The organism is Crystallibacter degradans, assembly GCF_012952295.1.
GTDB classification, from domain to species: domain Bacteria; phylum Actinomycetota; class Actinomycetes; order Actinomycetales; family Micrococcaceae; genus Crystallibacter; species Crystallibacter degradans.
In genome coordinates this window covers 1-57,671 of the sequence record NZ_JABBCH010000001.1, presented here as the reverse complement: position 1 = coordinate 57,671, position 57,671 = coordinate 1, and the positions used below count along the sequence as shown (strand labels likewise).

Genomic DNA, 57,671 nt, shown 5'->3' with positions numbered 1-57,671 from the left:
TGGCTTCAAAGGCTTCCTGATCCATTGGTCCTGGTCCTTGATGTGGTCAATAGTTCTGTGTGAGTTCTCATCACGAGGTGAGTGCGAATGGAAGTCTATTTACACTGAGTCACTCTGCGAGAGGAGCCCCACTACGGTAGCTCGTCAGATGCGGTCCCCTGGACTGAGAAGGGTGGAACTGATGATTACGTCAGTCCGTTCACGTTCTGTCGTGTTTGGTCCAGACATAGTGCGGCCCAAAACCTAGATCCCGTCGTCGGCTCCGTCACTGGCGCACAGGCTGAGTGCGATGAGTACGGCCAAATTATATCGATATATATCGATATATACTGTATGGAAACTCACATCATGTGCATTTCGAACGTGGAATCTCCTGGGCGCCGAGCCTTTCGATCCAGTCGGTAAGGAAGTATGGAGACGAGCGTTATCGACGGACTAATCAAGAACTTCGAACTGATTTTCTCAATAACGCCGCGTACTTGTCACAGACACTTTCCCAACTGTAATGCTCGCGAGATCTGGCAAAAGCTGTAGCGGCGAGTTCTCGTCGTTTATCATTGTCAGTAAGGACGGTTAAGCAGGCTTCGGCTATGCGCGTAGGTTCGGGAGGAACAAATACGGCACCTTTACCGAGAACTTCTCGGTTATACACGGTGTCGCGCGCGACGGTCGGCGTTCCGCATGCCATGGCCTGGACTAGGGCAGGGTTGGTTCCTCCGACACTATGGCCGTGGAAATAAACACCGGCATTTTGCCATAAACCGTGAAGCAGGACGTCGTCACTAACGTGTCCTAGCCATTTGACGCGCGGTTCGGTTGCGATCAGTGACTTAATCTTCGCTTCGATGGGGTCTGCATAGCCAGCACTGCCGACCAGAATGACATCGTGGGTCTTTCCTATTTGGCGGGATGCGTCGACGAACTCGTGGACAGAGTTTTCAGGAACGAACCGAGCCACTAACAGGGCATAAGTGCCAGGGATGACTCCCTCAGGCACCGGGAGTATCTCAGGTACATCACCCCCGTAAGGAATGAATTCGAGATCTCGCCGAAACTCGTCCTTCCAGCGTCGTTGGATTTCGATAGAATCGGCTATCAGCACGTCACCTAGGCGGGCAGTGAGCTTTGCACCTAGCAGGAACATCTTTTTTGCAGCCTTACCCCACTTTGCTCGTTCCCACTCCATCCCGTCGACGTTGATGACCGTCGGGATTCCACGCGCCTTCAGTATCGGAAGCCAAAATCCGTTGGCTACGTTCATTATGAGTACCACGTCGGGTTTCGCCTTCCACGCTGCAAGGCAGGACATCAAGCCAAAGGAAAGGGTGCTGAGTTGCTTGGTTTCGATTCCCGCAGTATTGACGTTCGTTACACGTGTATCGCGAGAAGCGTCGTTTGCGCGTACCCCGTTTGGGCGTCCATAAACCGTGACATCCCACCCCAAACTTACTAGGTACGGCGCCAGTTTCCTCACAGCAGTCTCGAAGCCTCCGTAGTAGCTGGGATAACCTCGCGTTCCGATGATCGCAACGGACTTTGTCACTTGGGTCCTTTCTGATGTCGTTTTTCATGAAGCTGATCACTAAGGGGGGATGTCGGTCAGGGAGTACAGCCGAGCAGAAGTACGAACCAGTGAATCATCTAACCTGGCCTGATAGATGACTTCAAGCACTGGCGAAGAATCGTTAGCAATGCCGTCCTTCGCTGACGTGTCTCATGATTACCGAGACCAATTGGTCAACGCGCAGCTTGTGGGCCACCGCTGTCACCTGCATTGCTGCCGCCCCTGAGCGCGGAGGGCTGACACTTGTCGAGTCAAAACAACTTTGTTATCGAGACCGCCCTATTTGCAGACCAAGCAATCGTCGGGGACATGCATCCGCCCTCAATCTGAACTGATGTGAAACCACGGTTAGAGTTTATATGTAACGAGGTCGGTGCATGTCATGTGTACGTCATCGGCGGGTGGTCCTGGATAATTAGCCACTCCAGCAACTGCAGCCGCTATACAATCGGTGCCAACATGCTGGCGCCCCTCGGACGATCTGTGCCTCGCCGTGCAGTGGTCATAGGAGTCTTACATTGTGCCAGTCAGTAAATGAAATCGTATACTCGAAGATCTTGGTGCGTCGCAGGGTTAGGCTGATTAAGATGGCACGAATATCTGAAAGCGATGTGTAGTATGCGTGTTCTTTTTGACGCAAACTGGTGGGTTGAAGGACCAGTTTCGAACCGACAAGTACTTAGGGAAATAGTCACGGCCTGGAATGCAGATTTTCCCGGTGATGAGATTCACATAACAGTGCCGCGCAAGGACATGAAGGCGACTTCGGTATGTATGCCCAGTGGCATTCATCTCCACGGCACGATTTTTTCCCAACATGCACTTTCATGCTTTTTTGAGATCCCATTGATTGCACGAAGAATAGATGCGGAAAAAATCCTCACGCAAAATTTTGCAACTGCTTGGGGCCGACGTTCATACGTATTTCTGCATGACAGGTTATTCGAATCCAACCCTGAGTGGTTCACTCGGATGGAGTTGATGTATTTCAAATTGATGACTCTGTTTCTGCGACGGTCGATTGCTGTTGTGACGTCTTCTGAAAATGAAGCGGCTGCCATCCGAAAAATTCAGCCGGATAGGATTGTGTCGTCCAGCGGTTTAGCGATTCCAACAAATCTCGAGGAGGTCAGACCCTCGCGGCCAAATTCCGCGCAGTCTTTGAAACAATTCGTCCTGACCGTTGGCAGATTGAATGTTCGCAAGAACTTGTCCTATTCGATTCAGGTCGCCCATATGTCAGGGTTCATTAGCCCGGACAGGCCAATGCTGATCGTTGGCGAGCGGGAGGGGCGCGGCGATGATCTCTCTCTGATTCAACCGCTGGTTGAATCAGGGGAAGTAGTATTTACAGGTTTCGTGGCTACGGACGAATTAGCATGGTTGTATCTAAATGCACGGGCATTCATGTTCCTGTCCCGGGGCGAAGGTTTTGGACTACCCCCCGTAGAAGCAATGAACTTCGGATGTCCGGTCATAGTCAGCGACATCGACGTTATGCGCGAAGTGACTGGGGGCAAGGCGATTTACCTGCCGCTAGACGCGCTCGATGAAGCTGCGGATATCTTGACTCGAATAACACCTGCCGAATTATCGAAAGTAGGCCGAGACGGCAGGGCGTCCACTTCCACTCGCTATTCTTGGTCGAATTCTGTTCGAAGAATTAGGGAAGCGATGACTACAGATTCTGATTTGGAGCGATTATGACTGTTTCCGTGGTTCTTGTGACTTTCAATAGTCGCGAAATTGTCGGCGAAGCCCTTAGAGACCTGGTCTCGAGAGCAGATCTACAGGTGATCGTTGTCGATAACGCGTCTACTGATGGAACCGCAGATTGGTTGGAGTCCGAATTCCCGTCCGTGAAGCTTCTCCGCAACAAAAAAAACGTAGGCTTCGCTGCAGCAGTCAATCGCGGCGCATCCAACGCTTATCATGATGCGATCTTGCTTTTGAACCCTGATGCACGCCTCACATACAGGTCACTGCAGGTACTCACTCGCGGGCTTGCTCAAGACAACGTTGGCATTGTCGCACCCTTGCTCGAGAGTCCAGGCAAGGGGCTTTTCACCGCGAATGCTGGGCACGCACCTACGATTTGGAGGATGGCCACTCATTCAACCGGCCTTTCGCGACTCGGCAACCGGATCCCGGCGCTAGCCGGCCACTATGTGGTCATGCCCGGATTGACTAATAGGGATATGGATGTGGATTGGGTTACAGGCGGTTGCCTCCTTGTTCGACGGGAAGTATGGACGCAATTAAATGGACTTACCGAGCGTTGGTTCATGTACGCCGAAGACATCGAATTTTGTCTTAGAGCGAAGGACCGCGGGTGGGGTGTGAAATTTATTCCATCTGTAACAGGAGTTCATGCAATTGGTGGCAGCACATCGGGGATCGATGGGCAAGTGAGTACTTTGTGGATAAGGCACCTATTTGAACTTTATGTTCTAAGGACCGGTGCAGGTACTTTCCGGGCGAGATCGTGGAAGCTCGTTGTTGGCGCTGGCTTCTATCTGCGAGAAGTCTGTTTCAGACTATTGATGTGGCTAAGACCTGATCGAGCAACGGGGTATGAATATCACGTGCAACGCTACCGGCGATATCGAATTGATCTCTTTAAGTGGATTCCGATCCCTGGATCAGTGACTTCCCTGAGCAATTGAACGGGCACACGTCCCGGGAGAATGCGTCTGCAGATGAATTCTCCATCGTTTGATGGTTCCGTGAAAGCGCTAGTAGGTGCAGGACCACAACGAGAATAGTGTTTGCAGAGTTCCTGATATGACAGAGTGGTGCGGTGACTATTTGCGGCCTTCGAGTCTGCCATCCAACACGTGCGACTACTGCTGCGGTTTTCAAATAGTAGAATGAGGTAAAAGTTTTGCGACCAATCCGCTCCGCCTTGTCCGTCGCGATAAAAGCATGGGGCCACCATCGCTCACGAACACTGGCGTCCGCCTTGCGTTTAGCTGCTAGGGAAACGCCAGGTGCATTGGGGTATTCGGATCTTCATCGGCTTAGCCTCGCTTTAACTTCAGTCGAAACAACTGGCGGTCAACAACCGTTCATCAACGTTGTATTGCCAGAACTAGATCCACATGCGATATTCGCCGGGATCAAGACCGGACTTGAGTTCGCTCAAGGCCTTGCTCAGGAAATGAAACGGCCTTTGCGGATTATCGCACTCGATCATGGTCCGAAGGGGGCGGAGAAGGACGAGGTTATCGAGTACTTAGTTCAAGAGTTTGCATGGCCTGAAGAGGTAACTGTGGAGTTCGCCAGCAGACGTGAAGTCATCAGTATGCAAACACACATTCGCGACTACTGGATAGCCACGCACTGGACAACCGCTCATGCGCTTGACGTCGCGAGCCGTCTCGGGACCTTGGATGCACGACGCATCGTTTATCTAATACAAGATTATGAGCCGGGATTTCATCCTTGGTCTGTTGAATTCGCGATCGCTCGGTCGACTTATCGAGCCGGTTTTCATCATGTTGTAAATTCCTCTCTGTTGGCGGCTTATCTCGTAGGGGCCGAGGAATTACGCATCGAAAACGAAATGATTTTTGCGCCGAGTGTAGATCTGATGCGACTACAAGGTGCCGCAGAGGCCAGGACAGTAAAAACTTCATTTCAGGTTCTTTTTTATGCTCGACCCAGCAAGCCTCGCAATCTCTATGACATCGGGGTAGCAGCGTTGCGTCTTGCATCAGGGCAACTTAGCGAACGTGCGATAGACGTCACCTTTGTTTCTGCCGGCGAAAAGCATGACGACGTGCAATTGTCGGAAGCACACAGTTTGCGCTCTCTAGGAAAGCTTTCTTGGGACGATTACTTTAGGGTCATGGGCTGTTCGGATGTGGTTTTGTCACTGCAGCATAGCCCCCACCCTTCTCATCCACCACTAGACGCTGTGATTTCGGGAGCGAGAGCTGTAACTAACGAGTTGGGTAATACGCGGTCAGGGATTCATCCTCGATTGCTTGTGGCAGAACCAACGCCTGAAGCACTATCAAACCAGATAATTTCCGCTATCGATAGTGCTGTCAGTGGAGAGACAGGATCCTTCGACCCCCATTTCGTTAGTACACTTGGGGTTGAAATGTCATCCACGATTTCCTATCTCGCGACAAAACTCAGTTAGTTCAGTAGTGGACGAAACTCGGAGTTTACCAGTAAAGGATGTTCGATCATGCGGACACGAATAAGGCGACTGTTGTCCGTGTTGCCGTATTTTCTCATTCCAGGTATTAGCGCCGTTACGCCGCTTTTAGTGATACCTGCCTTGACGAGTTCTTATGGTGCTGACGGATGGGCATCGATCGCTGTGGCTCAATCCGTCGGCACATCGGCAGCCATTGTAGCGGAACTTGGTTGGAGCGTTGTCGGTCCACAACGCGTTGCAGGTGCGAGCCCTGGCGAACGTACGCATCTGTATCAGTCCTCACTGGCGACAAAATTATCGTCTCTGGCCATAATTTCGCCTCTATCCTTCATTTTCTCGGCAATGCTGGTGCAAGAACACAAACTGGCAGCAGGCCTGACGGGCTTAGCGTTCTCCTTTATCGCGCTTAGTCCGAGTTGGTTTCTGATCGGATGCAATCGTCCTTTCGCCGTTCTTGGAGTAGAAGGCCTCCCAAGAATGATCTTATCCGCGGTGGCTGCCATCCTAATTTTTGGGGGAGGAGCACTGGAACTCTACGGTTTGGCAATGGTACTCAGCTCCGTGCTTACAATGTTTCTCGCGGCCGTACTCTTGCACGAAAGGGTTTGGCCCAAATGGGCAGCCTTCAGAGCGGGTCCGCGTCAGATTAAGGAACACCTTCCTTTGACAGGCGGAAGGATAGTCAGCGTAATTTACACTTCTCTACCCATTGCTTTGGTCAGTGCTGTTAGTCCTAATTCAGTCGCGACATTTGCGGCCGTCGAGCGGCTGATGAGGATGGCCCTCAGCGTACTAGGTGGAGTACCAAGTAGGCTGCAGAGTTGGGTAGGGGTTGCGCGCGGTCATAACCTACTTGCTCGGAGTAGGAAATCGCTTTTCTACAACTTATTACTCGGACTGGTCAGCGCGATCGGATTCGCAGCTCTTGCCCCAATTGTGGCCCCCTTTATATTCTCCAACGCTGTCGAGATCCCACTAGAGATATCTTCGTTATCCGCATGCGTGCTATTTATAGTGTGCGTATCAAGGGGGTACGGTCTGTCTATGGTGGCCGAGGGCAGAGCGAACTGGATTGCAGCGGCGAATATTTGCGCCGCTATTGTCGGGGTCACGTGTACGCTTAGTCTGGCTGCCGCTTGGGGTGTCAGGGGCGCAATTGTAGGTGAACTGCTGGCAGAAGTAACAGGGCTGGCGACGCAAGCAGTGATCCTTCATTATGGGCACCGCTGGCTGCGGAAGGGAAAACACGAGGCCGCGTCCTCTCGGTCTATAGCTGATCCTGCTCAGAGGCGGACAAGGAATTCAGAAGCACAGCAACTCGACCTCTGACAACGCATGGCGCCATTACTGGGCCTTGGCATTAAAGTGTGATGAGTTTGTTTGTCCTGGTATTAAGCGCCTTGCGGACCAGCCATCATGAGACCGCGTACGCCGAGGCCGTCTCCGAGACCGTCCTCCCGGATGCGAGCACGGCCGAGACGACCTAACCTGCTCCCGCGGCCTGCCGGTGCTCCGGGCGTGCCTGGACACTTCTGCCGTGGACTCAAAGAACGACAAGCGCTCACACAACGCCTCGTCACAGAACCAGCGGTAAGCCAATTCAAACCGGCATCCGACCGATATCTCGATATGTACCAGCCCAAGGGCCTTTATGATCAAACCAAATAATACCAACCGAGTTGAGTGCATAACCTAAACAGGAAGAGTGAGCTGGCCTATCACTGAGATCAGGCCGAGCGTTTGAACGAAGGAGCGGGAAATTTCCCTGGAGTCAATCCAACTGAGTCGGCAACGAATAACGAACATCAGTGCAAGCGCCCAAAGGAACCACAATTCGTTTGATGAGCGGAGTATGGAAGCCGTCGGTTTAGCAAGAGATTTCACGATGCTTTGGTTCTGAATCAGGAGCCCCGCGACGATGGAATAAACGATTCCCAAAACCTGCCAAAGCAGAAAACCCATACTAAGGGGTGATCTTCGCTGTTACGATCTGTTGCCCAGATCCTTTTATGAACTTGACAGCGAACAACCCGGCCGTACAAAAAGGAGGCTTGTTAATTCCGCGAGAGTACTGTTGAGGTCGTAGGGCGACCATATGGGAACTCAGTTTCCAAGCCAATAGTATGCGTGCGAGTGGACGACTCAGAATATGGATATGCCTTTTGCCGTGTCACCCATTCAAATCGCTGTGCGGACATCATTCCTCTTCCCTGGCGGCAGAAGGTGCGTTGTTATGCCGTTCAGGCAGTACAACATCGGCCTAAGCCTAGGCCCACTATCGCAGTTTCCAACTCTTATCCTGATTCGAAGCAAATATCAATGAGTCTGCTGTCCTTCTCCCGTCTTCTGTAGGAAGATGCCCCACTATGTCCGCCGGCCCTCTTTCAGAAGTTAGAGCTCGGACCGTTGCTTCTGCGATTTCGGGGATCTGTGCCGTCACCGGGACTACGTTATGTTCATGTGTTGCTAACCAATCGCGAATACCGGTCTCGTCCGAAGTCACGATCTCACAGCCAGCAGAAAGGCCCTCGACTATGGGCAGTCCCACCTGTTCCTTCCAACCAGGAGACGGTTTCGAAAACAAAATTAATGCCTTGCTCCGGGCTAGATACTTGAATATCTCGTCCCGGCTCGGGTCGAGCACAATCTCCATCCTCTGATCGCGTTGTGCAACTGCTTCTATTTCATGTTGCAGGTGCCCCTTCCCAACAATTGTTAGTTGCGCATCAGGTAGGCGATCCCGAATAATGCTCCAGGCTTTGAGCATTTCTGCTATCCCCTTACGCTCTTCGAAAGTTCCTAGGAAAATCAAATTTCGAGCTCGTGGTGAGGCGAAGTCTACCGAAGGTCGGGGAGAGGGAATGTGCCATATTAACTCCCAGTGAGTATTGCGAAAGGCTGGAGCTCCCAATAGTGTCATATATACGTCGCGGGCCTCGGCAGTTCCAAACACGACCTTATCTGAACTTCTTACAAGGAAGCCGCCCACGCACTTAGCGATGAAGCTGGTTACATTTCGAGGCAAGCGAAGGAACTCATGGAGCTTGGCGTCCACAGGATAATTTTCGATTGCATATGACCTGATCTTGGTCCTAGAAATGCCCAGAAAATTCGTGACAACCAGTACGGCATGAATCACGCTTAGTTGTGGCCACAACTTAACCGCGAATGGTTCAGGGACTTCCAACGTGTCGATACGCTTCCGCAGAACGTCTATTACGACACCCAGAGCTGAGGACTTCTTCGCGCCCATTTGGCGAGCAAGTTTCGTGTCGAAATCCGCGCGGGTATGGGTGTAGTAGAAGACCCCAGGCGCATAAAAGGCCAAACGCTCAAGATGGGCAGTCCGGGCTGTGTGATAATAACGCGCGTTCACGCAAATGTCCCTTCAAATGTAGGCCGTTTCGATAAAATGACGGACAGGTGAATAGGTGTCTGTGTCCTTTCGATGCCCAGATCAACCTTAACCGCTTTAGGGCTGAGGGGCGACGGGCACCTGTTGTGTGTCGCCCAAAGAACACAGCGCACCCTCCACGCAACGCTGCAACGGGCATGCTGGCACTTTCGCAAACCTGCGTCAAGCGTGGGATGATGTACGCGTGGCAAGAGTACTTTATTTGAATATCCATGATTCTGATTACCCTCGTAATAAGCGTATTCGCGGTTACTTACGTGCTTGGGGGCACGACGTAACTGAAGATTATCGCGAAGACCACGCCAGTTATATAATCACGTGCCTAACGATGCTCTTTCGAACCCTTCGCATTAGTGGCCCCTTTGACCTAGTTATATTGTCGGAATTGGGGGTTCAATACGCATGGGTTGCAAAAATTGTGGCAATTTACAATCGTGCCCCCCTCGTTGTCGACGCATTTGTTGGTATGTATGAAACGAATGTGGAGGATTGGGCTCGCGTAGGCGCGAAATCGGTTCGAGGTAGAATTTATCGCCTCTTTGACTGGTTGTCTGCGCAATTGAGTAACATAGCGCTAGTGGACACTAACGTTCGCATGAAACGCCTGGAACGAGACGGCGCTGATAAGGTTGTGTCGTGCCCCGTCGGGGCTCCCGGTTGGGCAAAGCCGGCCCCCGCCCAGCCGAGGAGCGGCCGGTTCCGGCTCCTATATTATGGAAACTATATCCCACTTCATGGATTGGAATATGTCGTTGCGAATCTCGCCATATTGAACGATGTAAATATGGAGATCGTATTTATCGGTGATGGAGAGGGGCGGCCGCCAATCGAGATCCTTGCCAATGGTGCCGGAATTTCGAGTATTGAATTTCGGGGGAACATTCCGGAATCTGATCTAATTCAAGAAATTCATGATTCTGATGTCGTATTGGGCGTATTTGGCGATTCCGAAAAAGCGGCCACCGTCCTCGCCAACAAGGTATGGCAAGGGTTGGCAGCTGGACGCTACGTCGTCACGAGGACCTCCGAGGCCTTATCGGAAGTTCAGGATATTGTGGGTGCTCAAATAAAGGCGGTGGACATTGAGGATCCATTCGGTTTGGCCATTGCGATTCGAGAGATTGCGTCAACTCCGCTAACGTTTAATGGCGCACACGCCGAGCTGGAACGGTATGTCGAATCGAAATTTCAAGAACTTAGAAATGCTATTTCGGACATTGTGTAATCACACTGCCATGCATTTCGGCTCATACGGCGCGCGGAATGTTCTGCTGGCTATGTACGGCCAACCTTCTAAGCCCCGTCGGTGCAGGCGCGCACCAACCGGACTACGGTCGCGGTCGTTCATCCATGGCTATCCGGTCCTCGGATCGCTGAGATGAGACGGTGATCCCCGTTGCATTTATTTAGTTCCCGAAAGCCGGGGATATTGTCGATGGACCCGGTATGACTTTCTCGCCCTTTTATTGATAATCCGAATCTTCTATATCTGTCAAACAGTTAGCGGAGGCGTAGCAGGGGCCGTGTGTAACGCGTTGAGAGTGCGGTAGAGGCGTCGGGCGAGGTAGCGCTTGAGGCAGCGTCGGATCTCGCGCGAGGTCTTCCCTTCGGCAGTTCGGCGCTGGGCGTAGGCTCGGGTCGCCGGATCGTGGACCATTCTAACGACGGTGGCCATATGCAGGGCGCTGTTCAAGCGCCTGTCGCCGCCGCGGTTGAGCCGGTGTCGGACGGTGTTCCCGGATGAGGCGGGGATGGGATTGACGCCGGCGAGGGCGGCGAAGGCGGCCTCGGAGCGAACCCGACCCAGATGGGACCACGCGGTGTAGACCACTGCGGCAGTTACGGGTCCGACCCCGGTCTCCTCCAACAGGGGCGCGACGGGGCTAGCCTGGATGAGCTCTACGGTACGCTTCTCGTTGTCCTTGAGCTCGGCGTCAAGGACAACTATGCGTTTGGCGAGACGGATCGCCTCGGTGCGGGCGGTCGCCGCGGACAGTTCCTCGTCGCGTTGGCGCCACCGGGTGATCTCGGCGATCTGGGTGTCCGTCAGGGGCTTGCGGGCGTCCACGCCGAGGTCGACGCTGCGCAGCAGTGCGGTCAGAGCGTTGACTTTCGCGGTGCGCTCGTCTGTGATCTGTTCTCTGGCTGTCACGAGAACGCGCAGGGCGGCTCGGACTCCCTCGTCCTGGCGCGGGATGCGCAGGTGGGATTCCTTGAGCGGTAGGGCTGCGGCAGCGATGGCGGCGGCGTCCAGCGGATCGGATTTTCCTGCGCCGTGCCGGGCCGTCGCGTACGCCCTGACCCTAGGTGCTTCTACGACGCGGTAGCCGGCGCGGATCACGGTACCGGCCAGCAGCGCCCCGTAGCTGCCGGTCCCTTCGATGACCCAGAGAGCTTCGAGGTCTCCGCCCGTTCGGCGGGCAGCCCATGCGATCGCGCGGGATCTGCCCGCGTGCGTATTGGGGAACGACTCTGTGCCCAGCTGCTCGCCGTTAGCGGCGAGCACGGCGTAGGTGTGGGTACGGGCGTGCGTGTCCACGCCGATGACGAATGTGAAGTTGTGGGCGACAGTGGTCATCGCGATTACGGATTTCCTTCCTCGTGAACGGGCACGTTGGCCGCGGTACGGCCGGCTCCGCCCGGGCGAAAGGTCACTTCCGAGGCAATCCTGTGATGGGCCACAACCCGCAAAGGGGCTGGGCAGTCTTCTGATCAAGCCGTCGGTGCGGGCCGAGCAGGCGCCGGCCGCCATCTCCAAAGCCGGGCAATTCGGATTCAAGGCCCACAGTGAGGCCGAGGGGGTGTTGAGCCACAACCCTAGAGAGGCGGCCAGTACCTACTCTGCCAGCCGGTCCCGGACCAGCCACATCAATACTCACAGGGGGTGTTGTCGCCGGGTTCGGAGACACTTGCTGACCGCTGATAGGGACGTGGCCGGACAAGCAGGTTCTGGTCTCTTTGTAACGTGGGTGCCGGCATCAGGTGTCGTGACTGGCGGCCATATAGTGGTGCAAAGGAGCGCCATGAACCAGGGATTCGATGTGTACTGCGGGCTGGATGTCGGCAAGTCCGAGCACCACGCCACTGCCCTCGACCGTGCCGGGCAACGGCTGTTCGACAGGCCGCTGCCACAGGACGAAGCCAAGCTGCGGGAACTGTTCAGCGGGCTGCAGCAGCACGGCAAAGTACTCATGGTCGTGGATCAGCCGAACACGATCGGAGCTCTTCCGGTCGCTGTCGCCCGGGACTGCGGCTGCGAAGTCGCCTACCTGCCCGGTCTCGCGATGCGCAAGGCGGCGGATCTGTATCCGGGGAAGTCGAAGACCGATGCCCGGGACGCGTTCATCATCGCTGAAACGGCACGGTCGATGCCGCATACCCTGCGTGCGGTGGACCGGGACAGCGAGGTCCTCTCGGCCTTGAAGGTCCTCTCCGGCTTTGACGCGGATCTGACGCACGAGTGCACCAGGGCGATCAACAGGTTGCGGTCCTTGCTGCTGCAGATCTTCCCGGCACTGGAGCGCGTTTTCCCCGGAGACGTGTTGACCCGGGCCCTGGTGCTGGACATGCTGATCAAGTACGCCGGTCCGACCGGCCTGCGCGCTGCCGGACGGGCAAACGTCCTGCGCTGGGCCCGTAACCATAGCCGCAAGGACCCTGCAAAGCTCATCGAAGCAGTCTTCACGGCACTGAATGAGCAGACGGTTACAGTGACCGGCACCGAAGCCGTGGAACTGGTCATCCCCAGAGTCGCCGGACAAATCACGGAACTCAAACACCAGCGCGCCATCGTCGCCGCGGAAGTCGAAAAACTCCTGGACGACTTCCCTCTCCGGTAACCCGACGCTCCTGGACCTCGATCCGCGGCGAGTTCCCAGCCCGCTCCCGGAACAAGCAGCTCAAGAACGCCCTCTTCAGATCGGCGTGGATCGCATCCTGTCACGCCCCGCTCTCCAAGGCCTACTACGAGCGGAAACGGGCCCAAGGCAAGAAACACAACGCCGCTGTCATCTGCCTCGCCCGACGCCGCTGCGACGTCATCTTCGCCATGCTCAAGAACGGAACCCTCTACGAACACAAAAGCCCCCCAAGCCGCTTGACCAAAAGGGACTGTAAGAAGAACGGTGTGTGACGGTACGGCCTGATCCGAAAGGAGACGGGCGTGTCAGAGTTCACGACCGAGATGACAGAGGCGATGATCGATCCCGTGACGGGAGAGATCATCGATCAGAAGGAGCTCGCCGAGCAGTTGCTCTCGCAGGCCAAGGAACAGGGCGTGAGCCTGGTGGGCCCCGGCGGGCTGCTGAACCAGCTCACGAAGAACGTGCTCGAGACCGCGCTGGAAGCGGAACTGACCGAGCACCTCGGCCACGAGCACGGCGAGACTCCGACCGCAGCCAACATGCGCAATGGCACCCGGTCCAAGACCGTGTTGACCGAGATCGGGCCGGTGGAGATCGAGGTGCCGCGGGACCGCGAGGGATCCTTCGAGCCGGTGATCGTGCCCAAGCGGAAACGGCGCTTGGACGGGATCGATCAGATCGTGCTCTCCCTGAGCGCCCGGGGTTTGACGACCGGGGAGATCGCTGCGCACTTCGAGGAGGTCTACGGGGCCAAAGTCTCCAAGGACACCATCAGCCGGATCACGGAGAAGGTCGCCGGTGAGCTCGCTGAATGGTCCGCCCCCCCCGCTGGATCCGATCTACCCGGTGATCTTCGTCGACGCGATCGCCCGTCAAGGTCCGTGACGGCCACGTACGCAACACCCCGTTCTAAGTCGTCATGGGCGTGACCACCAATGGGGAGCGGGAAATCCTCGGGATCTGGGCCGGCGACGGCGCCGAAGGCGCCCGGTTCTGGCTGCAGGTCTTCTCCGAACTGAAGAACCGGGGCGTCGCAGACGTGCTCATCGCCGTTTGCGACGGGCTCAAAGGGCTGCCGGAGCCCGATCACGACCACCTGGGAGCGAACGGTGGTTCAGCAGTGCATCGTGCACCTGATCCGCAACAGCTTCCGGTACGCCGGCCGGCAGCACCGCGATGGGATCGTCAAGGCGCTCAAGCCGGTCTACACCGCGCCGAGCGAGCAGGCCGCGAAGGACAGGTTCGACGAATTCAAAGCCGAGTGGGGCCAACGGTATCCAGCCATCGTGCAGCTCTGGGAATCCTCCTGGGCGGAGTTTGTGCCGTTCCTGGAGTACGACGTGGAGATCCGGCGGGTGATCTGCACGACGAACGCGATCGAGTCGATCAATGCCCGCTACCGGCGGGCGGTGAGGGCGCGCGGGCATTTCCCCAATGAGGCCGCTGCACTGAATTGCCTCTACCTGGTCACCAGGTCTCTTGACCCTACCGGCGGAGGCCGGGCACGCTGGGTGATGAGGTGGAAGCCTGCGCTCAACGCGTTCGCGATCACCTTCGCCGGTCGGTTCGAGGGAACCTCCCACTAATGAAAACCGCCGGACCCCACACACCGTCTATCGGACAGTCCCGACCAAAACCATAAGGAAACCCCCTTGGCGCAGCACCTGTGGCGCGACGGGATCGACGTCGTGATTGGTACACGGGTTAAGTCCGCAGCCAACCACCCGGCTCTCCGCTATTCGTGGCGAACGCTACTGCTGTAATGCATAATCAGGCTGCTGTGGCGACGCTTCTGAGTTTAGTACGCGCGGTGTAATTGGTGTATCAACGAACTCTTGGCAGGAACATTTGATCTGTTTGATCGCAGTATTGCTCGCGGCAACCATGCTGGTAGTGGGGCCGGTAACGATGAGGACTTCAATTTCGTTCCGCCGGCGGCAGCGTCTAGGGCTCCTGACGCGGCGCAGTAGCTCGCGTAAGGCTCAGGCGCGGTTTTTGATTTCGTAGCGCAGAATCCGGTCGAGGCCGGGGAATGAGTTTCGTGTTCGTCAGGTGTTCGCAGAGCTAGGCGGCAGCATAGGTTGCGTGGTCTGTGGGCAGCGGGTCCTGGCCAATGGTCAGCTGCCCGGGCATGGTGGGGTCGATATCTGGCTCTCGCGAAAAATGGGAGTTCGCTGAGGTGAAAAGTCATGCCATAATTTTGACCGCACTGCTCATTAGGATAATCGACTTGTAGTTGTCCTGGAGTTTGTAGCCGCGCGTCTTTCGCTTTACGTTGTTGGTGCCGGTGTTGTCGGCTTCTACCTTGCCCGTCGTCGCTGCGGTGATGATCATGACTTTGATCTCGTTCCATCAGCGCTGGATCGTGCGCCAAAGCCGGTTCGTCTCCGGCTGGCCGGCACGCTCGACGAGTCTGGGCAGCTCGTTTTTCGTGGCAGCGGTGTCGGCGAGTGAGGCGGTTCGCAGCGGACGCCGCAGTTGTTCCGTGACCTGACAGGCCGCTTGCAGCTTTCCGCTGGCCTCGTCGACGTCGAAGACGACCTGCAGCCGGTCCCGCGCTCGGTCCGAGAGCTTTCATCCGCCTTCAGCAGCATGCGGCTCGCCCAGGCCGGGTCCGGGTCCGTGGCCCGCCGGCGGCGCTTCGTCTCCTGCGTCAGGCGCTGGCGCACCTCGATGAGTATGCTGTTGCCCAACGCGACCAGATGGAAGTAGTCCACGGCCACGGCGGTGCGCAGCAGTAACATCTGGAAGGTCTTGTGGAACGTCGCCGTCAGATCGATCGCTACCACTCGAACACCGAGGCGCCACTGCAGCTGCTGGTCGAAGAGCCAGTCACCTACGCCCTTGGAATCGCGTCCATCCACCACCCGAGCATCTGCCCGCTGTCCAGATCCACAATCGTTGTCATCCGAGGCCCGGATCGGATCCAGGTGTTCGTCTGAGAATTCTGGAAGTAGCGCACGGACCGGTAACGTGCATCGTCGATGCCGAACGCTTCCGCAGCCATATTGTTCACATCGGGCAGCGTCACGCGGCGGTACAGTTGAGCGCGTTGCGGACCGGCCGCCACGAGACCCCGTACGCTGCGGGGGTCTCGGAGGCTGCCCTCCCGGATGCGAGTATGGCCGAAATGACCTGCTCCCGCAGCCAGCCGGTGCTCCGGGCGTACCTGGGCACTTCTGCGGTGGATTCAAAGAACGACAATCGCTCACACAACGCCTCGTTACAGAACCAGCGGTACTTAGACCAGATCAGTTCTAGCCGACCAGCCATGGGAATGTCGCGCAGCCGCTGCAGGCGCCGTTCCTTCCGGCGGGAAGAGATCACTCCGCACGTCGGGCAGCCGGGCGGCAGGTCGATGGAGATCAGCACTCGTCGCTGGCCGAAGGCGTGGACAGCGACGGAAATGACTCGGAAATCGGGCAGGTTGAAACAATACGATGGCAGCGTCAACTGCCACGCGGGTAGGCTCTAAAAAGGCTCGTGGTTCCTGTTTCACCGTGAATGCTTAGATACAGTCATCCCAGTTGGGCCACGGGCCCTTTTGCTAACCAAGTTAACAGGACATTTTCCCACAAACGACGAAGAGCCCGTCATCGTAGCCGGCATAAGAAGGCTCTAACACTGAGTCTCTATTTCTGCGAATAGCTACTTTGCCGATGAACCTTGACTCAATATTTCCAACAGATACTGTCCATAGCCGCTCTTAACTAAGGGCGTCGCCAGCGCTTCCAACTCTTCGTCAGTGATGAAGCCATTCCGCCAAGCAATTTCCTCAGGCGCACCAATTTTCAGGCCTTGGCGGGCTTCGACAGTTCGAATGTAGTTAGAGGCATCGTTTAGGGAGTCGAAGGTTCCGGTATCAAGCCAAGCCGTGCCTCGGGGCAGTACATCGACAGTTAGTCTTTCTTCATCGAGATAGACCCGATTTACATCGGTAATCTCAAGTTCCCCTCGAGGCGAGGGTCGAAGGTTCTTCGCAATTTCTACAACGTCATTGTTATAGAAGTAGAGCCCAGGTACCGCATAGTTACTCTTCGGAGTCACTGGCTTTTCTTCCAGGGAGACTGCGCGTCCGTCGTTTGAAAATTCGACAACCCCGTACGCACTAGGATCGGCGACCCAATAGCCGAACACTGCGCCGCCATCGATGTTCACGAATTTCTGCAGTTGTGTTCCCATGCCCGGACCGTAGAAAATATTGTCGCCCAGTACAAGTGCGACGGTGTCAGACCCGATATGCTCTTCGCCAATTAGAAAGGCTTGGGCGAGGCCATCAGGGGAAGGTTGTACTTTGTAAGTGAGGTTCACTCCGTAGCGGGATCCGTCGCCGAGCAGTCGTTGGAACTGATCCTGGTCTTGAGGAGTCGTGATGATCAAGATGTCTTGGATTCCGGCGAGCATCAATGTGGACAGCGGGTAGTAAATCATTGGCTTGTCGTACACTGGGACCAACTGCTTGCTGATGCCATGGGTTATTGGATGAAGTCGTGAGCCGGTTCCGCCGGCAAGAATGATTCCCCGCATAGTACTTATATATAGGGGTGCAGGGGGAGGCCGCAAACTGAATCACAACGGAGCAGGTATTGTTCTATGTGTGAAAACACTGTTGGTTACCGGGGGCGCCGGGTTTATTGGTTCAAATTTCGTGCATTATGTTGTCGAAAACACGGATGCGCATGTGACCGTGTTGGACAAGCTGACCTATGCGGGGAACCGTGCTTCGTTGGACGGGGTGCCGAAGGAGCGACTTGGTTTTGTGCACGGAGATATCGCCGACCCTGCTGTTGTCAATAGTCTTGTTGCTGATGCCGATGCCGTAGTGCACTTCGCAGCGGAGTCTCACAATGACAACTCTTTGCAGGATCCGCGGCCCTTCCTTGATACCAACATCATGGGAACCTATACATTGCTCGAAGCCGTCCGCAGGCATGACAAGCGATTTCATCACATCAGTACGGATGAGGTCTATGGCGACCTTGAATTGGACGATCCCCAACGCTTCACTGAGTCCACGCCCTATAACCCGTCCAGCCCATACTCCTCCACCAAGGCCGGTTCGGACCTCTTAGTTCGGGCATGGGTTCGCTCCTTCGGCGTTCAGGCCACCATCAGTAACTGCTCCAACAATTACGGTCCTTACCAGCATGTGGAAAAGTTCATTCCCCGTCAGATCACCAACGTGATCGACGGAATCCGGCCCAAGCTTTACGGTGCCGGGGAGAATGTCCGTGACTGGATTCACGCCAATGACCACTCCTCTGCTGTCTTGACGATTCTGGAACGCGGACAGATCGGGGAGACTTACCTGATCGGCGCCGACGGCGAGAAGAACAACAAAGACGTAGTTGAACTCATACTGACGACCATGGGGGAGCCCGCTGCCGGCTATGATCATGTGCTCGACCGGCCTGGCCACGATCTGCGCTATGCAATCGATTCCACCAGACTCCGCACAGAACTGGGCTGGACGCCGAAGTTCTCTGACTTTGAATCTGGGCTGGCGAGCACCGTTGAGTGGTATCGGAACAACGAGGCTTGGTGGCGGCCACAGAAGGCTGCCACTGAAGCGAAATACGTCACTCAGGGACAGTGAACAACTTGGGCATCGGATTCTCGAAGAAACTTGCACTCACCGAAACATCTATCCCCGGCGTGCTTCTCATTGATCTGCCCGTGCACGGCGATAACCGCGGATGGTTCAAGGAAAACTGGCAGCGTGAAAAAATGCTTGCCGCTGGTCTGCCCGATTTCCAGCCGGTGCAGAACAACATGTCGTTCAACGAAAAAGCGGGCACGACGCGTGGCATCCACGCTGAACCGTGGGACAAATTCATTTCCGTCGCTTCCGGGCGCGTCTTCGGCGCATGGGTGGACTTGCGGGAAGGCTCGACCTTCGGCACGGTGTTTAGCGCCACTCTGGGCCCCTCACAGGCGATATTTATCCCTCGCGGAGTCGGCAATGCCTTCCAAACTCTGGAGGATAACACCGCATACTCCTACCTGGTCAACGACCACTGGTCTGCCGATGCGCAGGACCAATACACCTTCCTGAACGTTGCCGATGAAACCGCCAACATCCCTTGGCCGATACCGCTGGAGAGGGCGGAGCTCTCCGACAAAGACCGCGCTCACCCCCGTCTGGCCGATGTGTCAGCCATGCCGCCGCGGAGGATCCTGGTTCTCGGCGCCGACGGGCAATTAGGGAAAGCGCTCCGAAAAGAATACGGCGACCTGGAACATGTCGAGTTTGCTGTTCGAGCAGACTTCGATCTATCCGACCCTGAGGCGTATCGAACCAGGAACTGGCGCGACTACAACACCATCATCAACGCCGCCGCCTATACTGCCGTTGATGAAGCCGAAACTTCCTACGGCCGACAGGCCGCCTGGGCAATCAATGTCACTGCTGTCGCCGAATTGGCCAAAATTGCTGCCCGTTACAATCTCACGCTTGTTCACATCTCCAGTGACTATGTTTTCGATGGAACGACAGAGATACACGCAGAAGACGAACCTCTGACGCCACTGGGCGTGTACGGGCAAACCAAGGCAGCGGGCGATGCAATCGTTTCGGTCGTGCCCAGACACTACATTGTTCGCACTAGCTGGGTCATCGGCGAAGGTGATAACTTCGTTCGCACCATGGCAAGACTCGCAGCAAGGGGCGTGAGACCTGCAGTTGTCAATGATCAAATCGGCCGTCTCGCTTTTACCGCCGATATCGCGGCTGGTATTCGTCATTTGCTCGAATCGAACGCTGATTACGGCGCCTACAACCTGACCAACAGTGGAGAGCCACAGTCATGGGCCGACATTGCAAAAGATGTGTATCAGCTAGCTGGAACTGACGCGACAGCAGTCACAGGCGTGACAACGGCCCAGTATTTTGAAGGCAAGCTGGCAGCACCACGTCCACTGAACAGTTTTCTCGGTTTAGATAAAATCCAATCGATAGGATTTAGCCCTGAGGACTCCTATGTTCGTCTCAAGGAGTACCTGCGTAATTAAGCAAAGGTGAGTTCTTCATTATGGGGATCCCCAAGTTGAGCTCAAATCAACCAGTTGGTGGAGAAACCGTGAAGGAAGAAGCGCTGTCCAACCTTGCAGTTGTGGGACGTTGGGTGCTGCCTCCGTCCGCTCGATTACTGGAGCAGGCAGAGCCCGATGGAGGGGATCCAGCTAACCGATGCGTTTTGAACTCTGGCCGGGCAGCTGTTCGCCACGGCTGTCCCCGATGGGTTCACAAAGTTGCATGGCGAAGGTGCGACACAGCCCGTCGCCTAAGGGCATGAGAGGGTTCGGTCGTCAGGAGCCCCAGCCGTTGCTGCCATTGACCGTCAGCCCCAGCCATTTTCCGCCCAACTTTTAGAGCAAGTAACTGCCACCTTTGTCGGTGAAGGCGAGCAGATCTTCAACGTCAAGACATACGGCGCCAAGGGCGACGGCACCACGGACGACACTGCGGCGATCAACGCTGCTCAAGCCGACGCAGCCGCGGTCAAGGGCTCTGTAGGGTTCCCGCCCGGAACCTACCTAGCCGACCAGTTGGTCATCAGCAACGGCGACGCCCGATGGGTTGGCCTTGGTGGCTCCATCTTGCGCTTCGGGGCAGGCTCAGTTGCCGACGCGGGCGTTAGGATCAAGCATGTTTCAGGGTCCACGAAAACCCTGCTCGACATCCAGTCAACCGGCGCCACCCTAGAGAACATCTACCTGGATGGCAACAGTGCGCCGGAAGCCGGACTCAAGATCAGCAACGGCTTTGAGGTCCGGCTAGATAAGGTTCGCATCGCCTACGTCGCCGGCATCGGGCTAGACCTTCGAGGTTCCTGCAACACGTCCTACAATGACGTGTTCGTGGACAACTGCGGAACCGTTGACCTGCCTGCTGTCAGGGCCATGCCCGCGTCACCGCGCACGATCAACACGCTGGACTTCTATGGACTGACTATCGAACGTCAGCCGGGGATGGCGCTCGACCTTGGCCCCGATGTGGACGCAACAACAAACAATTACCCCGAGTTCATCCGCATCACAAACCTGCACATTGAGACGGCAAAGGATAGCGGCGGTTCGGCCAACACTGTCCCGTTGATGAGGGTAAGGAACTTCCGGTCGCTCACCTTGGTCAACCCGTTTATTTTCGGTGGGCCGGGGTAGCTGATCGAGTTCGAAAACACCGCCGGGTCTGTCGGTGGTGCACTGGGTGGCTTCGAAGTTATCGGCGGAACTCTGCTCGGTCACAACGCCGGAGCAGATCAGCCCGTCAATCTGGTTCACCTCAAGTCCGGCAATCAATTCGTCATGTCGAGAACCCGGCTGGACAACTGCACGGGTTCAGCGGTACTAATCGCCTCCACCTTCGGCGCGGATGTGCAGATCATTGCATCCATCCAGGTTCAGATTGGCTCCGTGGTCACCGACAACCGGGCAACGCGCAACCCTCAGCGCGTTTACTCCGACTTGCAGATTGATGGTGCTATCCAGGGAAGGGTGCTGGCGGACACGGCTGCCATGCTGTCGGGGAAGTCCTACGCCTCTTTCTGCACCAACAATCCCAGCACGTTCCTGTTCGGTGACGGCGGGTTGCGGATGGGACGGCTAGTGGTGGGGCGCTCCTGCACGCTCAATAGCATCAGCCCGGAAGTCACTACTGCTGGCGGCGCTGGGGCCGTCCTTCGGCTAGGCATCTATCGGCTGAACTACGAGACGGGCGTCTCGACCCTACTGCTGGATGCGGGGACTGTTGACGCTTCCACGACTGGCGTCAAGACCTTGGCAATCAACTCGGCGGTAAAAGCGGGCGACCAACTACTATTGGCTGCCGCATCGCAGGGGGCAGCAAGCCCTGCGCCGACAATCCGCACCAACACGGGTTCGGACCCTTACTGGGGTGTGGACACCGCAACCATGTCTGTCGCTATCCTCATTGGGGCGCAGGTGTCCGGGATGACTGGGGCGCTGCCTGCCTCGCCTCCACTTGGCGTCGTATCATCTGGCGGCGTTCCTCGTTTAATAGTGGGCGTGGTCTAGCCTTGCGGCGGGTGCTGAGGGCTGATGGCCTCGGCACCCGCGTCAGAGCCAAGGCGATCGCGAACCATGTGATCGGGAAGAACAAAGCGTTGGAGAACAAGCTGTTGACCAGGATGAGGGCCAGCAGCCCTCGGCCACCGTACTCTTTCCGCCCCAACATGGACAGGTAGACCAGCACGAGGATAAGCGGAATGGCTAGGGCTTGAGCATCGACCCATAGCCCTAGAAGCCAGTTGCTTGCGGTGGAGCCCGTAACATCACCGCTATAAACGATGTCACCGTAACCGGAAACGCGACCGGCAGAACTCAGGCCGAACCCATACCACGGGGCATCCTCACCCATCGCAACCAGTCCGTCAACCTGATAGAAGCGAACCTCTACAGCGTGGTCACGTTCCATAGGGTTGATCGCACCGCCGATCCGCTCCAGCAGCAGTTCCATCGCGACCGGCTGCAGAAATGCGAAAGCGGTAACTGATGCGACCAATGCGGCGACGGGCAGCTTTAGCCGGAGGTTGCTCCGTTTCTGCCCCCGGTTCCCTCCGACCCAAGCCAAGGCAGCCAACGTCAGGACCACGAGCAGCCCCAAGATCGCAGCGCGGGCTGAGGCGAAAGCCACGCCAAAAACGTTGAGCAGGATCAACGGAACGCGGACCCGGTTGCGGAAAGGGTAGACGAACAACAGGACTATCGCTGCCGCGCAATATAGGCCGAGCCAGTCCGGTTCCGGGTGGAATCCACTGGGGCGGTGCATCTCTGCACCTTCGAGCTGGAATAGTTCTTCAGGGACGACGCCAATGGCCTGCCCCAGCGCAGCTACGGCCGAGGCTGAGGCGCAGGCGATGAAACCGGATGCGGCCAACCTCAGATGATGGGGCGTGGCAGCCCATACCAGGAGGATCGAAGTCACGGCCATAACAGTCAACTGGATGGCTAGGCCACCATTGGTCACATACTCGCCGTAGGTCGCTGTGAGAGCGACCAGTAACGACCCGGCGAGCAACCACAGCATGGCAGGCCGCATGGGACACCGGAACCCGCCCCTCCTGAGGATCAAGTACAAGACCAGGAGCATCGTGTATAGGTGGACGCTCGACACCTGAGCTACGGGCAAGGCAGCGGCCGCGCCCACCAGCCAAGCGGCGGCGCTAGCGCCGTGTCGCCACGTATACAAGAAGACCAGCATGCAGAGTCCGGCAAGGGCTAGGGCTGCTATTTCGAATATCCCCATGCCGGGAAGTCTACCGGCAGTCAGCGCCCAAGATTCGCATGTTTAGGCGTAGCGATGGTAGGCGTGCGGACACTTGCAGTGCGTCGGGATGAACCACTCAACCCGAATTACGGTCTGGCACTTGTACACATATGGGCGACCCCGGAACCGCCGGTACAGCCACTCATGCAAATGTTGAAAGTAGCCAAGGTCCGCAGGGATGCCTTCGGCTTGATGGCCGCACTGGGGGCACTCTTCCATAGATCGCGCAAGCATCAGGCAGAGTCTTTCGGCAACGATACCCTCCCCAGTTCAGGGCTACTAACACCCGGCATGGTTCACCCGGACTACATGAGTGCGGTGGCCGATTACCTGTTCATCGGGGTGCTCGTTTCCAGCCGACACTCTCCGCATCGTCGGAGGCGGGCAAGCATCCACCGTGGCGGGCGCAGTCACTACATCGGTGCTCCAGTCGCCCGGCTTGCAGATCGGCAAGGAAGCGGGAAACACGGCCATTGGCGGCATGTTTTTCGAACTCGTGTTTTGGCCCGATAGGATACTGACTGATACAGAACAGAATGCTGTTCTTGCCGTGCTCAAAACCGAGCATGGAGTCTCATAGGTCCAGGGGTTGGCCAACTAAATACGGGGGAATACATGTCGGGGTCTAAAGCGCCGAGCCGAGTCGAGGGGATCGATGGACTCCGAGCGTTCGCCGTCCTCGCCGTTATCGCGGCGCATGCGCACGTCTTTTGGTTACATGGCGGTGGCGTGGGAGTGGACATCTTCTTCGGCATCAGCGGGTTCCTGATCACCTGGCTCCTGCTGTGCGAAACAGCCAAGAATGGCCGGATCGATCTGGTCAGATTCTGGGGCCGGCGCCTGCTCCGCCTATTCCCTGCGCTACTGCTCATGCTCCTGGTGATCAATGTGGTCGGGCTGGTCTTCTCCCGGACTCCGGGAAGCCCGTGGGAGGTGGGGCTGGCGGCAACGCCGGCCATCCTTCTGTACGTGTCCAACTGGTTGATCGTGCTCACGGACAGCCCGGCGCTCGGCGTGTTCGGACCTCTGTGGTCACTCTCGGTTGAGGAACAGTTCTATGTGGTGTGGCCCCTGGTGGTGATGCTTGCCCTTCGGGGTGAGCGTCTTCACTTGATCCTCGGCTGGATCGCTGGCGGATTGAGCGTCGCGGCCATCGTCAACCGGTTTGTGATCTTCGATGGGACAGACCTGTACCGGACCTTCGGCACGGACTTCCGCGTCGATATGATACTGGCCGGCGTGCTGCTGGCTGTCGCCTATGAATCAGGCAGGACAGACGCGATCCGTAAATTCTCGCGGATTTCGGTCGCACCGGCGTTCGCTTTCCTTGTGTTCATCGCCATCACCATCCCGGAGTTCGGGCGTGACGGTGCACAGGAACTTGAACGCATCTATTACACGTACGGGCTACCACTGGTGGCATTGTCCACGGTTTCCATTATCGGTTTCCTGCTCACCCATCAGGGCTCTCGCCTTGTGTCCGTGATGTCATGGGCACCTTTGGCATACACGGGCCGCATCTCCTACGGAATGTACCTCTGGCACTACCCGATCGGCATGATGCTGCGAAACGAGTTCGCCTTCGATCCGAACGTGGATCTGGTGATCACGTTGGTTGCCACATACTTGATCGCCGCAGTGTCTTCGAAGTTCCTCGAATCGCCGGTGTTGAACAAGTTTCATAACCGACTCAGGCCGCAGGCTAAGCCCCAGAGGCGCAACGTCCCGGCCATGGACTGAACGCTCCGCACGGAGGAGAAGCACCCCCCTTTGAGGGTGCTTTTTCTTTGCCCAAATAGGGGCAACTAACACCCGGTTTTCTGCCGGAGCTTCCGGCCTCCGTTCTGGACGTGTCAGGGCGTCCCCGCCCTGAGGCGGATTCTCTGCCAGCCGACGGTCTGCATAGCAAAGATATCCACAGCGGCCGGGGGAGTGCTGCCCTGCGGTCCGGTGCCTGCCTACACTGAAGTCCGGCTGCCGGGAGGTAGCCGACGGACGGGGCCGCGGGCGGATTCCGCCCGGTCAGCGGAGGAGGACAAGTGGAGGATTCTTCGGGATTTCTGGTCGGATGGAACGAGGGCCGGCGGCTTTCTCCTGATGAGCTGGCTGCCGTGGGCTTCCTTGCCCGGTACACCGGAGGCTCGCGTGACCGCTACGAAGTCGCCCTGCGGATCCTGTTCAGATGGTGCTACCGGTACCAGATCCCGGTACTGGAGATGAAGCGCTCTTTGCTGGAAATGTTCGGGCGCTATCTGGAAACCGAACGCGGAAACGCTCCACAGACCGTGCAGAACATGCTGAGCATCGTGCGCTGTTTCTACCGCTTTGCAGAGATTGACGGCTACGTGGAGAAATCGCCGGCGGAACATGTGCGCATGCCCCGGGCGTACCGGGACGAGTCCCGATCGCTCGGGCTGGACAAGGACGAACTGCTGGCGCTGTTCCAACGGGCCCAAGCATCGTCGCCCGCGGAAGCGGCCATGGTGGCATTGATGGGTATGCTCGGCCTGCGCGTGTCGGAGGCATGCGGTGTCAACATTGAGGATTTTGCCGGTTCCGTCCGCGGCCATAGGGTGCTCCGGCTGGTGGGCAAGGGCAAGAAACCGGCGACTATTCCGTTGCCCGGTCAGGTGCTGGCCACTTTGGAAGCCGCGGCAGCGGACAGGACCGAAGGCGCGCTCCTGCTCCGGCCCCGCTCAGGACTGCCGATGAACAGGAAGGCTGTGGACTGGGCACTAACCCGCCTGCGGCGCCAAGCCGGCATCGACAAGGCGATAACGCCCCAGTCGCTGCGCCACACGTTCGTGACGGTCTGTCTGGACGCAGGCATTCCGCTGCGTGACGTGCAGGTCGCGGCACGTCACTCGGATCCGCGGCTCACCGCAGGCTACGACCGCGGCCGCAAGAACCTCGACGACCATGCCGTGCACACGTTGATGGAGTTCCTGTCCGACGAAAACACTGAGGAACAGCCGGGGTGAACCGGCTGCAGCAACGGCTCACTCTTATACAGGATCCACGCGGACAGGACCGGACTGTCCGGGGCGAGGGTGCCCGGCCTCGTTGGGGAAAGGCCGGGCACCAAACTTGATCGTTCTCCAGCGGGTGGGGGCGTCCCGCCGATCAAGATGAAGCAAGTCTGGCGTGGGCTCCTTGGAAAAATCCGAGTCACCAATACGAGGGATAATCAATCCCCATTGGGCACCTAAAGTTGGGTAGGGCTGGTCGTCCGTACAGCGCGGATGGAGAGTTTTCGTTCCACCGGACATATCGGGAAACCGCGAGCGGCTAATAGTGTTCAGTGTGGCCCGGGGGTGGACAGCGATTGGGGAGAGCAATGTCAGCACGAAAGGCACCACTATGAGCAGCGTTCTGTACGCAGACTGGAACGAATTGACCGGTCTGGACGTCGAGATCAAGAAGGACGGGCGGAGCATCCGTACCGGCCACGTTGGTGCGGTCACCCGTGGGGCCGATGCACTGTGGCTGGAAAACCATGGGGCGCAGCTGCGGACCCTTTTTGAGAAGGCGGAGGGCTATACCGCCTGGCCGCTGACCGGCGACGCCGGAGTAGTTGCGCGATGAACGCTCCCTGTGATGCCACCATCGAAGTGCAGGTAGAGAGTCGGTCGGCCATGGACGAGCGCATCAATGCGGCCGTGGAGGAAATGAAAGGCCTGGCCCTGCAGTGCCGGACCGGCGGCATCCTCGTCACCCGCCACGAGCCCGGGCGGTTCACCGTAGCGATCAGCGACTCGGTTCCTTACGGTTACACGGAGCAGCGCGACTACCGTAGCTAACCGCCGTTGCCTGCCCGGTCCATGGCGTGATGTTGCAAATCCATCGTCTGGTGGATCTGCAACGCAAACCACAGCTGGGCCAGGGACGATGTCTCGGCCATGTCCAGCCCGGTCAGCTCGCTGATCTTCCGGATCCGGTAAATGACGGTCTGCCGATGGGTGAACAGGGCCGCGGCGGTCTTCTGCCACGACCGTTGTTGGTTTAGGTAAGTCTTCAAGGTCTTGAGCAGGTCCGGCTGCCTGCCCCGTTCATACTCGAGAATCGGTCCGAGCAGGCGCTGCACCATCGCCTGTCCTTCTTCCATGCTGGTCAGGCCTAGCCATGAGGGGCCGTCCCCGTAGCGAACCAGAGTCTGGCCGGTGCTGCCTGCGGTGCCCAGTGCCCACAACGATTCCTGCAGAGCGCGCTGCATGCCGGCTGGGCCGGTGGGCCGGCTCATGCCGATTCTGGCGCCATGGGGAAGGGAGTGCCGCAGGTGGTCCTCGCTGCACTCGGGCGGCAGGACGATGTGCAGCGTATTGAATTGGCGCAGACTGACATGCGCCAGACCATGGCGCCACAACTCGGCATGGATGGTGGCGAAGACTCCTTCATCCAGCCCCGAGACGGACACGATGACAAACTTCTCGGACGGCAGCTGGAAATTGTTGAGGCGGCTTTCCAGATCCGCGAGAGCGTAGCGGCCTTCGAGCGCTTGGGCTAGGAACTCCGCGCCCAGACGCCGCTGGTCTTCCAGCGCGAGCATGGTGCGGGAAAGCTCCAGGCCCAGGACGGAAGCCGCGTGCAGCAGCACCACCGCATCCGGGTGCGGCTCGGACCGCGGCAGGACCAGCAGCAGTGCGTTGTCATGGGTGGGGACGTCCATCATCAGGACGTGGCTGCCGTCTACGTGGTGCCACTGGAATTTCTTGCCCGAGGCCGGAGCGGCTGCGATCAGCGGTTCCAATTGCCCGGCGAGTCCGGCTGGCAGGGCTTCTCCGCCGGGGTGCCACGGGTCGAGGCACCGGCGGTCCACCACATAAAGCTCGGCATCCAGTTGGGCGGCCACCCCGTGGACCAGGGCCTGCCACTGCTCGTCGAGCGGGCCGGCCAACCGCAGCAGGTCGTAGATTCTCGCCGTTTGCCGCAGCCGGCGCGATTCCTCCAGCAGGGAGGACTCGGCGACGGACCGCGCGATGGAGATGAACGGCAACGGGTACGGCACATTGAGCACCGGCAGCGGCAGCCGGTCGCAGGCCTCCAGGAATTCGGGCGTGAGTTCCGGGGCGTGCATCTTTTCGCCGATGGCCAGCGCGCTCGCCCCGGCGGCGACCAAGGCCTCGGCCAGCGCGACCTGGCCCGCGGCGTCCGCCGGGATGGAGAGACCGTTGGTCATCATGATCTCCCCGCCGGTCACCCACTCCCACAACCTGGGTAGGTCCGAGGTGTGCGCCCAGGTGATCCGCTGCTGCAGCCCGTCGGAGCCGGCCAGCAAACTCAGACCCAGCTGCGGCTCGGCCAGCAGTTCGGCGACCGTTATCGACATGCGCACTCCTGGAGGCGGGCAGAACGCCGTCGTACTTTGTGGCTTTTATACATATGTCTAAGCGTCCTCTTTCTTTGTAGTCATTCTATGGGTTTTGGCAGTGAGCCGGATCACGAATGATTGAACCATCACGACCCAGCTCAACGATGAGCATTCACGAGAGAGGGCGGCCATGAGCGCAACGAGCAATCTCATTGACGATGCCCCGCTGACCACATTCCATAAGAAACTGACCTTTTTTGCCTCCGGCGGTCCGTTCATTGACGGGTATGCGCTGTCTATCATCGGCATTGCCTTCATTACGATGACGCCGGGGCTGGAGCTGAGTACCGGGGAAATCGGACTGATCGGCGCGGCGAGCCTGATCGGCATCTTCTTCGGCGGCGGCATCTTCGGCTGGCTGACGGATAAAATCGGCCGGCACAAGATGTACATCGCCGACCTGATCGCGCTGGCGCTGTTCTCGCTGCTGAACGGCCTGGCCACGGAGGTCTGGCAGGTTGTCCTGTGCCGGTTCCTCCTCGGCATGGCCATCGGCGCGGACTACCCGATTGCCACCTCACTGCTGGCGGAATTCCTGCCCCGCAAGGTACGCGGCCGCCTGCTCGGCGCCACGTTTGTGGTTTGGGCCGTTGGTGCTGCAGCGGCCTTCGCCGTGGGCTACCTGCTGCGCGACATGGGCCCGGACGCCTGGCGGTTCATGGTGGCGAGCCCGGCGATCTTCGCCGTCGTTACCTTGCTGTGCCGGCTGGGAACGCCGGAATCCCCGCGCTGGCTGCTCTCCCGCGGCCGGCAGGACGAAGCCCGTGCGGTGATCAAGAAGGTGTACGGCGAGCAGTACGACATCAGCGACATCTCCTCCGACGCCGAGGCAGGGGCCAAGAAGGCAAGCTTCACCGATATCTTCAAGGGCCAGTTGTGGAAGCGCACCCTGTTCGTCTCCATCTTCTGGACGGCCCAGGTGATCCCGCTCTTCGCCGTCTACACCTTCGCCCCGGACCTGCTGGCCTCCTTCGGCCTGACCGGCGATGCCAACCTCTACGGCGGCTCCTTCCTGATCTCCATGCTGTTTGTGATCGGGGGAGTGCCGGGGCTCTGGCTGGTGGAGAAGATCGGGCGGCGCAAGCTGCTGCTGGGGTCCTTCGGGATCATCGCGGTGGCGCTGGCCATCCCGGCCTTCATCCCGGACGTGCAGGCGGGCCCGCTGTTCCTGGCGCTCGCCATCTTCGCCATAGCCTCGGGTGCCTCCAGCTTCCTCGAGGTGGTCTACCCGAACGAACTCTTCCCCACGGAAATCCGGGCGACGGCGGTCGGCTTCGGCACCGCGATCAGCCGGGTGGGGTCCGCCGCCAGTACGTACCTGATGCCGGTAGCGATCCTCAGCTTCGGCGCCGCGGGCTCGCTGCTGATCGGGGCCGTGATCTCCCTGGTGGGGCTGGTGGCCACGTTCCTGCTCGCGCCGGAAACCGCCAACAAGACCCTTTCCGAACTCACCGCTGACAAGAAGCCGGCCTTTCCGGCAGAACGTACCAAGGAAGGATCCTCGCTATGACCACCCACGATCCCATCGGACCCGTCGACGCCACCAAAGTTCCGCGCTATGCAGGCCTTGGCACCTTTGCCCGGCTGCCCCAGATCGACCGCGTTCCCGACTACGACATCGCCATTGTCGGCGTACCGTTCGACGGCGGCACCTCCTTCCGGCCCGGCGCCCGCTTTGGTCCGGCCGGCGTCCGCGAAGCCTCGCGGCTGCTGCGCCCGGGCTACCACGTGGAGCTCGACGTCGAACCGGTGAACGAAACCCAGGTAGTGGATGCGGGCGACATCGCCTGCACCCCGTACGACATCACCCGGGCCGTGCGCGAGATTGAAGAGCAGGCGCTACCGCTGCTGGGGCTGGACAAGCGGCTCATCTCGATCGGCGGGGACCACACCATTGCCTTGCCCATGCTGCGGGCACTGAACAAGGTGCACGGACCGGTGGCGCTGCTGCATTTCGACGCACACCTGGACACCTGGGATACCTACTTCGACCAGCCGGTCACGCACGGCACCATGTTCCGCCGGGCCTTCGAGGAAAGGCTGCTGGTGGAGGACAGCTCGATGCACGTGGGCATCCGCGGGCCGGTGTACGACCGGAACGATTTCCTGCGGGACCACGAGTTCGGCTTCCAGATCCTGCGCTGTTCGGACCTGGACGTCATCGGGGTGCCGGCTGCGATCCAGCGGGTCAAGGACAGGCTGGGGGACACTCCCGTCTACGTCTCCATCGACATCGACGTGCTGGATCCGGCCTTCGCGCCGGGGACCGGGACGCCGGAAATGGGGGGACTGCACTCACGCGAGCTGTTGGCCCTGCTGCGGGGGCTGAACGGCATCAACATTGTGGGGGCCGATGTGGTTGAGGTCGCCCCGGCTTACGATCATGCGGATGTTACGACCCTCGCGGCGGCGACGGTGGTCTTCGACCTGCTGGCGCTGATGGTCAACCGGGACAAGGGCGCTTCCTTTGTCGGCGAGGAGGATTTGCAGGCAGCTGCTGTCTGATCTGCTTGTGTTCTGAGTGCTGGCTGCGGGCCGGTGGGGTTTCCCACCGGCCCGCAGCCGTCGTCGTCGTAAATATGGGGACAGTAGACTGGCCACACACTTTCCGGCGGATAGGCGACACGAATGAGCGACACCGAAGGCGATGCACGACGGCGGGAACTTGGCGAGAATTCAGGCCCGGTGGAGGAGGAGGTGGAGGAATCCTTCGACCGCACGGTTGAGGAAGGCGCGCAGCGGCTGAACCGCTCCTTTCGGGACGTGCTCATCACCGGCCTGTTCGGCGGGTTTGAGATAGGCATTGGCATTATGGCCTACCTCGGCGTGCTCCATGAGACCGGGAGCCACCTTCTCGCGGGGCTGGCGTTCAGTGCCGGCCTCATCGCCCTCCTGCTGGCCAAGAGCGAGCTGTTCACGGAGGGCTTCCTGGTGCCCATTGCGGCGGTCATCGCGCGGGAGGCAAGCTACGCGCAGCTCGGGAAACTCTGGGGCGGCACCCTCATTGCCAACCTGGTAGGCGGCTGGCTGTTCATGGCACTGATCATGACGGCGTTCCCGCAGTGGAGCGAGACCATCACGACGGCAGCCAACCACTTTCTCGACGCCGGATTCAACTGGGAAACCGTGTGTCTTGCCGTGCTAGGTGGGAGCACCATCACATTGATGACCCGCATGCAGCATGGGACGGACAGCGTCACCGGCAAGATCGCGGCCGCCGTCGTCGGGGCTTTCTTGCTCGCGGGGATGCAGCTCTTCCACTCGATCCTGGACTCGCTGCTGATCTTCGGTGCCATCCACGCGGGTGCTGAAATCAACTACCTTGAGTGGCTCGGCTGGTTTTCCTATGTAGTGGTCTTCAACGTGCTTGGCGGGATCGTACTGGTGACCGCGTTGCGGCTGGTGAGCGCCAGCAAGCTGGTGAAGGAACGCCGCGATGACGCACCTGAGAACCCGGAGGACGCGCACCACTCCGGCTAGGTTCCGGTGAACCTGTGCACAATACCCCGCGTGGCCTAGGGAATCAACGACCGGCTTGACCCCTCGACGACGGGAGCGATCCGTCGGAGAATGAAGCCATGAAAAAGATAAGATTGCTTCCTTTATTTTCGGTTGCTGCGGGTGTTGTCTTGGTCGCGACAGGGTGCGATGGTGCGGAAGATGGGCCCGCGACCACGGGCGAAGGCACGCAAACGCAGGTGGCTCCGGAGACGACCAGTCCGTCCCCTGGGGCTACTTCACCGGGCGCGGCGAGTGCGTCTCCCGGGCAAACGAGTCCGGCGGCCGGGGCAGCGACCGGCACTCCGCCGACCGGAGATTCCAACGGTCGCGCCGCCGTCGAAACTGCGGTAACGGCCGTGCCTGGCAGCGCCGCAGTGGACGTCGACTACAGCGACGATCGGCAGGGCTGGGAAGTCGAGCTCATCAGCGGTGGCACGGAGCATGAGGTACTGGTGCTGGCGGACGGCAGCGAAGTGCTGGATCAGCGGGACAAGGGCCCGGCCGACGAGGAAGACCGGCTCGCTATCGAATCCGCAACGGTTTCCCTGTCCGAGGCGATCCAGACCGCGCAACAGGCCGCCGCCGGCGACCTCGAGGAAGCGTCGCTGGAGGACGAGGGCGACAAGCCGGTGTGGGAAGTGGAAATCCGGGCTGAGGGCGGCGGACTCACGGAAGTGGTCATCGACGCCGTCAGCGGAGAGCAGATCCGCTGACCCCACCCAGTTGCAAGCCTCTGAAACGAGCAGGAGCGTGGGCTCATGTATACCTTGCAGATAGAGCATCAGGTGCGGGACTTCTCGATGTGGCGGCGAGCCTTCGACAGCGACCCGCTCGACCGGGCAGGATCCGGTGTTCGTGCCTACAGGATCTATCGGCCCGTGGGCGACGACTACGTCATGATCGAACTGGACTTCGAGACCCAGGAAGCGGCTGTCATGTTTCTGGCCAGGCTTGAAGAAGATGTCTGGAAGACAGGCGGCGCCGCTGCGCCGGCGCTGGTGGGAACGCCTGAAACCAGGATTGTGGAGATCGTTGAGAATACGACCGTAGCGTGGTGATCAGCTAACGAAAGGCGCTGTGCCTAGTTGTCGGATCGGCTTGCTGGGCGGGTAATCCGAGCTGACCTTGGGAGGCTCCGAGCACGCGTGCTGGACTAGCGGGGAAGCCGGTGGCGCCGGGCAGCAGTTTGGTATCTGGGATGCGCACCTCATCAAGAATAATGTTCGTGTTCTGCATGACCCGCAGCCCGATTTTGATGGAGATCTTGGCAGGTCCAGGAGGGCACGAAGCTGGAGATGGCCCGGCACCCGTGGCCAAGTCAACCTTCACCTGGCTGGCACGCTCCTCGGTGCCGATGGGCAGGCCGCTCCTGGGCAGCTACGATATCAACTCGCTCATCCTGGCACAGGCGATGACCGGGTGCTCCGCATTCGTTTAGTTCGGCTACAGCGGTACAACGTCGGCATGGACGAGCCGACGGCTCGCGACCAAGTTGGCGGGCGGTTCAGCGCTGAGGTCGTCGGCGGGGTGCAGTTCATACTCGTGAACGGCCAGACGTAGTTTCCTTTCCTCCGGGTCCAGCACCTGTACGGCGCCCGACCAAGTGGTGGTTCCGTCCTGGTTCACGAGGGCGACGAGTTCGGTTTCAGCGCCAACAGGCTCCCAGCCGATGTACGGGTCTTCGATGCGCAGATCCTGCTCCTCCACAACGGCCGTTACCAGGTTTGTCCCAGCAATAGTGCTTCCCTGGGCGTCGCGGTATGACGACGGAGCCGGACCGGTCAATGACACGGCGATGGTGCCGTCTGCGGCTGGAAAGGTGGTGAGGCTCCGGTTGGGCACGGTCTGGACGAATGCGGTGGGAATAATGGGGGACATTTCGCAGCCGGGAACTGACATTGGCTGGTATCTGGCCAGCCCCAGCCGGACGAACGGGAAGTAGGCGGTCCCGGTGTCGAACTGGATGTCGCAATACCAGGCATCGCTGTCTTCATCCCACTGCGGGGTGAAGAGCGCCGTGTCGCTGGTATGGCCGGACACGATGACCTGTCCCCAGGGTGGTGCGTCTGCGGTGGGGAAAGACCGTGCAGTCAGTGGCTGCGGCATCGGCGAGCCATGGGCAGGGTCTTGGGCTATGAACGTTATTTCGCGTGCTTGGGCGCTTTCATACGTCAGCGGTCCTCCGCCGTTGCAGACTACGGCAAGCTTTTCGCCGGCGCCGGAGGAGAACCACGGGCGTGCAAGCCACACACGCAGGCCGAGTGCGCTGCGCGTGCTGGTAATTCCATCGCCGTTCTCCCGGGTTTGGGCGTAGCCCATGAGCGGTAAGACCTGCTGCACCACGGGCTTTGCCGGCGGCGCGCTGTTGAGGATGTCGACGGTCACGGGCACGCCGGCCGCCTGGCCGTCTGCGGCAGGCATGGCCGGATCAAAGTATTCGCGGAAGCGGGTGGCGGCAGTTGGCAAGTAGGAGACCCGCCGGTACCTGGGGTCGCCGAACTCGTGGGACCGCAACTTCTCCAGCTGGGATGCGCCGGCTTCCAGCCTGCGCCGTTCAACGGCGGGCAGACCCGGCTGTGCGCTGTCGGCGAGAAGCTGCAGGCGTCGGGACTCGGGGGATTCGTTCTCCCATCCGCGGGTCCGGAAGGCAACAGTACGTTCGTCGCGCGGCTCGATCAGCGGCGCCACTTCGGGGATCCAGGGAGTGCCGAACGGCTCGGGTACCGGGAGGGAGAAGACATCCCGGTGCACCGAATGGACCATGTGCTGGGCGGTTGGGTACTTTTTCTGCGGGTCGTCCACAACGTCGTCCCATGAGGCGAAGAGGTCCAGCTGGGCCGTGGACGCCAGGTCAAAGTCCAGTTCGCCTTCCAGATCCGCAGCCGTGCCGCCTCTGTTTCGTGCCAGGGCCCGGAATCCGTGGAAATCAATTGCGTTCAGGGCCAGGGACGGGGGATCCAGCGGGCGCTGGACGGCGTGGACCAGGACCAGGTCCCGCCATGGGGTTGTCATCCAGTGGGTGCTGTTCCGTATCGCCTCGTACACGACGTCGGACTCGGTTTGTCCGAGCTCGCTGCGGCACCAGCCCATGATCCCCAACAAGTCCGGGTCTCCGCCAAGCAGCGAGGACAGGCGAAGCCGGCATGTACGGCCAGCAGGAAGCCGGACAGTAACCAGGTTCCCGTCATAGCCGGCATGGTAATCGCCTTCCTCCAGCCGCAGGCGCAACGGCGACGGCTGATGCAAGCCGGCTCCGGCGGCGAAGCTGAAGGGAACGTCAAGCACAGTTTCAGCTTCGCCGGGGTGCAGCCGTACCCGGATCTTGGCACCCGCACAGAGCGGGTCAGGCAGGTAAGGAAGGTCCACCGCGTCAGCGTCGATCGTGACGTACCCCTGGGGTTCCCCATTGTGGCTTCCGGTGGCGTTGAACTCTGCCCCCAGACTGTCCCGGAACGTGCCGCTCTCGCGGACGGCAATGTCATAAAAACCTTGCACCCGTGATTCGGCCTCGGGCGCGGGCATGCCGCGGGCGGCGTCGATGGCCTCGTCAAGCATGCCGTGGGTCTCCCACACTTGCAGGGAGGATTTCGCCGCAGCCAGGTGACGGTCGCAGAAGTCACGGAAGCTGTAGGCCGTGCCTGCGGCTGCTTCGCTGGAGCGCGCGTAGTCGCTGGCAGATTGTCCGGGCGTGCTGCGGATGACCAGCCGTTCCAGACCTTCGCCGGGATTGAACGGATGCCTGGGCACAAGTTCCGGCGGTGGAACCGGCTCGAAGCGGAGGTACGGCAACGCGTCGGACGGGGCCGTCGTGACGTATTCCGGGCGCCCGGTTCCGTCCAGGATGTCGCTGAAACTGCTGGCGTCCGGCAGGCTGTACGAGTTGCCGGCCATATCCACGACCCGGAGCCGGGTCCGGTATCTGTCCTGGAACCGAAGCCGGGGCAGCGTTTCAGGGGCCGGAGAAGTGGAGATGGACAGCTGCATGCTGCCAATATCCGTCCCAGCCTCCGGTGCCGGCGGTTCCTGCAGGACGGCCTCTCCGGGCCGCGGAACCGACAGGCTCCAGCCGTCCCATGTCACCAGGGTTTCATGAGCGTAGAGCGCGCCATCAGGGTCGGCAGGCTGGCCGGTGGAGCCCATATCTCCGGTCAGCGAGAGCTCGATGCTACCCTCGTCGTCGGTATCGAAGGACAGGCCCGGATCCCGCGCCGGGGTGTAGGTCATTTGCCGCTGGTGCAAGGAACGCCAATGCCCGGCGGCCCAGATATCCATCCGGTATCCGCGGATCAAGTCCTCGGCGGCTAGGACCGGTGGGTGGTCCGGGTCTTGCTCCAGGATGTCGTTGTTTGCGCGGGCCTGATAGAAGTCGTTGTGCAGGTCCTCTGCCTGGCCGGCGTGCACCAGGGCGACCCCGCCGGTCCGGGCAGCGGGGACGCCGTCACGCTCCGGTTCTTCAAGTGGCCGCTGCTCCCGGTTCTCCTGGTTCTGCAAGGTGGCTGCCATCTTCAGGGCTTTGAGCGCAAGGCCGTCGACATCCACCGCCGCCGCTTCGTACCGCTGGGGGTCTAGATGCAGGAACCCGTGGGTGAAATCCCTGCGCTGGGTCCGCTCGGCTGCGTTGAAGAAAGCGGAGCCCTCGATTTCCGCTAACTGGCAGCTGGTCCACGGGGTGACGTCGCAGTTCCATGATTCCGCATTCGGATCTTCCCTTGCAGGAAAGGCAGACGGCCGCTCCACTCTTAGCCGGAGCATCGTCGGCGGATCGTTGTCGCTGGTCACCGGCACAAAACCGGGGTCGACCACAAGATCCAGCACCAGGCCGAGGCCGCGGAGCACCGCAGGGTGGCCGCCCAGCGAGGAGAGATGATCGTGGAAATCGAGCTTCTCTTCGAGCGCGGCTCTGGCCTGTTCCCGGTCCGTCGGAAGGTCTGCGGGTTCTCTCGCCGGCCGTGCATGGAAACCGGCCAGTGCATAAAACGCTCCGGCCGGACTTCCCCCGCTGCCGAACGGACGGATCAGCTCCTGCGGCTGGTGGCTGTGCTGAAGGCGCAGTTCGCGGGCCTGGGCGGCAGAATCGCGGAGCCTCTCTTCCAGTCTGGCCGAGAGCTGCTCGCCGTTCCTGACCCCTTCGAAAACGTCCATCCGGCCGACGTGGAGCAGCTCTTCAAAGTGTTCCGCGAGGACGGGCGCGTCCCGGTGTTCCTGGCCGGAATCCATCGGCGAGGCATTCGAACTGGTCAGCGGAAGGTCGTCCACGGTGCGTGCCGCCAGGGTTGCCCATCGGTTGCGTAAATGGCCCAGTACTTCCTTCACTGGATAGCTGACCAGTGGCCGGTCCGCGAAGTCGTCGAAGGCGAAGGCCCGCACAGTGGTTGTCGGGACGAAAAGCGCCTGCCATAGCTGGCTGCTTCCCTGGACCATGACTTGCCGCGGTGCCGTGGTGGCCCCGTCACCCCGCTCCAGATTCAGAGTTAATTCGCGGAGCAAGTCCGGCCAGTCTGCAAAGTCCGGAAAATCAGCCAGGGTGGCCGCCTGGCCTGGACGTAGTCTTGGCGCAATAAACACCGATGCAGCCAGGAAGCCGTCAGAGGTAAGCCCGTTAGGCAGCAGAATCCACTGCACGAGCTGGTGTCGGATCATGTGCTGGCTCCAATATTCGTCTGGGCCGGGTTCAGGCGAACGCCTGAAGATAAGCGACCCAGTCGGAAGGCCGGACAGACTGGGCGAACGTTGGATCCCCGCCGGATCCGGCGAATCGGCGTTCCACCGATAAGGTGATCGACTTGCTGATGAAGGCGATCTTGACGCTGACGGTCAGGCTCGCCTGGCCCCAAACTTCGCTGCCAGGGTCTTTCTTGCGGAAGGTGAATGCCAGGTAGAACTCCAGTGAGATGGAAATCAGTCCGAGCACATCCAGATACCCGCCGCACCGGAGGTAACCGGTGAGGGTGACGCTGGTACCGGTCAGTCCGAAGTAAATTCCGGCCATCACGGAGACGCCGCCTGAAGCGACTCCCAGATTCAGGCTGATATTGCCGCCGAACTCCAGCGACGCCTCGACCTGTTCCAGACCGTTGGCGCTCACACCGGCAGCGAAGAACCCGCCCCCGCCGAAGAGGCTGACAGTGAGCAGGAAGGGCTTGTGCCGCTCGCAGACCGCAAACCGCACTCCGGCCGGACGGTCAGTGAAGGGGATTGATAAGGCCGCGGTAAGGGCGATGTTCTGGATGCTGAAGATGCCCACGCCGATGCTCGGCACGCCGAGAGTGTATCCGGCCACAACCCCTTGCGAATCGACGGTCAGGAACGGAGGGTCGTCGAAGCCGTCGGAGGGCAGGATACTTTGCAGGGCGTTAACGAATTCCAATGGCCCGGCGAAGGCGATCTTGACGTCCTTGGCGCCGACCTCCATCTTCCTGCCCGCTTCCGCACGAAAGGAGAGTGTGCCGAATACCGCGCTCAGTGCCTCGGCGAAGATCAGCTCAATGTTCCGCAGCCGCCCGATAACGACGGCGCCGCCCTCGCCTTCCTGGGTAAGCCGGGTGGTGGCATCCAGCAGCAGATCCGCCTGTTGCATACCGATCTTGAGGAAGCCGAAATCATACTCCGGCAGCAGAGTAGGTTTCCAGATAAACCTGGACTCAACAGCCGGGGCGGCGCCCGCTGTTGCGGGAAGACGGCGGGAGGTGAGCCGGGGCGGATTGACCTTGAACCGAGGGTTATCAAGATCGGCCTGACTTGGAGGGGCAGCCGCGACGGCTGCGGAGGCATCGAACGGAAGGTCGGCCGGTAGGAGGTCCAGCAGCCGGATAGTGCCCAGGAACTTCGTATCCTTGAACGCAGACAGATCCAGTTTCCCCTGCTGCAGTTGTTCCGGGGACGAGACAGGTCCGAGCGTCCGGGATAGGGCTTGAGCATTCTGCGCGGGGCTGGCCAAACCGCCGCCGCGTTGTGATGGAAGGGCGATCGGCAGTTCGTCACGCATCCGCACAAATGTCTGTGCAGGGTTGCCGGCTTTATCGAACCCCTGCTTCAGGTAGTCCGTGTCGGGGACGAGCTCGGATACGGTGCCCGTTCCGAGGAGGTCATCCACGGCAGGGATGGATGCGGCGATGGAGGCGATGCGGGGCAGGAAGCGCGGAATGTAGGACCGCGGAGCGCCGGCGGCGTTCATGGGAAATGCGGGTGCCGGGTCGGCGGTGTGCGGTGGTTGCTCGATGTCGTAGCGGACGGTGTCCACCTTCAGGACCGTGGAACCGGGCCTGTCGCCGGGTGGGGCAACGGCCAGAGGTCGACCGGAAAACCCGATGGTGGCCACAATGCTGGGATCCTGGTTATGGAATACGGCGGCGATGGTCCGGTGACGGTCAATCCTGTCGTAGGGGACGAACATCAAAGGAAGGGTGAAATCCAGGGCATTGCCGGTGAGATCAGTGCCGGTGGCATTGAAGTGCAGCAGGTTCCGCTCCGGATCCAGCAGCCAGAACGGTCCGTAATCTTCCGGCGGTGGATCAATTCCTGCAGACGTTGTCGTGAGGCGGATGCTGTTCAGCGGAAACTCGCGGCCTTCGTAGGCATATGCCTTGGCCAATGGACCGTAGTTGATGACGGGTTCCTGGACCACCACTTCGAATTTCCGCAGCAGGTAGCCCCTGGAGCTGAACAGCGCGCCGCCGCCCGGCGCCTGTCCAACTACTTCAATACCGTCCGGGAGCCGTTCGACGGTTTTCACCAGTACTGCCCGGTGTCCGGTTCCGCATAGAAAGCCGAGCCTCACCGTCCGGACGACGTGGTCACGGCCCAGGGCAGCAACGTGCTGGTATTGACGAAGCCCCAGCGGCTCGATGCCGCTGCCTTGCAACTCTTCGGGCGGTAGCAAGGGAAAATCCCACTCGCTCTCGAGGTCTGCGTTTGCGCCCAGCGCGGTCAGCTCCAGTTTGTTCGCCTTGATCGGAACCGGTGTGTACCGGGCATCTGGGGGAAGTGCAATTCGGAAGTTGGAGCTGAGCTGAACAATCTGGTGCCGCTCGTTGTCCGTCAGTGAAGAGTTGAACGGTGTAGGTCCGGTGCGGTCCGCAAGCGCGCGGACGTCGGCGCCCTGGCTGATATCGCCGTCGTTATCTACTGTATGTAGCACCGCACTCCACAGTTGGTGCGTGTCCCCGACCTCGATAGTGCCACGCAGCGTCCGCCACCGCCCCAGAGCGTCCGGTGAGAGCAGCAGGCGATGGGGGAACTCGATGGCCGTTTCCAGATCATCCGGTGGCGACAACTCCGGGCTTGCTTCCTCCGGTGCTGTTCCGCGCGGCAGCGCCGCCGCGGAGAGTGCCGGCTCCCAGGTTGTCCAATCGAGCAGTCCCTCGACGGTCAGCGGGACCGGCGTACCGGTTGCGGGCAAACGGAACACCAAACGTGTAGGACCTGAAAGGGCGGTGCGGATAGGCGGCCTGGCTACAGGTCCGTCCCATACCTCTTCGGCAATCGCCTGAGGTGGAAAACGTACGACGGCGAATGCACCGCCCGTGTCCAGGCGGGGTACGACCGCGCGGCCATCGTCAGCCACATCCACGTTATGGAACTCGAATTCAAGCACCAGCAGGTCGTCGGGACGAAAGACACCGAAACGGTAGCTGCCGCTCATGATGCGCTCCTCGGATAGTCGCGAAAGCGTTTCTCCGGCCGTTTTCACCCAGGTCGACTAGTCCTGGAAGGACCGGCAACCAGGCTCAGCCCGGGATCAGGCCTGCGGCAACCAAAGCCGCGCCTATGGCTGCGCGGGTTATCGGGCCTATCAGGCCATCGGCAACGAGGCCGTTGGCCGTTTGGAATTGCATGATGGCCGCTGTTGTTCGGGGCCCGCTGATGCCGTCCCGCGTACCGGGATCATAGCCGAGCGCGATCAGCGCACCTTGAATCTCGTACACAGTGGATAGTGTGCCAAACTCCCCGAATCCGCCGGTTCCGCCGTTGGTGCCGCCTCCGTAGGAAGGCGGCGTTGTGCCGTCCTGGTGGAAGGTGACGGTGAAAGTGTCCGTCGTGTTCGCCGTCGACTGGAACAACTGATACAAATCGACTCCCACATACTGGCCGTTGACGATCTCAACCAGCGCCATATGTACGTGGGGCGTAGATGTGGCGATGACTTGTCCCAGCGGCTGTCCCCGGGTGACTTGCGAACCTTGTGACAGACCCGTGGGCAGGCTGTTCAGATGCGTGAAGAACGCTCCCATTCGATCGTTATGGGAACGCATAAAGATTTCCGCCCCATAGACCTTGCCGGCTGAGAGATTGATATTCTGCGTATTCAATCTGGTGATATGTCCGCCGAAGGCCGCGTGTACCCCGGTGCCACCCGGAGCGCCGAGATCCATGCCGTACTGAATGTACCAGTGCTCCGAAACATGTCCTCCCTGCCCCGGGCCTCCATAGGAGCGGTCATATCCGGCAGGGAAGGGATTGCTCACTTCCAAGTCGAAGGCGTTCATCCTTCAACCTCCATTTACCGATTGAATGCCGAGCTGACCAAGCGCTGCGGCCAAAGCGGCCCGCGTATTAGGGCCGGCGATGCCGTCTGAGGCCAGACCCTGATCGGTCTGGAATTGCCGGATAGCTGCGGTGGTCCGGCTGCCGCTGATGCCATCGATTGGACCCGGATCGTATCCGAGCGCTGTGAGGGCCGACTGGATTCCAGCTACCGTCGCCAAGTCAATCAGAGTGTCGGGGACCACCGGCCCTTGCGAACCGTTGCTGATAAGCAGCACTTCTGGATCAAGGCCTTCTGCATCTACTCGGGCTGCGTTCCGGAAACATTGTTGGTTGAGGTTGTTACGCGTGACAATTGTTCCGACTTCCGGGTTGAACCGGCACTCGGCCTCAGCACCCGTCCAGTTCCTCTGCGATACAAACGCTTGAAACCTGGGAAATCTGAACATGGGACCCATGCCCCAGGACATGCTGAGCAGGGCCAATTGCGCGTCTGCAGGCCAGGTATCGAAAGAGGCAAAATCCGACCTGCCCTTGAGCAGGGTCTCCATCTGATGTAGCTTTTCATCCACGATCCGATCAATTTCCTGGTTCGTGATGTGCAGGGTGGTTACTGGGGGAGCGAAATGCCCGCCGCCTCTAGGTGCCAGATCCATTCGGGCCTTCACTCTGTCCCACTCAGCATCGATCTCTGCAGGGTCAGCCGGACCGCTGCCGTTTCGTTGCCAGGCTATAGCGCGGGTAATTCGCAACGATGCCTCACGTTCGGCCGGTGTCGGTGGCGAGAGTTCCCGTGCAGTGGCATCTATCAGGTTCCCGACGCCGGTACTGACGAACCCTTTGACATCGAGGTACATGAACGGAACGCGGCCCTCGAGCGGAGCATTAAAAGTGGACCAATAATCTTGAACGCTGGCACGCATAGTTTTCCCCTGGACTCAGCGAAATAAAGTGCAGCAAGGCCGCTGCCGGATACAGGGACTTTCACAATCACCAGATGGCGTGTTCGGGTCACCTGACAGAGTGGGAAATGCTCAATAAAGACATGGATTACGTTCGTTCCCATATTGTCCAGCCGCCCATCTGACGCTGTCAATAATCAGTTTCGGTGTCTTTTAGGCAGCCCCGTAGCTGCGGTTGGAGGGCTGTGACTGCGGAATGCACGCTGCCCTCGGTGAAGATAAGTCCTTCGAGGGGGTGCGGCTTTACGCATTCCGGCCGGCGTGCGAGCGCAGCGAGGATCCGCAGCTTGGCGCGTGTCCGGGACTGCGCGCCGCGTTGCTGCCAGCCGGGCCGCCCGCCGTCATATACTCAAAGCATGCTGATCATGCGCGTCAACTGTGACCTCCACGACCATCAGTCCGCCGTCGTGCATTGCGGAGACGATCTGTGAGCGGCGGCCTTGTTGCCCTGCTGGACGACGTCGCAGCCCTGGCCCGCATAGCGGCCGCCTCGGTGGACGACGTCGCTGCCGGTGCCGCCAGGGCCGGGACCAAGGCCGCCGGTGTGGTGATCGACGACGCCGCTGTGACTCCGCAGTACGTATCCGGGGCGGACCCGTCCCGCGAACTGCCGATGATCAAAAAGATCTTCTGGGGCTCGCTCCGGAACAAGCTGTTGATCATCCTTCCGGCGCTGCTGCTTATCAGCGCCTTCATCCCGGTGATCATCCCGTTCATCCTCATGCTGGGCGGCACCTACCTTTGCTACGAGGGTGCGGAGAAGGTCTGGCACAAGGTCCGTGGTGACCATGAGGCCGAGCACACGCCGGCGGTCGAACGGGGCCCTGAGGCGGAGGCTAAGGTCACCAAGGGCGCGATCACCACCGACTTCATCCTGTCCTGCGAGATCATGGTCATCTCGATGAACGAGGTAGCCACCGAGTCGCTGTGGGTCCGGGCGTTCATCCTGGTTGTCGTGGCGATTGCGATTACGGCGATCGTTTACGGCGCCGTCGGGCTCATCGTCAAGATGGACGACATCGGCCTGCACCTGACCACCAAAAACTCCGCGGGCGCGAAACGCTTTGGCGCGCTGCTCGTCAAGGGCATGCCCGCCGTGCTCGCTGCGATCACCTTCGTCGGGACGATTGCCATGCTCTGGGTTGGTGGGCACATCATGCTCCAGGGGGTATATTCCCTCGGCTGGCACGCGCCGTACGACCTGGTCCACGTCCTCGAGGGCCCGTTCGCCGGGATCCCGGTGGCCGGTGGCTTCCTAGCCTGGCTCGTGAACACCCTGTGCTCGGCTGTCCTCGGACTCGCGTGGGGCCTCGTTATCATGGCCATCCTGCACCCGCTGCTGAAGGTGCTGCCGTTCGGCAAGAAGAAGGGCGGGCACGAAGAGGGCGATATCCGCGCCGCTGTCGCCGGCTACCGGCCGCCGGAGCGCGACTCCGCAGGAGATGGCGGTAAAAGACATACGGAATAGGGCCGGGCAGGAGTTCCTGCCGGTGTGCCAGGAACTCGGTGCGATGCTCATAATGTTGGGCATTTAGGTCCACACCAGCGAATGTCCATTATCTTGGACATTCGCGCTTCTTTGTCGTAATGTTCAAAATAGGCGACAAAGTGAGAGGGCAGTATGTGGGTACCGGGCTACGGTGCGGCCGATTTTGGCCGCTACGTGCGCCAGCAGCGCAAGGCGCAGGGTATGACCCAGGGCGAACTGGCCGAATGGGTAGGCGTTTCGCGCGGAACCATCATCGCTTTCGAGAACGGATCCGGCAGTGTCTCCCTTGATACTGCGCTGAAGGCCTTGGAGATCCTGGGCAGCTACTTTGCCCTCGCTCCAAAAGGCACGCCGGCCTCCGGCAACGGAGCGGAGGGCAGCTGATGCCTGCCGTCCGCCGGCTCGACGTCCTCCTGCACGGCCAGCTGACCGGACGCATCGAGATCCACCGCAACCGCAGCGCCACCTTCAGCTACACTCCCGAAACCGTGACCCGCCATGCCGGCCAGCCTCTGCTCTCCTGCTCCCTGCCGGTGGCCGCCGAGCCAGTCGGGCCCGTGCCAACGCGGAACTGGTTCGCGAACCTGCTGCCTGAAGGCGAACAGCGGGCTTCCGCAGCGGCAGCGGCAGGAGTTCCCGCCTACGATGACTTCGCCCTGTTGGAAGCCATCGGCTGGGAGTGTGCCGGCGCCGTCGCCGTCGGACCGGAAGGCTTCAAGCCGAACAGAGGCGGGCATTACCAGCCCCTTACCGACGATGAGGTGGCCGCACGGCTGGATACCCTGCCGCAGTGGCCCGTGGCCGGTGGCGGCGTGGTCCGCAGCTCGCTCGGCGGGGTCCAGTCCAAGCTGCTGCTTGCCCGGACACTGGAGGGGTGGGCACTGCCGCTTGAAGGGGCGCTGTCCACCCACATCATCAAGCCGGAGAAGATCGAGTATCCGGGCATGGCCGCCGCAGAGGGCTGGGCGATGACCGTCGCGTCCGCCGCAACGCCGGCCGCCGAGGTCTCCCTGCAAGCCAGCGCCCAAGGCAGGCCGGCGTTGATGGTCACCCGCTACGACCGGGAACCCGGGAACGGGGGCACCAGACGGATCCACCAGGAAGACGGCTGCCAGATGCTCGGCTCACCGCCGCTGGCCAAGTACTCGGACTCGCGCGTGAAAAACGAGGACGGGACTCCGGCCGTCCGGCCGTCCCTGGTCAAGATTTCACGGGTCCTGCGCCAGTATGCCCGCAACCCGCGTGAACAGCTGCAGGTGTTGCTGCGCCAGGTCATCGTCAACATAGCACTATGCAATGCCGATGCCCATGCCAAGAACACCTCTGTTCTCTTGACGCCGGGTGGGCTGACGGTCTCACCGCTTTACGATGTCGTGCCCACTCTGGCCTTCCTTCCCGCGACCGTGACCGCGGGCCTCTGGGTTGGCGGAATGGAGAACATCACGCGGATGACCCGCAGCCATCTGGCCGATGAAGGGGCTGCCTGGGGTATCCCGCGGCGGATGGCGGAAAAGACGGTCGACGAGACCCTTGACCGGCTGGACGCTGCGCTCGACACGGCGACGGAGCGGTTCCCGTCCGTACCGGCGGACATTCCCACGCTGGTCAAAGGCCAGATCGATCGGCTCCGGCAGGACTAGACAGGCTCACCAGCCGGAACATACTGGGCGGCCGAGGCGTGCGTGAGGGCCCGGCGTTGTCGAGGACGCGCTTGTTCACCGCTACCGTATGTTGGTGCAAGGAGGGGCCGTAACGCCCCAGTAACGCTCCCCTGATGAACTGAACGGTGGTACCCGCTCGCGGTTGCCACCGCTAGAAGTGCTTCTGCGCACGGAACCAGGGGTGAGAACATGTCTCGCGTCTTCTTGAGCCATTCGAGCAGAGACAGCCTCCAGGCCATCGCGTTGAAACGCTGGCTCGTGGAGCAGGTGCCGGGGCTGGAGGACGAGATCTTCCTGGACTTGGACCCTTATACAGGCATCGCACCGGGTGAGCGCTGGAAGGAGGCACTGCGTCGGGCCAACGAGCGCTGCGAGGTGGTGATCTGCCTGATCTCGGCTCATTGGGAATCCTCGCGCGAATGCCTGACCGAGTACCGGACGGCGGAGAATCTCGGCAAGCTGATCCTGTGCGCACGGCTCGAACCTGTGGAGAGCATTACCCGCGAGTGGCAGCGCTGCGACCTGTTCGGTGATGGTCCGGCTACCGAGATCCCGATTGAAGCAAACGGAACGGCCGGCGTCGTCGTCTTTCGTACAGAGGCGCTGCAACAGTTGCGACGGGGGTTGCGGAAGGCCGGGATCGGAGCGGAACATTTCGCTTGGCCGCCGTCGAGCGATCCGGACCGGGCCCCCTATCGGGGATGGGAGCCGCTGCAGGAAACGGACGCGGCGGTGTTTTTCGGCAGGGACGGGCAGATTGTCCGGGGTCTCGACGCTCTGCGGGGGATGCGCAGTTCCGGGGTGGAGTCCCTGTTCGTGATCCTCGGCCCCTCCGGCACAGGCAAGTCCTCATTCCTGCGGGCGGGGCTGCTGCCGCGGTTGCGGCGGGAGGACCGTCATTTCCTGCCGCTGGAGATAGTGCGTCCGGAGCGCAGCGCACTCACCGGAGAGCAGGGGTTCGCCCGCGCCATACAGGAGCTGCGCACCGGGCTGGGGCTGAGGCATCCGTCGCTGGGGCAAATCAAGGAAGCCTGCGTGCGAAACAACACCGACCGCATCCGGGAATGGCTGATGGAAGCCCGGAACGTTGCTGCGGAACGGCTGCAGGAGGCTCCGGAGGAAACTGAGGACCCTGAATCATTGGAGGAATCACCGGCGCCCACACTTGTGCTGCCGCTCGACCAGGCCGAGGAACTCTTCAACGCGGACGCGGGCCCCGAGGCAGCCGGCTTCCTGGACTTGGTGGCGCGGCTGCTTGAGTACGACGACGGCACCGGGCCGGCGCTCATCGTGGCCAGCACCATCCGCGCCGATTTCTACGAGGCGCTGCAGACCGCCCCGCAACTGGCCGGCATTAAAAGCGTTGTGTTCGACGAGCTCAAACCGATGCCCGTGGTCCAATTCAAAGAGGTCATCCTCGGACCCGCTGCCCGAGCCACGGCGGCCGGACATCCGCTGACGCTGGAGCCGGCCCTGGTGGACCGGCTGTTGGCCGACTGCACTGCCGGGGCCGACACACTGCCGCTGCTTGCCCTGACCCTTGCGCGGCTCTATCAGGACTATGGCGCCAGAGGCCAACTTACCCTTGCCGAGTACGAGGCGATGGGCGGGTTGCAGCGCGTGGTGCAGACGGAGGTCGACGCGCTGCTATCCCATCACCCCGAGCAGCGGCAGCGGCAGCTGGCGCTCCTGCGGTCGGCCTTCATCCCGTGGCTGGCGACGATCAATCCGGACAACGATCAGCCCATCCGCCGAGTGGCAAGTCTGGCCGACCTGCCGGGCGATGCCCGCCCGCTGGTCGATGCAATGGTGGAGAAGCGCCTGCTGGTTCAGGACAACCGCGGCGGGGAAACCGTTATCGAGGTGGCGCTGGAGAGCCTCCTGCGCCAGTGGGACGAGCTGGCCGGGTGGCTCGCCGCCGAGCGGGAGGACCTCAAAGAGGCGGACAACCTTGAGCGTGCGGCAGCCGCTTGGGAACGCAGCTCCCGCAACGAAGCGTGGCTCTTCGAAGGGGGAAGACTCATCGGTGCCGAACGGCTGTCCGCTCGGCCCGGATTCCGGAACCGGCTGGATCCGAACCGCGAATTCCTCCTGGCGTCACGTGCGCGGGAAGAGGAACGGAGTGTTGCCGAGAAGCGGCGGAAGGAAGCCGAGCTGCAGTCCGCCCGGGAGAAACAGGAAGCAGCCGAGGCGCACGCGGCGGTGCTGCGGAAACGATCGAAGGTGCTCAGAATGGTGCTGGCGGTAACGGCTGTCATCGCACTTGTTGCGGTGCTCGGCTTCGTCCTCGCCTTCTTCGCACAGGACCAGGCTGTTCGCAGTGCTGATGAAGCAGATCAGCGCAGTCGCGAGGCGACCGCCCTAAAGCTGGCCGCCGAAGGGCAGTCCATGCTGGCCGGGGCCCGCCCGGGCGGTGAGCTTCGCGGGATGCAGCAAATGCTGGCCGCGCAGTCGCTGGTGCGAACATCGGAAGGCGAGAGGGTAATTGTGGGCGCCGTTGTTGCCCAGCGCGATGTCCACAAGATGGTGCAGGTGACTCCTGCCTCCGAGGAGAGGCCGGCATCTCCTGTCAACAGTGCAGCGTTCAGCCCGGACGGAAAGCTGGCGGTTTCCGGCAGCGCCGATGGCTCTATTCGGCTGTGGGACGCGGAGACCGGTGAGCAGTTGTGGGAGCAGGGGAAGGCGCACGAGGGCGCAGTGAAGAGCGTGGCTTTCAGCCCCGATGACGACGGCGGCGCGCGCATTGTTTCCGGCGGCGAGGATGAGACGATACGGCTGTGGGACACGGAGACGGGCAAGTCTCGAGGGGAGCCGCTGACCGGGCACGATGGCTTTATCAACAGTGTTGCTTTCAGCCCCAACGACGGCGGCGCGCGCATTGTTTCGGGGGCGAGGACGGCACAGTGCGGCTGTGGGGCGCGGAGAGCGGTCAGCAGCTGCTGGAACCGATGGGAGTCCCCGGCAGCCCGGTGAAGAGTGTCGCGTTCGATCCAGCGGGGTCGAGGGTTGCATCCGGTGGGGCCGACAACCTGGTCCGTGTCTGGGGCGCGATCAGCGGCCAGCAGTTGTTCGTACTGGAGGCGCACGGCGGACAGGTCAACGGCGTCGCGTTCAGCCCCGATGGGAACCGGATCGCGTCGGCAAGTAACGACCGCACGGTGATGCTGTGGGATCTGACTACAGCCTTGCCTTCCGCGACGATGACCGGGCACACCAACTGGGTGCTAAGTGTCGCTTTCAGCCCGGACGGGCAACGGCTGGTTTCCGGCAGCACTGACTACACCCTGCAAATGTGGAACGTGGAAACGGGCGAGCCGACCGGCGCGGCGATGACCGGTCACGGGCTGGAAGTGTGGAGCGTGGACTTCAGTTCGAACGGCCGGCGGATCCTTTCAGGCATGGGTGACGGCACCATCCGTCTCTGGAACGCGGCCAGCGTCCCAATGGAGCAGACCAGCTGGGTCCTGAGCCTCGGGATCAGCCCCGAAGCAGACCGCGCCGTTTCCGGCGGTGGTGACGGCAGCATGACGATCTGGAACCTGGGCACCAGAAAGGCCGAAGGGGAGATGAGCGGGCATCAGGGCCCGGTGCTCGGGATTGCCTTCAGTCCGGATGGAAATCAAGTGGTCTCTGGCAGCGCGGATGGGACCGTGCGCCTGTGGAACGCGGAGTCCGGCGACCCGGTAGGGGAGCCGATGACCGGCAATGAAGGCGCCGTGAAGAGCGTGGCCTTCAGTCCCGACGGAAAACAGATGGTCTCCGGCGGCGCGGACGATTCAGTGCGCCTGTGGAACGCGGAGACCAGGGAGCCTGTTGGGAAGCCGATGACCGGCCATAAAGGCGACGTAAACAGCGTCGCCTTCAGTCCTGACGGGCAGCTGATAGCCTCCGGCGGCGAAGACAAGTCGGTGCGGCTCTGGGACGCGAAGACCGGAGAGCAACGGGGCGATGCGCTTGCCGGGCATGAAGCACCGGTGAACGGGGTGGCATTCAGCCACGACGGAAAGCGAGTTGCTTCGGGCAGCAGCGACAAGACGGTACGTCTGTGGGAGGTGGAAACCGGCGAGCCGTCGGCGGAACCTATGCGCGGACATGAGAGCGCGGTGAACCACGTAGCTTTCAGCCGGGACGGCCGGCATCTAGCGTCCGGGGGCGCTGACCGGATGGTGCGTCTGTGGGATGCGACCGGCAAGTCGATTGGTGATCCGATGGCGGGGCACTGGGATGCAGTGAAAACTGTTGCCTTCAGTCATGACAGCCGGCAGGTCATCTCGGGCAGCCAGGACAACAGTGTGCGCGTGTGGCCGGTCCCTGAAGACTGGACGAAAGCCTTGTGCGCCAAGCTGACCAGGAATATCAGCGAGCAGGAATGGGGCCAATGGATATCGTCGGATTTCGATTATGACCCGCCCTGCCCGGGGCTTCCGGTCCCAGGCGGCAAAGCCGGCTGACGCAACACCAACGCGGTAGGAAGGATCTCCAGGACCATGGCATACCAGACTTTGACTCTTGACGAACATTTCCATCCGGACGGCCTGCCCAAGCGGATTCTCGCCCTCGACGGCGGGGGCCTGCGCGGGATTCTGAGCCTCGGCATCCTGGAAAAGGTCGAGGACCTGCTCCGGGACCGCCATGGCGGCGGGAAGGACTTCCGGCTGTGCCATTACTTCGACCTGATCGCCGGGACCTCCACCGGGGCGATCATCGCAGCGGCTCTGGCCCAGGGACTGAGCGTCGCAGAGTTGCGGGAAAAGTACTTCAACCTGGGGCACCGCGTGTTTGAGCGGAGCCTGTTCCGCCAGGGCCTGCTGCGGGCCAAGTACAGCGAGGCAAGGCTGACTGACGAGTTGAAACAGTTGTTCGGCGCGGACACCCCCTTGTGCAGCTCTGAACTGCTGACCGGACTGCTGGTGGTACTCAAACGTCTGGATACCGGGAGTCCTTGGCCGGTGAGCAACAATCCCAGCGGCAGGTATTTTGCGGCAGGGGAGAACGGCAGGATGGGAAACGGTGATTATCACCTGTGGCGGGTGGTCCGCGCGTCTACTGCGGCGCCGTCGTACTTTGAACCGGAGACCATCACCATAACGGGCGCGTCTGGTCGGGAGTCTATTACCGGCAACTTTGTGGACGGCGGTGTCAGCCCGTACAACAATCCCGCCCTGCAGGCATTCATGTATGCCTCGCTCAAAGGCTACGGGATGGGCTGGGAGTCCGGCGCAGACAAGCTCCTGATCGTCTCTGTCGGCACCGGGGCGTCGGATCCCTCGGTTCGCAAGGCAAGACTGGCCGCCAGCCACGCCATCAGCGCGCTGATGTCCGTGATGCAGGACTGCGCGGTGCTGCAGGAGACGATGCTCCAGTGGATGTCTGCCAGCCCCACCGCCAGGGTGCTGGACCGGGAAGTGGGCGAGCTCGACGGCGATCTGCTCGCCGGCACGCCGTTGATGAGCTACCTGAGGTACAACGTTGACCTGCGCCCTGAGAGCATCCGGACCCTGGACGCAGACCTGGCTGAGACGGAGAAGGTCCGCTCGCTGAGTGCCATGGACGCCCCGGAAAACATGGAAACGCTGCACCGGCTCGGCCGGCTGGCCGGGGAGCGGGATGTGCGCGACACTGATTTCGGCGCCATCTTTGACCTGCCGCACGCCTGATCCGAAGGGACCGCTGTGAGTGAACTCCGCCGTTACCGACGCCGGCCGGACCAGTACGTCGTTGCCGTTCCGCTGCACCTGGAGACCCAGGGGCTTACCTACCGCAAGTGGGGTGCAGAGCAGCACGGCAAACCCGGAGACTGGTTAGTAGATAACGACGGCGACATCTACACGGTCGATGCCGACGTCTTCACCGCCACCTACCGCCAGGTCCGGCGGGGGGCCTACGTGAAATCCACCCCGGTCTGGGCTGAGGTTGCTCGGGAAGCCGGCAGCGTGGCCACCAAGGAAGGCCGCACCCATTACAACAGGGGCGACTATCTGGTTTACAACAACGAGGACGGCACGGACGGCTACGCGATGAGCGCGGAGAAGTTCGAATCGCATTACGAGCCGGACGACTGATGGTCTCGGAACGCGTTCCGAATAGCCGCGCGGTCCTCTCAGGCCAGTAATCCGGTGGGAATCCTGAAGGGGGCCGTGTCGCCCCGACGACACTGACGGATAGACTTGATGGTAGGAAGCGTGGGCAGAGAGGTGCCATGGCGGATAGAAGCTTTCGAGGCGACTCGCAGGACAAGCTGCCTCCTGAACCTGAGCTGGTCTCGGCCGCAGTCAACATGCATCGAAGCATGAAGGCCTTGGGCGCCGCCGCTGCAGCCGTGGAGACCCCGGTCTCCCCGCAGGTTGCCAGGAGTGTCCAGGCAACCGAGAATGTGTGGCGAGCGATCGAGGCTGAATTCGGCTTGCTCACAAGCACGCAAGTCTCTGCTGCGGTCGGCTCATCTACACCTAACCGCAGCTTCGCCTCCGACCAGCGGAAGGCCGGGAAGCTGATCGCCATCGAACGCCCCGGTGGTCTGCGCTATCCCGGTTTTCAGTTTGATCGGGAAACGCATGCCGTCCGCCCGGTCATAAGGGAGCTGATCCGGACGGCACGCACAGCCGGCCGCACGGATGCCAGCCTGGCTCTGTGGATGGTCGCCCCGACCGGATACCTTGACGGAGACCGCCCTGTCGACCGGCTGACCGACGATCCGGAAGCTGTCGTCGATGCAGCCGGCGAGTCTTTCTCCGCCGAATGGTGAAGCTGGTCCCAAGGTTCGCTTTTTCGGGTGCCAATTGAACTTGTCTACGCGCCTAGATAACTCTTGTCTAGCCTCCTAGACAAGAAGGGGTTTCGGGCCTAGGGTGGATTGTGTGGTCAAACGTCGAATGCTGCTGAGGGAGCTGAAGAGGTTTGCCAAAGAGAAGACTTCAACCACACGGCGGACTCGATCCGTAAGCAGTTAGGGAAGTGATCGCATTGAAAGTCACTGCAAAGGCGTTCCGTTCGGGCAATTGGTGGGCTATCGAAGTGCCGGAAGTTGCGGGCGTATTTAGCCAAGCAAAACGACTCGACCAGGTAGCCGAGATGGCCGCCGATGCTGTTGCGGTAATAAAGGGCGTCGATCCGAAGTCGATCGAAGTTACCGTCATTCCAGATTTGCCTCAGGCCCAGTTGGATGTCGTTGAGGCGTCACGTCAAATGGCCAAGCAGGCAGAAGAGTCACGCTTTGAAGCATTGCTCCTGTCTCGTCGAGCCATCAAAGATCTCAAAGCATCAGGCCTGACAGTGCGGGACATCGGGTTCATGCTTGGTCTTAGCCCTCAGCGCATTTCTCAGCTCGTTCCCGAAGAATCGAAGCAGCATCCTTCGAAGAGCACCAGGGCAAACGTCTAGAGATATTTGATCGCCGGGCAGGAGGACCGAGACATGTGTCGGTAATAGCGTGCATAAGCGAGCAGGTGCCGACCCAGGGATTCCAACAAGGGTCTGTCGATCGATGCCGAACTTGCCCGTTGATTCCCGGTCCGGTTCCCGGCTCAGAACGTCAGTCGTTGGCGGTAAACTTTTATCCGTGACCCCGGAGTTCTGCTGAACTTCGGGTATTCGTGTTGCGCCCTGCCGGGGAAGAGAAGGATGAAAGACCATGAGCCTGAACGGACTGCGGACTGCCCTCGCTGAAGATAAGTCCTTCGAGCGGGTACGGCTTTACGCGTCCCGGCCAGCGGGGGAGCGCAGCGAGGATCTGCAGATCGGCGCGCCTCCCGGGCTGCGCGCGGCGTTGCTGGCGGAGATGGTCGAGGGGCAGGATTCCGGCGTCGTTCTTGCGGTTACGGCTACCGGGCGCGAGACCGAGGATCTGGCCACGGCGCTGCGCTGCTACCTGCCGGCCGAGTCCATCGAGGAGTTCCCGAGCTGGGAAACACTCCCGCACGAGCGGCTTTCCCCGCGTTCGGACACGGTGGGCCGGCGTTTGTCCGTGCTGCGCCGGCTCAAGTACGACGACGCCGCCAGCCCGTTGCGTGTGGTGATCGCGCCCGTGCGCGCGGTGCTGCAGCCGCTGGTCAAGGGCCTGGGCGAGCTCAAGCCGGTGTCGCTGAAGGTGGGGGACGAGGTCTCCTTCGAGTCCGTGGTCCGGCAGCTGGCCGATGCCGCCTACGCGCGGGTGGACATGGTCACGCACCGGGGTGAATTCGCGGTGCGCGGCGGGATCCTGGATGTCTTCCCGCCCACTGAGGACCATCCGGTGCGCATCGATTTCTTCGGCGACGAGGTGGACCAGATGCGCTGGTTCGCCGTGGCCGACCAGCGCAGCCTCTCGGGCGAGAACGTCAAGCACCCCAGCGCGCTGTACGCCCCGCCGTGCCGCGAGCTGCTGATCACCCCGGACGTGATGAGCCGGGCGGCGAGGCTGAAATCCCAGATGCCAGCCGCGGCGGACATGCTGGAAAAGATAGCCGGCGGCATCGCCGTCGAGGGCATGGAGTCGCTGGCCCCGGTGCTGGTGGACGCCATGGTCCCGTTCCTGGGCGAGCTGCCGGAAGGCTCCCTCGCCGTCGTTATTGAGCCGGAAAAGGTGCGCGCCCGCGCCCACGATCTCGAAGCGACCAACGCGGAGTTCCTCGCCGCGGCGTGGGCCACGGCGTCCGACGGCGGCGACGCCCCGCTGGACCTGGCGCTGCAGGGGGACCTGGACGAGGCGAGCTTCCGCTCCCTGGCCGACACCCGCACCACCGCGCTGGACCGCAAGGTCTCCTGGTGGTCCATCACCTCCTTCAACCCGGACGATGAAACCGTGCTGGACGTGGACACGCTGACCGTCAGCGCGCGCGAACCCCGCGGCTACCAGGGCGACGTGGCCGAAATGATGGAGTTCATCGGCTCCCGCGTCCGCGACCAGTGGCGCGTCGTCGTCGCCACCGAAGGCCCCGGCCCCGCACAGCGCCTGGCCGAGCTCTTCCACGACAATGACATTCCCGCCACCCGCGTCGACTCCCTCGAGGACCAGCCGCAGCCGGGCATCATCGAAATTACGACGGCGAGTGCGGGCAAGGGGTTCGTCTTCGACGGGTTGAAACTCGGCCTGCTCACCGAGGCGGACCTGCTGGGCCGGACCTCCGCTGCCGGCACCCGCGACATGCGCAAGATGCCCTCGAAGCGCCGCAACGCCGTCGATCCTCTGCAGCTGACCGCGGGTGACTTCGTGGTGCACGAGCAGCACGGCGTGGGCAAGTTCATCGAGCTCCTGCAGCGCTCCTCCGGGGCCGGACCCACCAAGACCATGCGCGAATACCTGGTGCTGGAGTACGCGCCGTCCAAGCGCGGGGCGCCGGGGGACCGGCTGTTTGTGCCCACGGACCAGCTGGACCAGGTCACCCGCTACGTCGGCGGCGAGGCGCCCGCACTGTCCAAGATGGGCGGCTCGGACTGGGCCAACACCAAGAACAAGGCGCGCAAGGCAGTCAAGGAGATCGCCGGCGAGCTCATCCGGCTGTACTCGGCGCGGATGGCCTCGCGCGGGCACGCCTTCGCCCCGGACACCCCGTGGCAGCGCGAGCTGGAGGAGGCGTTCCCGTACATCGAGACGCCGGACCAGCTGACCACCATCAACGAGGTCAAGCAGGACATGGAGCGCGAGATCCCCATGGACCGACTGGTCTCCGGCGACGTGGGCTACGGCAAGACCGAGATCGCCGTGCGCGCCGCGTTCAAGGCGGTGCAGGACGGCAAGCAGGTGGCGCTGCTGGTGCCCACCACCCTGCTCTCGCAGCAGCACTACGAGACGTTCTCCGAAAGGTTCAGCGGCTTCCCCATCCGGGTCAAGGCGCTCTCCCGCTTCCAGACCGCCAAGGAATCCAAGGAGACCATCGAGGGCGTGAAGAACGGCACGGTGGACGTGGTCATCGGCACGCACCGGCTGCTGTCCAAGGAAGTGGACTTCAAGGATCTGGGCCTGGTCGTCGTGGACGAGGAGCAGCGCTTCGGCGTGGAGCACAAGGAGGCGCTGAAAAAGATGCGCACCAATGTGGACGTCCTGGCCATGAGTGCGACGCCGATTCCACGGACCTTGGAGATGTCGCTGACCGGGATCCGCGAGACCTCCACTTTGGCCACGCCCCCGGAAGAGCGGCACCCTGTATTGACCTACGTGGGCGGGTACACGGACAAGCAGGCCTCGGCCGCCATCCGGCGCGAGCTGATGCGCGAGGGCCAGGTGTTCTTCGTGCATAACCGGGTCTCCTCGATTGATGCGACCGCGGCCCACATCCGCGAGCTGATACCCGAGGCCCGGGTGGAAGTAGCGCACGGGCGGATGAGCGAATCCAAGCTCGAGCAGATCATCGTGGACTTCTGGGAGAAGCGCTTCGACGTGCTGGTCTGCACCACCATCATCGAAACCGGCCTGGACATCTCCAACGCCAACACGCTAATTGTGGACCGGGCCGATAACTATGGCCTGTCCCAGCTGCACCAGCTGCGTGGCCGTGTGGGCCGTGGGCGCGAGCGGGCCTATGCCTACTTCCTCTACCCGGCGGAGAAGCCGTTGGGCGAGGTCGCGCTGGAGCGGTTGAAGGCCGTGGCCTCCCACAACGAGCTGGGCGCCGGCATGCAGCTGGCCCTGAAGGACCTGGAGATCCGTGGCGCCGGCAACCTCCTGGGCGGGGAGCAGTCCGGGCACATCCAGGGCGTCGGGTTCGACCTCTACATCCGGCTGGTCGGCGAAGCCGTGGCGGACTACCGCGGCGAAGCCGAAGAGAAGGCCGCCGAGATGAAGATCGAGCTGCCTGTTAACGCCCACCTCCCGCACGACTACGTCCCGGGGGAGCGGCTGCGCCTGGAGGCCTACCGGAAGCTTGCCTCTGCGACAACGCTAGAGGGTATCGACGAGGTGGTCGAGGAACTGACCGACCGCTACGGCGAACCGCCCCTGCCCGTGCAGAACCTCATCGCCGTGGCACGGTTCCGGGTTGGTGCCCGCGAGGTCGGCCTGACCGACGTGGCGCTGCAGGGCAACTTCATCAAGTTCGCCCCGGCCTCCCTGCCCGAGTCCAAGACCATGCGCCTGAACCGCATGTACCCCGGCTCCCAGGTCAAACCCAACCTGGACTTCATCCTCATCCCCAAGCCCAAAACCTCACGCATCGGCGGCCGCGATCTCTCCGACCAAGCCGTCCTCGAATGGGCCCAAGGCGTCATCGACGCGGTGTTTAAGGGGTAGCGGATTTGGTCGGGTCCTCACGCGGTCCCGGTGTCTTGACGGAACCGATACGACACCCCTTGCATCGGTTCCATAACTACTTGTGAAAACGATTTTCCCGACCTAAATCTTGCATCCGTGATGTGTAGAATCTTTTGGGGTCATTCTTGGCTCCGTAGTTGGAGAATCTTGAGTTCTTGTAGGCCGAGTTCGCGCTGCTTGAAATCGTCATAAGTTGGGGGATCTTTGAAGTCCACGCCGTCGTTCCGCTTGCCCGATAGCCTTTCCAAACCTATCGCTGCAGCCATCGCCATTGCCATGGTGGTCATTCTCGTGATAATCGTCCTGCCAGCCCAACAGGCATCGGCAAACGTTGGCACGGATTTGACCGCGCCTGTGGTTGAGGAGCTGAGTTTCTCTCCTGAGTCGGTGGATGTTTCCGATGGTCCGGCGACGGTCCAGGTTCGTGCGCGGATTACTGATGACATCTCGGGCGTTAAGTGGCCGTATGTGACTTTTAGAAACGATGCCACGGATGAATACTTCTTAGGGAACCTTTATCTTCAGTCCGGTGATGAACTGGACGGTGTTTATACGGGATCGGCTGCTATTCCTCGGGGTGCGTTGCCTGGTGATTGGCATCTTAGTATCCGGGCTGCCGATGCAGCTGGTAACGGCACAACGATTAACGCCACAGAAACCCTGAACCTACCCAAGTTGCGCG

General features: G+C 60.7%; 45 protein-coding genes and 2 pseudogenes. 33 read left to right on the top strand and 14 right to left on the bottom strand.

From position 1 onward, the window contains the following. Positions 1 to 439 precede the first annotated feature (439 nt). Positions 440 to 1,543: a DUF1972 domain-containing protein gene (locus tag HGO92_RS24480; RefSeq protein WP_169990881.1), complete on the bottom strand. Its 1,104-nt coding sequence runs from the start codon at positions 1,541 to 1,543 to the stop codon at positions 440 to 442. Positions 1,544 to 2,182: 639 nt separating this feature from the next. On the opposite strand from HGO92_RS24480, the gene HGO92_RS00210 reads away from it, so the two are divergent. The 4 genes from HGO92_RS00210 to HGO92_RS24710 all read left to right on the top strand — a co-directional run bounded on the left by HGO92_RS00210 (position 2,183) and on the right by HGO92_RS24710 (position 7,064). Continuing rightward, positions 2,183 to 3,271: a glycosyltransferase family 4 protein gene (locus HGO92_RS00210; RefSeq protein WP_169990879.1), complete on the top strand. Its 1,089-nt coding sequence runs from the start codon at positions 2,183 to 2,185 to the stop codon at positions 3,269 to 3,271. Next, positions 3,268 to 4,230: a glycosyltransferase family 2 protein gene (locus HGO92_RS00205; protein ID WP_169990877.1), complete on the top strand. Its 963-nt coding sequence runs from the start codon at positions 3,268 to 3,270 to the stop codon at positions 4,228 to 4,230. The genes HGO92_RS00210 and HGO92_RS00205 overlap by 4 nt, the downstream gene beginning before the upstream one ends. Before the next feature lie 296 nt (positions 4,231 to 4,526). Further along, positions 4,527 to 5,714, top strand: coding sequence for a rhamnosyltransferase WsaF family glycosyltransferase (locus HGO92_RS00200; RefSeq protein ID WP_169990875.1), 1,188 nt, complete (start codon positions 4,527 to 4,529; stop codon positions 5,712 to 5,714). Positions 5,715 to 5,762: 48 nt separating this feature from the next. Next, positions 5,763 to 7,064, top strand: a complete 1,302-nt coding sequence (locus HGO92_RS24710; protein ID WP_440915618.1) for a lipopolysaccharide biosynthesis protein — start codon at positions 5,763 to 5,765, stop codon at positions 7,062 to 7,064. A gap of 946 nt (positions 7,065 to 8,010) precedes the next feature. Here the strand turns inward: HGO92_RS24710 and HGO92_RS24475 are convergent. Next, complete coding sequence (locus tag HGO92_RS24475; protein ID WP_169990873.1) at positions 8,011 to 9,111, bottom strand: glycosyltransferase; 1,101 nt, start codon at positions 9,109 to 9,111, stop codon at positions 8,011 to 8,013. Positions 9,112 to 9,478: 367 nt separating this feature from the next. Between HGO92_RS24475 and HGO92_RS00190 the strand changes: the two genes are divergently transcribed. Further along, positions 9,479 to 10,375, top strand: coding sequence for a glycosyltransferase (locus tag HGO92_RS00190; protein ID WP_346768837.1), 897 nt, complete (start codon positions 9,479 to 9,481; stop codon positions 10,373 to 10,375). A gap of 267 nt (positions 10,376 to 10,642) precedes the next feature. Here HGO92_RS00190 and HGO92_RS00185 read toward each other — a convergent pair whose 3' ends face one another. Further along, positions 10,643 to 11,728, bottom strand: a complete 1,086-nt coding sequence (locus tag HGO92_RS00185; protein WP_169990869.1) for an IS110 family RNA-guided transposase — start codon at positions 11,726 to 11,728, stop codon at positions 10,643 to 10,645. Between the two features lie 445 nt (positions 11,729 to 12,173). Between HGO92_RS00185 and HGO92_RS00180 the strand changes: the two are divergent. Next, positions 12,174 to 13,282: pseudogene (locus HGO92_RS00180) on the top strand (IS110 family transposase). Between the two features lie 63 nt (positions 13,283 to 13,345). Continuing rightward, positions 13,346 to 14,599: pseudogene (locus HGO92_RS24705) on the top strand (IS256 family transposase). 601 nt (positions 14,600 to 15,200) lie between these two features. On the opposite strand, the gene HGO92_RS00170 reads toward HGO92_RS24705, so the two are convergent. Beyond that, entirely contained in the window at positions 15,201 to 15,347 is a 147-nt protein-coding gene (locus HGO92_RS00170) for a hypothetical protein (RefSeq protein ID WP_169990868.1), read from the bottom strand. Next, the gene (locus HGO92_RS24700; RefSeq protein WP_440915752.1) at positions 15,344 to 15,826 is read right to left on the bottom strand and encodes a transposase; all 483 of its coding nucleotides are present in this window, start codon (positions 15,824 to 15,826) and stop codon (positions 15,344 to 15,346) included. The genes HGO92_RS00170 and HGO92_RS24700 overlap by 4 nt, the downstream gene beginning before the upstream one ends. Here HGO92_RS24700 and HGO92_RS23550 point away from each other — a divergent pair. Continuing rightward, on the top strand, positions 15,770 to 15,955 hold the full coding sequence (locus tag HGO92_RS23550; protein ID WP_240974313.1) for a hypothetical protein: 186 nt from the start codon (positions 15,770 to 15,772) through the stop codon (positions 15,953 to 15,955). The two genes, HGO92_RS24700 and HGO92_RS23550, sit on opposite strands and share 57 nt — an antisense overlap. 85 nt (positions 15,956 to 16,040) lie before the next feature. On the opposite strand, the gene HGO92_RS00160 is transcribed toward HGO92_RS23550, so the two are convergent. Both HGO92_RS00160 and rfbA read right to left on the bottom strand, forming a co-directional pair. Continuing rightward, positions 16,041 to 16,466, bottom strand: coding sequence for a transposase family protein (locus HGO92_RS00160; protein ID WP_169990864.1), 426 nt, complete (start codon positions 16,464 to 16,466; stop codon positions 16,041 to 16,043). A 195-nt stretch (positions 16,467 to 16,661) separates the two neighbouring features. Beyond that, a complete protein-coding gene (rfbA, locus tag HGO92_RS00155) occupies positions 16,662 to 17,540 on the bottom strand; it encodes a glucose-1-phosphate thymidylyltransferase RfbA (protein WP_169990862.1) in 879 nt (292 codons plus the stop codon). Between the two features lie 70 nt (positions 17,541 to 17,610). Here rfbA and rfbB point away from each other — a divergent pair, with 70 nt between their 5' ends. The 4 genes from rfbB to HGO92_RS00135 all read left to right on the top strand — a co-directional run bounded on the left by rfbB (position 17,611) and on the right by HGO92_RS00135 (position 22,049). Then, on the top strand, positions 17,611 to 18,609 hold the full coding sequence (gene rfbB, locus HGO92_RS00150; protein ID WP_169990860.1) for a dTDP-glucose 4,6-dehydratase: 999 nt from the start codon (positions 17,611 to 17,613) through the stop codon (positions 18,607 to 18,609). A gap of 5 nt (positions 18,610 to 18,614) precedes the next feature. After that, complete coding sequence (locus HGO92_RS00145; RefSeq protein WP_169990858.1) at positions 18,615 to 20,024, top strand: sugar nucleotide-binding protein; 1,410 nt, start codon at positions 18,615 to 18,617, stop codon at positions 20,022 to 20,024. 321 nt (positions 20,025 to 20,345) lie between these two features. Next, a complete protein-coding gene (locus tag HGO92_RS00140; RefSeq protein WP_169991909.1) occupies positions 20,346 to 21,176 on the top strand; it encodes a glycosyl hydrolase family 28-related protein in 831 nt (276 codons plus the stop codon). A 144-nt stretch (positions 21,177 to 21,320) separates the two neighbouring features. Next, on the top strand, positions 21,321 to 22,049 hold the full coding sequence (locus HGO92_RS00135; RefSeq protein WP_169990856.1) for a hypothetical protein: 729 nt from the start codon (positions 21,321 to 21,323) through the stop codon (positions 22,047 to 22,049). Here HGO92_RS00135 and HGO92_RS00130 read toward each other — a convergent pair. Beyond that, positions 21,943 to 23,052, bottom strand: coding sequence for an O-antigen ligase family protein (locus HGO92_RS00130; RefSeq protein WP_169990854.1), 1,110 nt, complete (start codon positions 23,050 to 23,052; stop codon positions 21,943 to 21,945). The two genes, HGO92_RS00135 and HGO92_RS00130, sit on opposite strands and share 107 nt — an antisense overlap. 864 nt (positions 23,053 to 23,916) lie before the next feature. On the opposite strand from HGO92_RS00130, the gene HGO92_RS00125 reads away from it, so the two are divergent. The 4 genes from HGO92_RS00125 to HGO92_RS00110 all read left to right on the top strand — a co-directional run bounded on the left by HGO92_RS00125 (position 23,917) and on the right by HGO92_RS00110 (position 27,101). Then, positions 23,917 to 25,041, top strand: coding sequence for an acyltransferase family protein (locus HGO92_RS00125; RefSeq protein WP_169990852.1), 1,125 nt, complete (start codon positions 23,917 to 23,919; stop codon positions 25,039 to 25,041). A gap of 299 nt (positions 25,042 to 25,340) precedes the next feature. Beyond that, on the top strand, positions 25,341 to 26,282 hold the full coding sequence (locus tag HGO92_RS00120) for a tyrosine-type recombinase/integrase (RefSeq protein ID WP_139006258.1): 942 nt from the start codon (positions 25,341 to 25,343) through the stop codon (positions 26,280 to 26,282). A gap of 379 nt (positions 26,283 to 26,661) precedes the next feature. Next, positions 26,662 to 26,886: a hypothetical protein gene (locus HGO92_RS00115; RefSeq protein WP_169990850.1), complete on the top strand. Its 225-nt coding sequence runs from the start codon at positions 26,662 to 26,664 to the stop codon at positions 26,884 to 26,886. Continuing rightward, on the top strand, positions 26,883 to 27,101 hold the full coding sequence (locus HGO92_RS00110; protein ID WP_169990848.1) for a hypothetical protein: 219 nt from the start codon (positions 26,883 to 26,885) through the stop codon (positions 27,099 to 27,101). Before HGO92_RS00115 ends, HGO92_RS00110 begins: the two co-directional genes overlap by 4 nt. Here HGO92_RS00110 and HGO92_RS00105 read toward each other — a convergent pair. After that, positions 27,098 to 28,627, bottom strand: a complete 1,530-nt coding sequence (locus tag HGO92_RS00105; protein WP_169990846.1) for a PucR family transcriptional regulator — start codon at positions 28,625 to 28,627, stop codon at positions 27,098 to 27,100. The genes HGO92_RS00110 and HGO92_RS00105 overlap by 4 nt on opposite strands. 172 nt (positions 28,628 to 28,799) lie before the next feature. Here HGO92_RS00105 and HGO92_RS00100 point away from each other — a divergent pair, with 172 nt between their 5' ends. From HGO92_RS00100 to HGO92_RS24150, 6 genes are all read left to right on the top strand, one after another. After that, positions 28,800 to 30,179 (top strand): MFS transporter, encoded by a 1,380-nt coding sequence (locus tag HGO92_RS00100; protein WP_139006254.1) that lies wholly within the window; start codon positions 28,800 to 28,802, stop codon positions 30,177 to 30,179. Next, positions 30,176 to 31,174 (top strand): agmatinase, encoded by a 999-nt coding sequence (gene speB, locus HGO92_RS00095; protein ID WP_169990844.1) that lies wholly within the window; start codon positions 30,176 to 30,178, stop codon positions 31,172 to 31,174. Before HGO92_RS00100 ends, speB begins: the two co-directional genes overlap by 4 nt. Positions 31,175 to 31,297: 123 nt before the next feature. Continuing rightward, positions 31,298 to 32,149, top strand: coding sequence for a formate/nitrite transporter family protein (locus tag HGO92_RS00090; protein WP_169990842.1), 852 nt, complete (start codon positions 31,298 to 31,300; stop codon positions 32,147 to 32,149). Between the two features lie 377 nt (positions 32,150 to 32,526). Next, positions 32,527 to 32,883 carry a PepSY domain-containing protein gene (locus HGO92_RS24470; protein WP_169990840.1) on the top strand — a complete coding sequence of 119 codons (357 nt, stop codon included), beginning with the start codon at positions 32,527 to 32,529 and terminating at the stop codon, positions 32,881 to 32,883. 45 nt (positions 32,884 to 32,928) lie between these two features. Next, positions 32,929 to 33,228, top strand: coding sequence for a hypothetical protein (locus HGO92_RS00080; RefSeq protein WP_169990838.1), 300 nt, complete (start codon positions 32,929 to 32,931; stop codon positions 33,226 to 33,228). Positions 33,229 to 33,479: 251 nt separating this feature from the next. Then, complete coding sequence (locus tag HGO92_RS24150) at positions 33,480 to 33,608, top strand: hypothetical protein (protein ID WP_277351848.1); 129 nt, start codon at positions 33,480 to 33,482, stop codon at positions 33,606 to 33,608. A 5-nt stretch (positions 33,609 to 33,613) separates the two neighbouring features. Here HGO92_RS24150 and HGO92_RS00075 read toward each other — a convergent pair whose 3' ends face one another. From HGO92_RS00075 to HGO92_RS23395, 4 genes are all read right to left on the bottom strand, one after another. Next, complete coding sequence (locus HGO92_RS00075; RefSeq protein ID WP_169990836.1) at positions 33,614 to 37,810, bottom strand: hypothetical protein; 4,197 nt, start codon at positions 37,808 to 37,810, stop codon at positions 33,614 to 33,616. Between the two features lie 31 nt (positions 37,811 to 37,841). Continuing rightward, a complete protein-coding gene (locus tag HGO92_RS00070) occupies positions 37,842 to 40,811 on the bottom strand; it encodes a hypothetical protein (RefSeq protein WP_169990834.1) in 2,970 nt (989 codons plus the stop codon). A gap of 85 nt (positions 40,812 to 40,896) precedes the next feature. Beyond that, a complete protein-coding gene (locus HGO92_RS00065; RefSeq protein WP_169990832.1) occupies positions 40,897 to 41,655 on the bottom strand; it encodes a peptidoglycan-binding protein in 759 nt (252 codons plus the stop codon). A gap of 3 nt (positions 41,656 to 41,658) precedes the next feature. Then, the gene (locus HGO92_RS23395) at positions 41,659 to 42,576 is read right to left on the bottom strand and encodes a peptidoglycan-binding protein (protein ID WP_205834048.1); all 918 of its coding nucleotides are present in this window, start codon (positions 42,574 to 42,576) and stop codon (positions 41,659 to 41,661) included. 466 nt (positions 42,577 to 43,042) lie between these two features. Here HGO92_RS23395 and HGO92_RS00055 point away from each other — a divergent pair, with 466 nt between their 5' ends. The 10 genes from HGO92_RS00055 to mfd all read left to right on the top strand — a co-directional run bounded on the left by HGO92_RS00055 (position 43,043) and on the right by mfd (position 56,968). Beyond that, positions 43,043 to 44,083: a DUF808 domain-containing protein gene (locus HGO92_RS00055; RefSeq protein ID WP_169990830.1), complete on the top strand. Its 1,041-nt coding sequence runs from the start codon at positions 43,043 to 43,045 to the stop codon at positions 44,081 to 44,083. 153 nt (positions 44,084 to 44,236) lie between these two features. Next, positions 44,237 to 44,488 carry a helix-turn-helix transcriptional regulator gene (locus HGO92_RS00050; RefSeq protein ID WP_169990828.1) on the top strand — a complete coding sequence of 84 codons (252 nt, stop codon included), beginning with the start codon at positions 44,237 to 44,239 and terminating at the stop codon, positions 44,486 to 44,488. After that, complete coding sequence (locus tag HGO92_RS00045) at positions 44,488 to 45,744, top strand: type II toxin-antitoxin system HipA family toxin (protein WP_169990826.1); 1,257 nt, start codon at positions 44,488 to 44,490, stop codon at positions 45,742 to 45,744. The genes HGO92_RS00050 and HGO92_RS00045 overlap by 1 nt, the downstream gene beginning before the upstream one ends. A 210-nt stretch (positions 45,745 to 45,954) precedes the next feature. Then, a complete protein-coding gene (locus HGO92_RS00040; protein WP_169990824.1) occupies positions 45,955 to 48,738 on the top strand; it encodes an nSTAND1 domain-containing NTPase in 2,784 nt (927 codons plus the stop codon). Further along, on the top strand, positions 48,735 to 50,216 hold the full coding sequence (locus tag HGO92_RS00035; protein WP_169990823.1) for a WD40 repeat domain-containing protein: 1,482 nt from the start codon (positions 48,735 to 48,737) through the stop codon (positions 50,214 to 50,216). The genes HGO92_RS00040 and HGO92_RS00035 overlap by 4 nt, the downstream gene beginning before the upstream one ends. A 36-nt stretch (positions 50,217 to 50,252) precedes the next feature. After that, complete coding sequence (locus tag HGO92_RS00030) at positions 50,253 to 51,422, top strand: patatin-like phospholipase family protein (protein WP_169990821.1); 1,170 nt, start codon at positions 50,253 to 50,255, stop codon at positions 51,420 to 51,422. Positions 51,423 to 51,437: 15 nt separating this feature from the next. Then, on the top strand, positions 51,438 to 51,827 hold the full coding sequence (locus tag HGO92_RS00025) for a hypothetical protein (protein ID WP_169990819.1): 390 nt from the start codon (positions 51,438 to 51,440) through the stop codon (positions 51,825 to 51,827). 137 nt (positions 51,828 to 51,964) lie between these two features. Beyond that, on the top strand, positions 51,965 to 52,510 hold the full coding sequence (locus tag HGO92_RS00020) for a hypothetical protein (RefSeq protein ID WP_169990818.1): 546 nt from the start codon (positions 51,965 to 51,967) through the stop codon (positions 52,508 to 52,510). A gap of 209 nt (positions 52,511 to 52,719) precedes the next feature. Beyond that, positions 52,720 to 53,145 carry a hypothetical protein gene (locus tag HGO92_RS00015; RefSeq protein ID WP_169990816.1) on the top strand — a complete coding sequence of 142 codons (426 nt, stop codon included), beginning with the start codon at positions 52,720 to 52,722 and terminating at the stop codon, positions 53,143 to 53,145. 250 nt (positions 53,146 to 53,395) lie between these two features. Then, positions 53,396 to 56,968, top strand: a complete 3,573-nt coding sequence (gene mfd, locus HGO92_RS00010) for a transcription-repair coupling factor (RefSeq protein ID WP_169990814.1) — start codon at positions 53,396 to 53,398, stop codon at positions 56,966 to 56,968. A 140-nt stretch (positions 56,969 to 57,108) separates the two neighbouring features. On the opposite strand, the gene HGO92_RS23390 is transcribed toward mfd, so the two are convergent. After that, complete coding sequence (locus HGO92_RS23390) at positions 57,109 to 57,276, bottom strand: hypothetical protein (protein ID WP_205834044.1); 168 nt, start codon at positions 57,274 to 57,276, stop codon at positions 57,109 to 57,111. On the opposite strand from HGO92_RS23390, the gene HGO92_RS00005 reads away from it, so the two are divergent. Then, a partial coding sequence (locus HGO92_RS00005) for a DUF7743 domain-containing protein (protein ID WP_205834042.1) occupies positions 57,266 to 57,671 on the top strand: 406 nt, incomplete at its 3' end. The two genes, HGO92_RS23390 and HGO92_RS00005, sit on opposite strands and share 11 nt — an antisense overlap.

What these genes read in the sequence shown, in the direction of transcription:
- HGO92_RS00210 (WP_169990879.1), top strand. Translation starts at nt 2,183, where the DNA reads ATGCGTGTTCTTTTTGACGCAAACTGGTGGGTTGAAGGACCAGTTTCG.
- HGO92_RS00205 (WP_169990877.1), top strand. Translation starts at nt 3,268, where the DNA reads ATGACTGTTTCCGTGGTTCTTGTGACTTTCAATAGTCGCGAAATTGTC.
- HGO92_RS24710 (WP_440915618.1), top strand. Translation starts at nt 5,763, where the DNA reads ATGCGGACACGAATAAGGCGACTGTTGTCCGTGTTGCCGTATTTTCTC.
- HGO92_RS00190 (WP_346768837.1), top strand. Translation starts at nt 9,479, where the DNA reads ATGCTCTTTCGAACCCTTCGCATTAGTGGCCCCTTTGACCTAGTTATA.
- HGO92_RS00185 (WP_169990869.1), bottom strand. Translation starts at nt 11,728, where the DNA reads ATGACCACTGTCGCCCACAACTTCACATTCGTCATCGGCGTGGACACG.
- HGO92_RS00170 (WP_169990868.1), bottom strand. Translation starts at nt 15,347, where the DNA reads ATGATCATCACCGCAGCGACGACGGGCAAGGTAGAAGCCGACAACACC.
- rfbA (WP_169990862.1), bottom strand. Translation starts at nt 17,540, where the DNA reads ATGCGGGGAATCATTCTTGCCGGCGGAACCGGCTCACGACTTCATCCA.
- HGO92_RS00135 (WP_169990856.1), top strand. Translation starts at nt 21,321, where the DNA reads ATGTCGAGAACCCGGCTGGACAACTGCACGGGTTCAGCGGTACTAATC.
- HGO92_RS00125 (WP_169990852.1), top strand. Translation starts at nt 23,917, where the DNA reads ATGTCGGGGTCTAAAGCGCCGAGCCGAGTCGAGGGGATCGATGGACTC.
- HGO92_RS00115 (WP_169990850.1), top strand. Translation starts at nt 26,662, where the DNA reads ATGAGCAGCGTTCTGTACGCAGACTGGAACGAATTGACCGGTCTGGAC.
- HGO92_RS00110 (WP_169990848.1), top strand. Translation starts at nt 26,883, where the DNA reads ATGAACGCTCCCTGTGATGCCACCATCGAAGTGCAGGTAGAGAGTCGG.
- HGO92_RS00105 (WP_169990846.1), bottom strand. Translation starts at nt 28,627, where the DNA reads ATGTCGATAACGGTCGCCGAACTGCTGGCCGAGCCGCAGCTGGGTCTG.
- HGO92_RS00100 (WP_139006254.1), top strand. Translation starts at nt 28,800, where the DNA reads ATGAGCGCAACGAGCAATCTCATTGACGATGCCCCGCTGACCACATTC.
- speB (WP_169990844.1), top strand. Translation starts at nt 30,176, where the DNA reads ATGACCACCCACGATCCCATCGGACCCGTCGACGCCACCAAAGTTCCG.
- HGO92_RS00090 (WP_169990842.1), top strand. Translation starts at nt 31,298, where the DNA reads ATGAGCGACACCGAAGGCGATGCACGACGGCGGGAACTTGGCGAGAAT.
- HGO92_RS00080 (WP_169990838.1), top strand. Translation starts at nt 32,929, where the DNA reads ATGTATACCTTGCAGATAGAGCATCAGGTGCGGGACTTCTCGATGTGG.
- HGO92_RS00075 (WP_169990836.1), bottom strand. Translation starts at nt 37,810, where the DNA reads ATGATCCGACACCAGCTCGTGCAGTGGATTCTGCTGCCTAACGGGCTT.
- HGO92_RS00070 (WP_169990834.1), bottom strand. Translation starts at nt 40,811, where the DNA reads ATGAGCGGCAGCTACCGTTTCGGTGTCTTTCGTCCCGACGACCTGCTG.
- HGO92_RS00065 (WP_169990832.1), bottom strand. Translation starts at nt 41,655, where the DNA reads ATGAACGCCTTCGACTTGGAAGTGAGCAATCCCTTCCCTGCCGGATAT.
- HGO92_RS23395 (WP_205834048.1), bottom strand. Translation starts at nt 42,576, where the DNA reads ATGCGTGCCAGCGTTCAAGATTATTGGTCCACTTTTAATGCTCCGCTC.
- HGO92_RS00050 (WP_169990828.1), top strand. Translation starts at nt 44,237, where the DNA reads ATGTGGGTACCGGGCTACGGTGCGGCCGATTTTGGCCGCTACGTGCGC.
- HGO92_RS00045 (WP_169990826.1), top strand. Translation starts at nt 44,488, where the DNA reads ATGCCTGCCGTCCGCCGGCTCGACGTCCTCCTGCACGGCCAGCTGACC.
- HGO92_RS00040 (WP_169990824.1), top strand. Translation starts at nt 45,955, where the DNA reads ATGTCTCGCGTCTTCTTGAGCCATTCGAGCAGAGACAGCCTCCAGGCC.
- HGO92_RS00030 (WP_169990821.1), top strand. Translation starts at nt 50,253, where the DNA reads ATGGCATACCAGACTTTGACTCTTGACGAACATTTCCATCCGGACGGC.
- HGO92_RS00020 (WP_169990818.1), top strand. Translation starts at nt 51,965, where the DNA reads ATGGCGGATAGAAGCTTTCGAGGCGACTCGCAGGACAAGCTGCCTCCT.
- mfd (WP_169990814.1), top strand. Translation starts at nt 53,396, where the DNA reads ATGAGCCTGAACGGACTGCGGACTGCCCTCGCTGAAGATAAGTCCTTC.
- HGO92_RS23390 (WP_205834044.1), bottom strand. Translation starts at nt 57,276, where the DNA reads ATGACCACCATGGCAATGGCGATGGCTGCAGCGATAGGTTTGGAAAGG.